This window comes from Candidatus Pelagibacter sp. HIMB109, assembly GCF_052048155.1.
Lineage (GTDB): Bacteria > Pseudomonadota > Alphaproteobacteria > Pelagibacterales > Pelagibacteraceae > HIMB114.
The window spans coordinates 1-56,951 of the sequence record NZ_JBNAIK010000003.1 but is presented as its reverse complement, the minus strand read 5'-3'; the positions used below and the strand labels follow the sequence as shown (position 1 = coordinate 56,951).

Here is a 56,951-nt window from a genome sequence, read left to right as displayed (position 1 = left end):
AGGAAAGAGGAGATCTCATCTTGCCGTCGATTTCAAAAATGTTGTTGAAGATAAGAAAAGCGGAGAGTTTCGCCTTTCTCACCATGTAGATAAAACTACTGGTATGTATAACGGTAAACAGATTTTTAAGCCTAAAAACTAATTTAAAATGTCAAAAAAATTTAACATTGCAGTCGATGCAATGGGCGGGGACAATGCACCAGAAAAAGTTTTAGCAGGAGTTGATCTTTTTTTTAAAGAAAACAAACAACATGATGTTAATTTTAATCTATATGGAAATGAATTCGATATTAAAAAAATAATTAATAATTATAAAAATATTAATAAAAATAATTCAAAAATTATTCATGCGCCAGAAAAAGTGCCGGGCAATGTTTCTGTAAGAGATGCTATTAAGCTTGGTAAAAAAACAAGTATGTGGATGTCAATTGAATCGGTTAAAAATGGAGAAAGCGATATTGTGGTATCCTCAGGAAATACTGGTGCATTGTTAGTAATCTCTAAGTTGATCTTAAAAATGATTGAAGGTTTAGATAAACCAGCACTCGCGGGTATTTGGCCAAATTTCAAAAACTATAGCATTGTTTTAGATTTGGGAGCGAATGTAGAATGCTCAGATAAAAATCTTGTTGAGTTTTCTATTATGGGTTCTGAATTATATAAGGCTATTTATAACAAAGATAATGTTGTTGCCGGTTTACTAAATATAGGTTCAGAAGAAATTAAAGGAAATGACCAAATTAAAAATGCACACATTGAATTAGAAGAGAACAAGAATTTAAATTTTAATTACAGGGGCTACGTAGAGGGTAATGAGATTAAAAATGGAGAAGTTCATGTTATAGTAACGGATGGATTTACTGGTAATGTTGCATTAAAAACAGCAGAAGGAACGGCAAATTTTATAACAACAGAAATAAAACAATCATTTTCAAAATCATTTTTTTCAAAAATTGGATATATTTTTAGTTATTTTGCATTTAAAGAAATTAAAAAAAAATTAGATCCCAGAAGATACAATGGTGCCATTTTTTTAGGTTTAAATGCTCCAGTTATTAAAAGTCATGGTAGTGCTGATGCATACGCTTTTTACAATTCTCTTGATTTGTCATTTAGAATTTTAAATGGTAATCTTATTAATAAAATTAAAAATAATTTTATTAATAATAATGTCAAATAATGTCACTCGACAAGATCTTTATGATTTAACGCATAAAGAATTAGGTATTTCTAAAAATGAATGCATCAAATTTGTTGATTTAGTTTTTGAAAGTATCCTTAAAAATTTTGAAGAAGGCAATAAAGTAAAAGTTTCATTATTTGGTTCTTTTGATGTTAAGGATAAAAAAGCTCGCATAGGAAGAAATCCTAAGACAAAAGAGGAGAAAGAAATCTCCTCAAGAAGAGTTGTTACATTCAAACCATCTAAATTTTTATCAAAAAAAATTAACAAATAATGAAATCAAAAGGTGCATTTAAAACTATTGGCGAAGTATGTGAAATTGTAGGTTTAATAGACCCTGAAACAGGTAAAAAAAAAACACACGTATTAAGATTTTGGGAAAAACATTTTAAAGAAATTAAACCTTCTTTAATTTATAAAGGTAGAAGATATTATTCAGAAAAAAACATTGATTATGTAAAAAAAATTAAAAAACTTCTTAAAGAGGAAGGTTATACAATAAAAGGTTCAAAGAAAGCCCTTCTAAATAAAAATATCCCAGTTGACACTTATTCTGATGATAATATAAGCACAGACAAATTAATAAATTTAAAAAATAAAATTAAAGAGTTAAAAAAATATTTAAATGGCTAAAAAAAGTTCATTAAAAGTTAGACTGGTTCCAGAAGAAAAGCCAGATAGCAAATATTATTATTATGCTAAAAAACCAACCGCAGGTGAAAAAGCAAAAGAAAAATTAAAAATGAAAAAATATAATCCTGCTACTCGTAAACACGAATGGTTTGTAGAAAAAAAACTACCACCACACAGTAAATAACAAATATTATTTATATTTCTTTCTCTCTAGCTGAATAAAAGACTTAATCATTGTCAGCCAAATATTTTTAATAATAAAACTTTCAATATTCAATTTTTTACCCTTTGTTATTCTAACTTTTATCATGCTTGAAATTCTTTTGGGATCAACAATTTTATTTTTAGGCTTGTATTTGATAACTTGTAAAACTTGCTTACGTCTTTTTGATAACAGCTTTAGTATTTGAAAATCTAATTTATCTATATTTTCTCTAACTTTTTTTAATTTTTTTTCAGGTGACAATTTGATCGTTTTTTTTTTCATTAAGAAAAATATACATAAATAAATGCTAAAAATACAACAAAATTACGATAAGATATTTATCTGGTTATTTACTACAAGTATTTTGCTTGTTGTATTAATTTGGGTTGGTGGTTTAACAAGATTAACCGGTTCTGGGTTATCTATTACTGAATGGGAAGTTTTTAGTGGAATTCTACCACCTTTAACAAATCAAAAGTGGATTGAATACTTTGAATTATATAAAAAAATTCCAGAGTATCAAAAAATTAACTTTGGCATGTCAATTGATGCATTTAAAGTAATTTTTTGGTGGGAGTATATACATCGTATATTAGCTAGAATTCTTGTTTTAACATTTTGTATTCCTTTGCTATATTTTGTTTTTAAAAAACAAATACATGGAAATAAATCTACATTTTTATTTTTTGTTTTAGCTTTGTTTTTAACCCAGGGTTTTATGGGCTGGTATATGGTTAAGAGTGGACTTGTTTCCGAAACAGATGTTAGTCATTTTAGGTTGGCTGCTCATTTGTCTCTTGCAATTATAATTTATGGTATGATTTTTTGGGCGTTGCTTAATAATCAAAAATTAAATTTCAAAATTAAGTTAAATAAATCGACAATTTTAATAATTGTTATGATTTTACTAATTTTATTACAAATAATTTGGGGAGCTTTTACATCCGGTTTGAATGCAGGGTTACTTTACCAAACGTGGCCTCTAATGAACGAAAACTTTATTGCTGATGATATTATATTAACAAAAATATTAACATCTTCAGTATTAAACAATCCTTCTTATGTTCAGTTGGCGCATAGATTTTTAGCATATTTTATAATTTTTTATTCTATAGTAATTTATTTTTCTCATTTCAAAAAATCTAATTTAAAATTACCGTTTAAATATATTTTTGTGGCATTGGCGTTACAGGTAATTCTTGGAATATTAACCCTTATTAGTGGTTTAAATATTTATCTAGCAAGCTTCCATCAAATGGGATCAATTTTACTGATTTCTTCTGCTATTTATGGGCTTTTTTATACTAATCATAACCAAAACTTAATTGACACTTCGGTTTATAAACAGTAATTAGCAGCCTTCAACATGACTGATTTTATTAAAAAAAGCGAATTAGAAAACAAATGGTTTCACATTGATGCAACTAATGTAGTTGTAGGAAGACTTGCTGCAGAAATTTCAAAAATTCTAAGAGGAAAAAACAAAGCTACCTTTACACCAAATATGGATAATGGAGATTTTGTTGTGGTTACAAATGTTGAAAAGATTAAATTTACTGGAAGCAAATATACAGATAAAAAATACTATAAACATACTGGTTGGCCAGGAGGAATAAAAGAGAGAACTCCTGTTAATTTTGTAGAAAAAAATAAACCAGAAGAAATTTTAAGATTAGCAGTAAAAAGAATGTTACCAGGCGGTCCTCTCTCAAAAAAACAATTAACTAAATTAAAAATTTATGCTTCGGAGAAACATCCCCATGAAGCGCAGCAAATACAAAATATTGATTTTGGAAAATTAAATAAAAAAAATATTAGAAGTAATTAAATATGAGCACGGAAGTAATTAAAATCACAAAAGATGCAATTTACGCAACGGGCAAAAGAAAAGATGCAGTTGCTAGAGTATGGATGTTAAAAGGAACTGGTAAAATTTTTGTTAATGGTAAAGTTTTTTCACAGTATTTTAAAAGACCTGTTCATCAACTAGCTATTGAAAAACCACTCACTATTACAAAATCAAAAGATATTTATGACATTGTAGCTACAGTGAAAGGTGGTGGAATGAGTGGTCAGGCAGGAGCTGTAACACACGGTATTTCAAAAGCTTTAGTAGTGACATCACCAGATACAAGAAAAATTGTTAAAAAAAATAAAATGCTAACCAGAGATTCTCGAACGGTTGAGCGTAAAAAGCCTGGACAGAGAAAAGCAAGACGTAAGTTCCAGTTTTCTAAAAGATAAGACTCTTTTAGTTTTTTATTGTTTTAAATTCAAACACATTTAAGTTTAAAAAATATGAGTAAGAAATTAAACATTGCAATTGCAGGTGCAACAGGATTTGTTGGTTTAGAGATTATTAAAAAAATTTACAACCATCCGAATGTAAATATTAAATATCTTTTTGTTAAAAATAGCATTGAAGAAAATATTTACAAAGAATTACCAAAAAATATTAAAAATTTACCCGATCTAAGAAAATTTGATATTAAATTAATAAACGAGTGTGATGTTTTTTTTCCAGCATTACCACATGCCGAGTTACATAAAATTGTAAAAAATATTTCAAGTCATGTTGTGGTTATAGATCTATCAGCTGATTTTAGAATACCGAATATATCTGTTTACGAAAAATGGTATAAAATTAAACATGAGAGTCCAGAATTACAAAAAAATTCAGTTTATGGTTTATCTGAAGTTTTTAGAGATCAAATAAAATCTAAAAACTTAATAGCGTGTCCTGGCTGCTATCCAACATCTGTTCTGTTGCCACTATACCCATTATTAAAAAATAACTTAATAGAAAGTAAAAATATTATTATTGATAGCAAATCAGGTTACTCAGGTGCTGGAAAAAAAATTTATAATAATAATCAATATCCAAATCTAGATGAAAACATAGCAATTTATGGAGTAGGGCAGCATAGACATATGCCTGAAATTGATCATTATTTATCTGTTTTTTCTAATAAAAAAATTGAAGTGTCGTTTACACCTCATTTAATACCTACTTTTAGAGGTATGCTTTCTACCATTTATATTAAATCACAACATAATTTAGATGAGCTGTATAAGGCAATTGTTAAACAATATGATAATGAACCTTTTATTGAAGTATTTAAATCAGTAATGATTAATACTGATAAGGTAGTTAATACAAATAAAACATTAATCTCAATCCACAAGAGTAATATAGAAAACTCATTTATTATTTCCTGTAGTATTGATAATTTGTTAAAAGGTGCTGCCGGGCAAGCAATTCAAAATCTAAATATTAGGTTTGGATTTGATGAAAAATTGGGTTTAGTGTAATGAAAGTTTTTAATATAGGCATTATTGGTCTTGGTAATATTGGTTTAGAAGTTTACAAAAATATTAAAAAAAATTCATCTGATATCCAAAAGAAAACAGGCTTTAAATTGAATGTTGTTAAAGTATCAGCTAAAAATATAAATAAAAAAAGAGGTATTTCCTTATCAAAGAGCGTTCTACAAAAAAATCCTTTTGAAATAACAAAAGATCCAAAAATTGATATTATTGTTGAACTTATTGGTGGAGCTGATGGTATAGCTAAAAGAGTTGTTTTTGATGCATTAAAAAATAAGAAACATGTTGTAACTGCAAATAAGGCATTAATTGCAAAACATGGAGATGCCTTATCTGTTTTGTCGGAAAAGTATGAGGTTAATTTATTATTTGAAGCAGCAGTTGGAGGTGGAATTCCTATAATCAGATCAATTAAACAAGGTTTAATCGCAAACAAACTTCATCATATTTATGGAATTTTAAATGGTACAACAAACTACATTTTAACAGAAATGGAGCAAAAAGGAGAAAATTTCTCAAATGTCCTTAAAGATGCTCAGCGATTGGGCTATGCCGAAAGTAATCCTACAGCTGATGTTGATGGTCATGATGCTGCAGATAAAATATCAATTTTAAGTTCAATAGGTTTTGGTACAAAAATTATTAACAAAGGTTTTTTAGTCGAAGGTATTAGAAATATTGAGATAGATGATATTAAATTTGCAAAAGAACTTGGGTATAAAATTAAATTACTTGCTATTGCCGAAAGAGTAAAAAATAAAATTAAACAAAGAGTACATCCTTGTTTGATCCCATTCAATTTAGATGTTGCCAATATTGATGATGTTACTAATGCTATTGTAGTAGATGGTCAACCAATCGGAAGAACAATATATGAAGGACCTGGAGCAGGAAAAGGTCCTACATCATCAGCTGTGATATCAGATATAACATCTATTATGCTCGGCAATGATGAATTTTCTTTTGGCTTGTCACCTTCATCTAAAAAAAGAATGAGCTTATTTAATTTTAGTAATCATCAATCTAAATATTATATTCGTTTTTTAACAAAAGATGTTCCAGGTGTTCTAGCAAAAATAACATCAAGTTTAGCAAAAAATAAAATTAGTATTTCAAATTTATTACAAGAACCTTCTTTAAAAGGTACCGCAAATATAATGCTAATTACTCATAATTCTAAAGAATTAAATATCCAAAGAGTTTTAAAATCTTTATCAAAGCAAAAAAAATTCTTTAAAAAAATTGTAATGATTAGAGTAAGAGATTTTAAAAAATTATAATGCTAGATCCAAAACTTTTAGATCAAATTATTGATGTAGCCGCTAAAGCTGCTTACAAATCTTCGTTATTAAAAGGCAAAGGTGATAAAAATGCTGCAGATCAAGCAGCAGTTGATGCAATGCGAAATGAACTTAATAATATGAATATTTATGGCAAAGTTGTTATTGGTGAAGGTGAGATGGATGAAGCGCCAATGCTATATATCGGCGAGATATTGGGAAAAACTAAAGAGCCAAAAATAGATATTGCAGTTGATCCGTTAGATGGAACTAAACTTGCAGCTAACAACCAACCAAATGCAATATCAGTTATTTCAATATCTGAAGAAGGTCAATTGTTACAAGCGCCAGATACATATATGGACAAAATTTCTGTTGGACCAAATTTACCAGAAAACATTGTTGATCTTGATGAAGATATAAAAAAAAATATTGTAAATCTTGCTAAAGCTAAAAATAAAAACGTAAAAGATATACGCATCTGCATGCTGGATAGAGACAGGCATAAACATTTCATCGATGGAGCAAAATCATTAGGATCAAAATTAAAACTTATTTCTGATGGTGATGTTGCTGGATCAATTTTTTCAGCACTTAAAAATTCAGATGTAGATATGTATGTAGGTATTGGTGGTGCACCTGAAGGCGTTTTGGCTGCATCTGCTATCAAATGCCTTGGTGGACAATTTCAGGCTAGATTGAAAATTGAAGATGATGATGAAGTTACCAGAGCAAAAAAACTTGGTATTACTGATTTTAAAAAAAAATATTTTCTTAATGATATAGTCAAAGGTGACGTTATATTTTGTTCAAGTGGCGTTACAGACGGAGAACTAGTATCTGGTATAAAAATTGACGATAATAAATACCATTCAGAAACATTTGCGCTCCATTATTCGCAAAAATTTTTTAAAAAAGTAAAAAAAACTTACGATATATGAGCAATCACTCTGTTCAAGGAAAAGAGTGGGTATTAAAAGATTTTGATAAAAATTTAGCTGAGTATATTTCAAAAGAATACGATCTAGATTTTCTTACTTCAAGATTATTAGCTAATAGAAATATCAATCAAAAAAATATTGAAAATTTTTTAAATCCAAAAATAAAAAATTTCTTACCTAACCCTTATAATTTTAAGGATATGGGCAAAGGTCTAGAAACTATATCGAGACATATTAAAAACAAAAACAAAATATGTATTTTTGGTGATTATGATGTTGATGGAGCAACTTCGAGTGGAATAATGTCTAAGTATCTTGAACAATTAAATATAGATCATTTTGTTTTTATTCCAGATAGACAAAAAGACGGTTATGGTCCATCTGTTAAAACATTTACAAACATTATTAATAAAAACGTAAACTTAATAATTGCACTTGATTGTGGTACGACTTCTTTTGAAGCAATTGAATATGCAAGATCAAAAAATATTGATGTTGTTGTAATAGATCATCATAAATCTCAGGAAACATTCCCCGCTGCAAACGCAATTATTAACCCAAATAGAATTGATGAAACTGGTGATTATTATTATTTGTGTGCGGCCGGGGTGTTATTTGTTTTTTTAGTAGGTTTAAACAAAATTTTAAGAGAAAACTATTATTTCAATAAGGCCAAGGTTCAAGAGCCAAACCTTTTAGATTTGCTTGATTTAGTAATGATGGGAACAGTTTGTGATGTTGTTCCTTTAATGGATCTTAATAGAGCCTTTGTTTACCAGGGATTAAAAGTTGCATCTAAAAGACATAATCTAGGTCTTAAAACATTGGTAGATTATTCAAAAATTAAAAAAAAACTGTCTACTTACGAAGTTGGTTATGTTCTTGGTCCAAAAATAAATGCAGGTGGTAGAATAGGTAAATCAGAACTTGGTTATAACCTTTTAACAACAAATAATGCTGAAACTGCCTATTTAATTTCAAGTGAACTTGAAAGTTTAAATCTTAAAAGAAAAGATATAGAGAAAAAAATAGTTGAGGAGGCAATTAGTATCACGGAAAAAAATAATGATGAACCAATTGTTTTTTTGAGTAAAAATGACTGGCACGAAGGGTTAATTGGTATTGTAGCTAGCCGTTTAAAAGATCATTTTAACAAACCTAGTTTTATAATTTCTCAAAAGGGAGAGGACTGCAAAGGTTCGGCAAGATCTATTTTTGGTTTTGATGTGGGTATGGCAATTACTAAATGCAAACAACTAAATATAATCACAAAAGGTGGTGGTCACCCTATGGCTGGTGGATTTAGTTTAAAATCAGATAAACTTGAAATATTTAAGAGTGAACTAATCAAACTTTTTTTAAAATTAAAAAAAAATAAAGATAACAACATTATTGAAATTGATAGTTATCTAGAAAGTTCTGCAATTAATGATGAATTAATTGAAAAATTAAATCATTTAGAGCCGTATGGTTCAGGAAATAGAGAGCCTATATTTGGCTTTGAAAAATTTAAAGTAAGTAAGGTAATAGAAACTAATAATAATCATGTAAAAGTTGTATTAAATAAAGGAAATTTTTATATTGATGCAATATCATTTAATTCAAAAAATAAAGATTTAGGAAACTACCTTATGAATTTTAAGAAAGAGTTTAATTTAGTAGCGAAAGTTAAATTAAATGAATGGAATGGAAAATCAAAAATAGAGCTAATTATTGATGATATTCAATTAATTAACTAAATTTTTTTATTGATTATAGGTTAATAATAAATAAAAACACTCGTTCAGGTCCCTTCGTCTATCGGTTAGGACACATGGTTTTCATCCATGAAAGAGGGGTTCGATTCCCCTAGGGACCGCCACCATTAAATTATTTTTTCAATTGCAGCTCTGAACCTTTTACTTTCAGGTTTTGTAAATGAGCTAAATGTATCTTCAACCTGACCATCTTTGTTGATTAGAATTTTGTAAAAATTCCACTTCGGTTTACTTCCATGCGTTTGATTTACCCATTGATAGAAAGGATGTGCATCTTTACCTTTGACTTTTGTTATATCTGTCATTGGAAAATTAATACCAAAATTTACTTCACAGAATTTTTTTATTTCTTCTTTTGAGTTTAGCTCTTGATTAAAATCATTTGATGGCACGCCAATAACTACTACATTTTTTTCTTTATATTCGTCCCATATTAATTGAAGACCTTCATATTGATTTGTAAACCCACACCTGCTTGCAACATTTGTAATAACAAGTGTTTTACCTTTGTAGTCTGAAAGGTTTAGTTTACCACCATCAATACTGTTAAAACTAAAATCATAGGCTGTTTTCATGGATGAATAGGATACAGCATTAAATATAAGAAATATAATTAAATAATTAAATAGTCGCATTTTTGATCTTCGTACAAGACATCAACATTGTATACCCAAGTAATGTAGAGAATAATGAACCTAGTAAAACACCGATCTTAACACCATCAATTACATCTGAATTTGGAAATGCAAGATTTCCAACAAATAAACTCATTGTAAAACCAATACCAGTTAGAACTCCAACTGCATAAAAACTGACCCAACCTGCTCCTTGAGGTTTTTCAGCATAACCTAATTTTATTGCACCATAAGAAAAAGCAAACACACCTAATTGCTTTCCCACAAATAATCCAAGAAGTATTCCTAAAGGTACAGGTTCAAATAATTGGTTTATTGACATTCCATCAAAGTTTACACCAGCATTTGCGAAAGCAAAAATTGGCATGATTAGAAAAGAAACATATGGAGCTAAAGTATGCTCTAAATGCTTTAACATTGACCTGTGATGAGATTTATCTGATTTGTGTGGTATTGCTATGGCCAACAAAACACCAGCTATTGTTGCGTGCACACCAGATTTATAAGTAAAGAACCACATAAACAATCCTATAAAAAGATAAACTGACAAATATTTTACATTTGTTTTGTTCATAATCATAAGGATTGCAAAACATGAAAACATTAAACCAAGAAAAGTAATATTTAATTCGGTAGTATAAAAAAGAGCAATAATTATTACTGCACCCATATCATCAATGATTGCCAAAGCTACTAAGAATACTTTTAATGATAACGGAACCCTAGAACCTAATAATGAAAGAACACCAATTGAAAACGCGATATCTGTAGCAGACGGAATTGCCCAACCTTTAATTGTGTAAGGATCTTGATAGTTAAAAGCTACATAAATTAAAGCTGGAACTAACATACCACCAACCGCACCTAATATTGGTAGTGCAGCCTGAGCTGGTCTGGACAATTCACCTTCTACAAATTCTCTTTTGATCTCTAAACCAACTAATAGAAAAAAAATTGCCATTAAAGCATCATTAATCCAATGATGTACTGACATTTTAAGAACAAAATCACCAAAACCTAGACCATAATAAGTTTTTAACGCTTTGAAATAGCTATCGCTTAAAGGTGAATTGCTCACTAACAACGCAATTATAGTCATGACAAGAAGTGTCACACCCGCTGATGTTTCGTGCTTAAAATACCACCTAAAAAATGAAGAAATTTTTGTAATCACGACGTATTTATTATCATTTTGAAATTAAAAATGAAATTCTTAATTCTTTAAAAGATAAATAAAATATGTATATAACAGTCTTAATCGGGGCATAGCGCAGCCTGGTAGCGCATCTGGTTTGGGACCAGAGGGTCGCAAGTTCAAATCTTGCTGCCCCGACCATTAAATAAAAATATGAAAAAAGCAAAAATTTATATTCCTTCTAAGTCTGCTATGCAATCCGGTAAAGGCAAGTCGAATAAATGGTTATTAGAGTTTAACAAAAGTAAAACTGAAAATGACCATCTCATGAATTGGGTATCATCTAATGATACACAATCTCAAGTGAAATTATTTTTTTCAAGTAAAGATGAAGCAATAGCCTATGCCAAAAAAAATAATATTAATTTTGAAGTTATTGAACCAAAAAAAAATAAATTAATTATTAAATCTTACGCAGATAACTTTCTATCGTAATAAATGCTAAGAAGTTTCTTTTTAAATAAAAAATGGCTTCTTTGGTCTTGGGGTGGGGGATTATTTTTAATACTATCTCTGTTAATTCAAGTTACAATTACAGTTAAAATTAATGAATGGTACAAAGGTTTTTATGATATTTTACAAAAACCTACAGAAAACGATATTTCTGTATTCTGGGATAAAATTTTTGAATTTATTTATTTGGCAATGCCATATGTAATTTTGGCAACCCTTACAGCATATTTCACAAGACTTTACGCGTTTAGATGGAGGGAGGCAATGACTTTTGACTACATTCCTTATTGGACCTCTGGAAGAGCAAAGGTTGAAGGATCAGCTCAAAGAATACAAGAAGATACTATGAGATTTGCTAAAATTGTAGAAAGTCTTGGATTGCAAATTGTTAGAGCTATTATGACTTTAATTGCATTTACACCTATCTTATGGGGCTTGTCTGAAAAAGTTGAAATTGATTTTTTAAAAAATATTCCAGGATCTTTAGTATGGATTGCTTTTGCTACAAGTTTAGGAAGTTTATTAATCAGTTGGTTTGTTGGAATAAAATTACCTGGTTTAGAATATAATAATCAAAAAGTTGAAGCAAAGTTTAGAAAAGAATTGGTATATGGTGAGGACGACAGAGATAATTATGCCAAACCCGACACTGTATTTCAATTATTTACTGGAATTAAATTTAATTATCATCGTTTATTTTTACACTACGGCTACTTCGATATATGGATTAATATTTATGATCAATTTATGGTGATAGTCCCTTATCTTGTTATGGCTCCAGGTTTATTTACAGGTGCAATTACACTTGGTTTTGTAATTCAAGTATCAAATGCTTTCTCAAGAGTTCACAGCAGTTTTTCATTGTTTACCCAAAACTGGACAACTATTACTGAGTTAAGGTCGATTTATAAAAGATTACATGAATTTGAAACTGCTATTGGATATAAAAAAATAGCTTAACCAGTATCAATAATATTTAAAACTTTGTCTTTTTTAAAGATTTTCAGCAAAATTTTAAATTTAGCATAAGACTCTTCATCTAATTTTTCTATTTCATCCTTAGCCAAGTCAAATAAATGAGAGTGATATAATGGATCTGCTATAGTAAAATCTTTTTCTCCACTTTGCTTATAACCAATTATATCACCAAAGCCTCTTAGTTTTAAATCCTCTTCTGATATAAAGAACCCATCACATGAATCTTTCATGATTTTCAATCTCTTCTTACCAGTCTCTGAGATAGATGATGAATAAACTAATAAACAATAAGCTTTTGATCCGGATCTACCAACTCTTCCTCTTAATTGATGCAATTGAGCCAAACCGAACCTTTCTGCGTTTTCTATTACAATTGTATTTGCATTTGGATTATCTATTCCAACCTCAATAACTGTAGTAGAAATAATACATTTAATATTTCCATCTATAAACTTTTCCATAATTTGATCTTTTTCATTTTTTGAAAGTGATCCGTGTATCAATCCAATATCACAGGAAATCTTATCTTTTAAAAAATCATATCTTTTGATTGCAGCAGTTAATTTTAATTTTTCGCTTTCTTCAATCAATGGACAAACCCAATAAATCTGATCACCTTCATTTATTTTTTTATTTACAAAATCAATAATCTCATCAAGTTTATTTAGCGGCTTGGTAAGTGTTTCAATATTATTATTTGAAAAGGGTTTATTATTTATTGTTGAAATATTCATATCTCCGTAATTTGTTAAAATTAATGTTCTTGGAATTGGTGTAGCAGTCATTAAAATAACATCTGTATTATTAGATCCTTTTTGAGATAAATTTATTCTTTGTTTGACACCAAATTTATGTTGTTCATCAATAACCACCAAACCCAAATTAAAAAACTCTATTTTTTCTTGAAATAAAGAGTGGGTACCAATAATAACATCTACTTCATTATTTTTTAATTTTTCTCTTACTTTTTTTTGATCTTTAATTTTTGTTTTCCCTGACAATAATTCAATTTTGATATCTTGATTTTTGAATATTTTTTGAAAAAATTTGTAATGTTGTATAGCTAAAATTTCAGTAGGGACCATAATAGCTGATTGATAATTTGATAAATAATTTAAATATGATGATATTAACGCAAGTACAGTTTTTCCAGATCCAACATCACCTTGTAGAACACGCATCATTTTTTTATTAGATTTCATGTCTTCAATAATTTCATCTAAACATTTGTTTTGATCGTCTGTTAATTGAAATGGTAATAATTTTTTTATTTTATTTATTTGATCTATTGAAATTTTTTTTGGTATTTTTTTAATTTTTTCTAACCTTTTTTTTATTTCATTAAATATCAAAAGATTACTGTATATTTCATCAAAAGCTAAACGTTCATAATAAGGAGAATTTTTATTAACATCTTCGTTGTAGACAGGATTGTGAATTCTTTTTAAGCTTTCTGGCCAAGATAACCATTTCATTTTATTTAAAAAATTTAGGTCATGCCATTCATCAATTTTAGATAAATTGTCAGCTTCCTCACTGTAAATTTTTTGTAAAGTTTTATCGGATACACCTGATATAGAAGGGTATTTTGACATAATTTTTTTTATATCAGCGCCTTTATCAGTTGAGCGTATATAATCTGGATTAGTAATTTGGTATTTATTTTTATAAAATGTTACTTTTCCACTTATTACGACTTCTTCATTCAAAGGTAGAGTTTGTTTAATGTAATTCTCTCTTGAATTAAAAAAAACCAAATCAATTTTACTAAATTCATCGACACACGAAACTCTACTGGGTAAATTTTTTATTCTTGGAAAATTATATTTAATTGGTGTTACAAATATAGTTGATATTTTTCCTATTTCTAATTGATCTAGTTTTGGACAAAATCTTCTGTCTATTGTACCAGTAGGAAGGTTGAGTAAAAGATCAACTTTGTTAAAAATATTTTTTTCTTCCAGTTTCTTCTGTATTTTTGGACCTATGCCTTTAATCTTTAGCACAGGGTCAAATAAGCTATTTTTCATTGAATATATTATTTATTTTTATATTTATTTTAATTGTGAGCAATACAGACTTTGTAAAAAAATTAATGTTTAGATCATCACACAGGGGAACCAAGGAAATGGATTTGGTTCTTGGCGGCTTTTTTAAAAACAACCATTCAAGTTTATTGCCCAATGATTTGGATGAATTTGAGAGATTGTTAGAATTTAGTGACAAAGCTCTCACTGATTATTTTGTAATGAATATTTCAAACAGTCAAATTGAAGACATTGGAATAGCAAAAAAAATAAAGAGTTACTTGGAAAGACAATAATTATAGGTTGAATTATTTATTCATTAGTTTAAACACTTCGCCATGGATGGAAAAACATTAGGTCAATTTATACCTCTAATACTAATATTTGTTATTTTTTATTTCTTATTAATAAGACCTCAGCAAAAGAGAATAAAAGAACATAAAGCAATGGTCGAAGCACTAACTCGAGGTGATAATGTTGTTACATCTGGAGGTATTGTTGGTAAAATTATCCGAGTCATTGATAACGAAAAAGCAGAAGTTGAAATAGCTGATAATGTAAATGTTCAGGTAATAAAATCTACCATCACTCAAGTTTTGAGTAAGACTGAGCCAAAAGACTAATTAAGTGTGTTATATTTTTCTCGATTAAAAATTTTTTTTATTTCTTTAACAATTTTAATAGGCTTATTTTTTTTTATACCAAATTTTTTAAATACACCTTCAAAAATATTTCCAGAAAAAAAAATTGTATTAGGTTTAGATCTTCAAGGAGGATCTTATTTGTTACTAGAAGTAGATTCTAAGCCGCTATTTCAAGAAAAAATTGATACAAAAGCATTTGATATTAGAAAAAAAATTAGATCAGAAAGAATAAATTATACAAACTTTAAAATTAATAATTCGCAAACAATTTCTTTTCAAATAAATCTTGAAAATAAAAATAAAATTGAAAAACTATTAAATGATAAAGATATTAATTCCAGAGTAGACGAAACAAATAAAGAGCTGCAATTTGTTATTAATGACAATATTGTAAATATAAATTTTAGTACGGCTTATCTTCAAAGGATTAAAAAAAATGCAATGGAACAGTCTTTAGAAATTATTAGATCCAGAATTGATGAACTGGGAACAAGAGAGCCAACAATTATTGCACAAGGTGAAGAGAGAATCTTAATCGAATTACCGGGAATAAAAAATCCAAAAAGGATTAAGGAAATTATTGGAACTACAGCTAAATTAAGTTTCAAATTTTTAGCAAACAATGATGCCAATAGTAATAGCTTTGATATTTTGGATTCTAAAAGTAAGTTAGAAAAATTTAATGTTGAGAAAACATTGGTGCTCTCTGGTGAACATTTAACTGATGCTCAACCAGGTTTTGACAATATAAACAATAGCTCTGTTGTAAATTTTAAATTAGATAATTTTGGCGCAAAAAAATTTGCTTATGCAACTAAAAATAACATAGGTAGAAGATTGGCAATTGTTATTGACAATCAAGTAGTTAGCGCACCTACAATTAGAGATGCAATAACAGCTGGTAGTGGTCAAATATCAGGTGGTTTTAGTGTAGAGGAGGCTAATAATTTAGCAATTGTACTAAGGTCAGGCGCATTACCTGCGCCAATGTCTATAATTGAAGAAAGAACTGTAGGTCCAGACCTTGGTCAAGAAAGTATAGACAAAGGAATCATGTCACTAATAATAGGATTTGTTTTAGTAATAATTTATATTTTAATTAACTATAGAATATTGGGTATTTTTGCCAATATATCACTTTTAGTAAATTTAATTCTACTTTTAGGAACATTAACATTAATTGAAGCCACATTAACATTGCCCGGTATAGCGGGAATTATTTTGACAGTTGGAATGGCTGTTGATGCGAATGTTTTAATTTATGAGAGAATTAAAGAAGAATTATTAATTGAAAAAAATATTATGATTGCATTTGATAATGGTTACAAAAGGGTTTTAACTACTCTTTTAGATGCAAATATCACAACTTTAATCGCTGCAATCGTATTATATTTTATAGGTAGCGGTCCAGTTAAGGGTTTTGCTGTTACTTTGGCAGTTGGGATAATTACTTCTTTATTTACAACATTTATCTTAGGTAGATTGTTTGTGGCTTCATATGTTAAGTCAAAAAAAGGGGAGGTGATTAAAATATAATGTTTAACATTTATAATAAAAACATCTCTTTTTTAAAATTTTATAAGCAATTTTACTTATTATCTTTTTTGCTTATAGTTATTTCTTTTATCTCTTTTTTTTCAAAAGGTTTGAACCTTGGAATTGATTTTAAGGGTGGGACAGTCATTGAAATGCAATTTGATAAAAAATATTCAGCTACAAATATTAGAGAAGCTCTTATTCAACAAGAATTAGGCGATGTTAAAGTTAAAGAATTTGGTAACAATCAAACTTTTTTAGCAATTTTTGAAAAGAAAAGCGGAAAAAGTGACTTCATACCAAATGTAAAAACACAATTAGAAAAAAGTTTGACAGAAACTATCAATTTTAGAAGAGTCGAAATGGTAGGGCCAAAAATTAGTAAAGAGTTAACTAAAAGTGGTATATATGCTGTTTTAATTGCATTAATTTTAATGCTTTTTTATATTTGGCTTAGATTTGAGTGGCAGTTTAGTTTAGGATCAATTTTAGCTTTGTTACATGATGTCATGTTAACTCTAGGTGCGTTCAGCATAATTGGTTTTGAATTTAATCTTTCTATAATAGCAGCTATTCTAACAATAGTTGGTTATTCCATGAATGATACGGTTGTAATTTATGATCGTATAAGAGAAAATTTAAAAAAAGATGATAAGAGTGATCTCTTAGATTTAATAAACATTTCTGTTAACGAAACTTTGCCAAGGACCTTAAAAACTTCAATCACTACTTTATTAGCTTTAATTGCTATTTATTTTTTTGGTGGTGAAATATTAAGAGGTTTTTCTTTTGCTTTAATTTGGGGTGTTATTGTCGGTACTTATTCATCAATTTTCATTGCTGCACCTTTAATATTAATTTTTAATGTTAAGAGAGATTGGAATGAAGTTATAGACAAAACACCTTAGGCAGACTTTTTTAATTTAGACTTATTTATTGATATAATTTTTTCTAAATATTCACCTGTATAACTATTTTTAATTTTAACTAAATCTTCAGGTTTTCCTTGAAATAATATTTGACCACCATTATCACCACCTTCCGGACCCATATCTATTAACCAATCTGCAGTTTTTATAACATCCATATTATGTTCGATTACCAAAACTGTGTTACCTTTTTGTACAAAAGCCTGGAGAACTTCTAATAATTTTTTTATATCATGGGCGTGCAGTCCTGTTGTTGGTTCATCTAAGATATAAATAGTTCTACCTGTAGACCTTTTGGACAATTCTTTAGCAAGCTTTATTCTTTGTGCTTCACCACCAGAAAGAGTAGTCGCTTGTTGACCTATTTTCATATAACCAAGTCCTACTTTTTGTAATGTGAGTAATTTATCTTTAATGACAGGTATATTTTCAAAAAAACTGACGCCTTCGTCTACACTCATGTCTAGCACATCAGCAATACTTTTATTCTTGAATGTTACGCTTAATGTTTCACGATTATATCTTTTTCCCTTACAAACATCACATTGTACAAAAACATCTGGCAAAAAGTGCATTTCATAAGTTATAACTCCATCTCCCTCACATGCTTCACATCTTCCACCTTTTACATTAAAGGAAAATCGCCCAGGCTTGTATCCTCTGCTTTTGGCTTCTGGCAAACCAGCAAACCAATCTCTAATTGGTGTAAAAGCTCCTGAATACGTAGCTGGATTTGATCTTGGTGTTCTTCCTATAGGAGATTGATCTATATCTATAATTTTATCTAAATACTCAAATCCTTTAATGCCTTTAAATGGCTGTGGCATCTGTCTTGAGTAAGATTTGTTAATCATTAGATTTAAAGCTCTATATAATGTATGTAGTACTGCTGTTGATTTTCCACTTCCAGAAACGCCTGTCACACATGTAAAAGTACCTAATGGTATATGCAAGTTAACGTTTTGTAGATTATTTCCTGTGCAACCAGTAATTTGAAGAAATCTTCCATTTTTTGCAGTTCGTCTAGTTTTGGGAATTGATATATATTTCCGTCCAGATAGATAATCACCTGTGATACTTTTTGTATTCTTTTTTATTTCGTTAATATTTCCCTGCGCAACTACAGTTCCGCCATTAATACCTGCTTCGGGACCTATATCTATTATATGATCCGAGGTTAACATTGCCTCTTCATCATGCTCTACTACTATTACAGAATTTCCAAGATCTCGTAATCTTTTTAAGGCTTCTAACAATTTAGAGTTATCTTTTTGATGCAAACCAATTGATGGCTCATCTAAAACATAGAGAACACCTTGCAACCCTGAGCCAATTTGTGACGCAAGTCTTATTCTTTGCGACTCTCCACCAGACAAAGTACCAGATGCTCGTGATAAATTTAAATAATCTAAGCCTACATTAACTAAAAATTTTAATCGTTCATTTATCTCTTTTAAAACATGTTTTGCTATTTCATTTTCTTTATCTGTTAAAATATTAGGCAAATCCAAAAACCATTGATTAGCTTCTTTTATTGATAATTTTGTAACTTCACTGATATTTTTTTTATTAATTTTAATGCAAAGTGCCTCTTCTTTTAATCTGAAGCCATTACAAGAAGAACATTCTTTTTCACTTTGGTATTGAGATATTTCTTCTCTTTTCCAGTCACTTTCAGTTTCTAAATATTTTCTCTCTAAATTTGTAATAACTCCTTCAAATGTTTTTGTACTAGAATATTTTCCATAACCATCATCATATGAAAATTTGATTTCCTCATCATCAGAACCATATAAAATAATATCTTGAATTTTTTTCGGGATTTTCTTCCAGGGATCACTTAAAGAAAATTTATAATGTTTGGCTAATGATGATAATGTTTGAGCATAATATAAAGAAGAACTTGATGACCAAGGCTTAATACAACCATCTGCCAAGGTAATTTTATCATTTGGTACTACTAATTTAGGGTCTACAAACAAATCCATTCCAAGACCATCACATTCAGTACATGCGCCAAATGGTGAGTTGAATGAAAATAATCTTGGTTCAATTTCTTCAATCGTAAAACCACTTTCAGGACACGCAAATTTTGATGAAAAAGTAATTTTTTCAACTTTTTGATGTTCCTTAGGTAAGTTTTCATTTTTATATTCAGCGTAAATGAGGCCATCAGAAAGCTTTAAACCAGATTCAATACTTTCAGAGATTCTTTTGATTTCATTTTTTTTATTTGTAAATTTGTCAATTTGAACATCAATATTATGTTTAATTTTTTTATTTAAAGTTGGTACATCGTCTAAATCATAAATTTTATCGTCTATTCTAACTTTCTCATAACCCTGTTTTTTTAAAGCTTGTAATTCTTTTTTATATTCACCTTTTCTTCCTCTAACAATTGGAGAAAAAATTATAACTCTTGATGGTTTTGGAAAATCCAAAATTTTATCTACAATTTCAGAAACTGTTTGAGACTTTATTTCTTTTCCAGTAAATGGTGAATAGGGGATACCAACCCTTGCATATAAAACCCTCATATAATCATAAATTTCAGTAACCGTTGCAACTATAGACCTTGGATTTTTTGAAGTTGTTTTTTGTTCTATTGAAATTGCCGGAGATAAACCTTCAATTAATTCGACATTAGGTTTTTTCATTTTATCTAAAAATTGTCTTGCGTATGCAGATAAACTTTCCACATATCGTCTTTGTCCTTCGGCATATATTGTATCAAATGCTAGCGATGATTTTCCTGAGCCGGATAAGCCTGTAATAATGACTAATTTCTCCCTCGGTATTTCAACTGAGAGATTTTTTAAATTATGTTCTTTAGCCCCTTTAACTATTATATTTTTAAGCATGCCTGTTGATGGTTTATTTAATAATTACTTATATCTTGCACTGATATATGTTAAAAATAGTTCAATTTAAATCACTAAAAAATATATAATTATGGCTGGCAGTTTAAATAAAGTGTTACTAATTGGCAGGTTAGGTAACGATCCGGAAATAAAGCAAATGTCGAATGGGAAAAATGTAGCTAGACTTAGTTTAGCTACTTCAGAAACATGGAAAGACAAGAATACCGGCGAAAGAAAAGAAAAAACCGAGTGGCATAGAGTAGTAATATTTAATGAAGGTTTGGTTAATGTGGTGCAACAATATCTTAAAAAAGGTGCCCAAGTTTACATAGAAGGTCAAATCCAAACTACTAAATATACAGATAATAATGGGCAAGAAAAGTACAGTACCCAAGTTATACTCCAAGGATATAACTCTACTCTGACAATGCTTGGTGGTTCAACTGGTAGTAATAAAATTGATGATGGCAGCATGAATCAAGACTCAAGTTCTTTGCCATCTGACAACAATGTTTCATCAAGTGATTTAGATGATGAAGTTCCTTTTTAGATCAAAATAATAAATGTCATCAAAAAATCTAGGCAATAGAAATATTAGTGATGAAATGAAGTCCTCATATTTATCTTATGCTATGAGTGTAATTGTTTCTAGAGCATTACCGGATGCTCGTGACGGACTAAAACCCGTACACAGAAGAATAATATACGCTATGTATAAAGGTGGTTATGATTGGTCCAAGCAGTTTAGAAAATCTGCCAGAGTAGTTGGGGATGTAATAGGTAAGTACCATCCTCATGGAGATCAAGCTGTATATGATGCACTTGTTCGCTTAGCACAAGATTTTTCAATGAATACAAAATTGCTAGAAGGTCAAGGTAATTTCGGATCTTTAGATGGTGATAGAGCAGCTGCTATGAGATACACTGAAACTAAGTTAGCGAAAATATCCGAATTTCTAATTTCTGACATTGATAAGAATACTGTTAATTTTCAAAATAATTACGATGACACTGAAACTGAACCTGTTGTTCTTCCAGCTCAATTTCCAAATTTATTAGTAAATGGTGCCGGTGGTATTGCAGTTGGAATGGCAACAAATATACCACCTCATAACCTTGGAGAAGTAATGGATGGAACTTTAGCATATTTAGATAATAATAAAATCTCTGTATCTGAAATTATGAAAAAAATTCCAGGTCCTGATTTTCCAACCGGCGGGATTATCTTAGGAAAAAATGAAATAAAAAATGGATATGAGAAAGGCAGAGGTTCAATTAAAATAAGAGGTGAAATAGAAATTGAAGAAGGATCACGAGATAGAAAACTAATAATTATTAAATCTGTTCCTTATCAAGTTAACAAAACCGTTCTTATTGAAAAAATAGCTCTTTTAATTAGAGATAAAAAATTAGAAGGTATTGCAGATCTTCGAGACGAGTCAAATAAAGAGGGCGTGAGAATTGTAATTGAATTGAGAAAGGGAGTTAATCAAGAAATTATAATAAATCAGCTTTATAAATTTTCTCCATTAGAAAGTTCTTTTGGGTTTAATACTTTAGCAATAAATGAAAAAAAACCAGAACTATTAAATTTAAAACAATTCATTGAAATTTTTGTTAGCTTTAGAGAAAAAACAATTATCAAAAGAACTTTATTTGATTTAAAAAAAGCAAAAGACAGATCTCATATTTTAATAGGTTTATTTATTGCTATAGAAAATATAGATGAAATAATATCTATTATAAGAAAATCTAAAACGCCTAATGATGCTAAGGTTTCATTGTTAAAAAAAACTTGGAATTTTAAAAAATCAAAATTAGACAAAAACATATTAAATATTAATGAATTAAATGATTTAGATCACTACCAATTATCAAATTTTCAAGTTAAAGCTATATTGGACTTAAGATTGCAAAAATTAACAGCAATAGGTTATGATGAAATCAATGATGAATTATCAGAACTTTATGAATTAATAATAAAACTTAAAAAAATACTAATTGACAAAACTGAGTTAATTAATCTTATAAAAAACGAATTAATTGGTATAAAAAATAAATTTTCAACACCAAGAAAAACAAAAATCATTGATCAAATTACTTCAGTAGAAGTTGAGGATGTTATTCAAAAAGAACAGGTAATTGTTACCGTTACAAACAAAGGCTACATTAAAAGAACGCCAATAACTAATATTAAAGCTCAAAAAAGAGGTGGGAGAGGAAAAATTGGCATAATTACAAGAGAAGAAGATTTCGTAACACAATTATTCTCAGTGAATACTTTGACACCTGTATTATTTTTTTCAAATAAAGGGATTGTTTACAAATTAAAAACTTGGAAGATTCCAGAAGGTTCAAATCAATCAAAGGGTAAGTCTTTACATAACTTACTACCTATAGATAATCAAAGTTATGTTTCATCTATTATGCCTTTGCCAGAAAATGAAAATGAATGGTCTGATTTAAATATAGTTTTTATTACAAAATTAGGAAAAATAAGAAAAAATAATTTAGAAGATTTTAAGAATATTCAATCTAATGGAAAAATTGCTATGAAGCTAGACAAGGACGATGAAATAGTTTCCGTAAAATTACTTAAAGCAAATGAAGATGTAATGATTAATTCTTATCTTGGCAAAAGCTTAAGAGTTAATAGTAAAAAAATTAGATTATTCAAAGGTAGAAGTTCAAAAGGAGTAAAAGGAATAAACTTGAAAAACAATGATCGTGTAATTTCTTTATCTATTTTAAATCCAAACATTATCTCTTCTGATAAGGATGAAATGAAATCTAAAGAAGAGTTTATCTTAACAATAACTGAAAATGGCTATGGCAAAAGGTCATCAGCATACGAGTTTAGAGAAACAGGCCGTGGCGGACAGGGTATTATAAATATTTCAACAACTGAAAGAAATGGAAATGTTGCTGCTTCTTTTCCAATTAAGTCTGACGATGATATAATGTTAGTAACCAGCAAAGGTCAAATGATAAGAGTTAAAGTAAATGAAATAAGAGTAGCGGGTAGAAATACTCAAGGGGTAAGAATATTCAAAACATCTTCGGATGAAAAAGTTGTAACTGCAGTAAGATTAGCTGACAATAATGAGTAAAAGAATTGCACTATACCCCGGAACATTTGATCCAATAACTTTTGGGCATCTAGATATTATTAAAAGAGCTACAAAAATTGTCGATGAGTTGCATGTTGCTATAGCTACTAATAATGAAAAAAAATGTCTTTTTAATTTAAAAGAACGAATTGATATAGTTAAGAAAACTATTTATGCACTCCCTAAAAATATAAAAAATAAAATAAAAGTTACTAGTTTTAATATGCTTACAGTAAATTATTGTAAAAAAATTAACGCATCTATTATAATCAGAGGATTAAGAGTCGTTGCAGATTTTGAATATGAATTTCAATTGTCAGGCATGAATAACAAGCTAGATAAAAATATCCAAACTATATTTTTAACAGCAGATATAGAAAATCAAGCTATTTCATCAAGAATGGTTAAGGAAATTGCCTCACTAAATGGCAATGTTGCTAAATTTGCCCCGAGACCAGCATTAATATATTTAAAAAAGAAATATAAATAATGAATTTAAATAAAAAAATTTTATTAGTTTTTTTTTTATTATTATTCACAACAAAAGGAGAGTCAGTGGAAAATCCAAAAATAACGTTAAAGCTTAAATACGGAGAAGTAAAAATTGAATTATTCAAAGATATAGCACCAAATCACGTAGAGAGAATTTTAGAATTAAGCAAAAAGGGTAAGTATGATGGTGTTGCATTTCATAGAGTTATAGATGGTTTTATGGCTCAAACTGGTGATGTACAACACGGTAATACAAAAAATAATTTTAATCCCGCCATGGTAGGGACAGGTGGATCTGATTTACCTGATTTAAAGGCAGAGTTTAATGATGTTCCACATGAACGCGGGATTCTGTCTATGGCAAGATCACAAAGTCCAGATAGCGCAAATAGTCAATTTTTTATTTGTTTTGATACACACTCACACTTGGATAGACAGTATACTGTTTTTGGCAAAGTAACTTCGGGTATGGAATTTGTTGATCAAATCAAAAAAGGTGCACCTGGCTCTGGTTCTGTTGATAATCCAGATATTATTGAAAAAATAACAATTGAAAAATAAATGCCAGCGACGTTTTCATTATTAAATGAAGACAGCGGTGCAAGACTTGGTAGGATTGATACCAGAAGAGGTTCAATAGATACTCCAGCCTTTATGCCGGTTGGTACAGCCGCAACTGTTAAAGCTCTAACTGTTGATCAGGTTAATCAAACAGGATCGCAAATAATATTATGCAATACTTATCATCTTTATTTGAGACCAGGTACTGACCGGATTGAAAGATTTGGTGGTTTGCATGGCTTCATGAATTTTGAAAAACCTATTCTCACTGATTCAGGTGGCTTTCAAGTTATGTCACTATCAAAAAATACAAAAATAAGTGAAGATGGAGTAGCATTTAACTCTCATATTGATGGTAAAAAAATATTTTTGTCACCAGAAACAAGTATAGATATTCAAAAAAAATTAAATTCTGACATCGTTATGGTTTTTGATGAATGTCCTGAGTACTCGAAAGATAAAGGCATAATTAAAAACTCAATGGATTTGTCTATGAGATGGGCAAAAAGATCTAAGATTGAATTTGGAAATAATGATGAAAAAATGCTTTTTGGTATTGTTCAAGGTGGAATATTTAATGACCTTAGAAAAGAAAGTCTAAATAGATTAATCGACATAGGTTTTGACGGTTATGCTCTTGGTGGACTTGCGGTAGGGGAGTCTCAAAAAGAAATGTTCGAAACAGTTGAGGAAATCTCTCCACTAATGGATAAATATAAACCCAGATATGTCATGGGAACTGGAACTCCAAGCGACTTATTAGGAGCTGTTAAAAGAGGAATTGATATGTTCGACTGTGTTCTTCCTTCACGGACTGGAAGAACTGGTTTAGCTTTTACATGGGAAGGAAAATTAAATTTGAGAAATGCTAAATATACCAAAGATGACGCTCCTCTGGATATTAATGTTGATTGCCCAGCATCAAAACTATATTCACGAAATTATTTGAATCACTTGATAAATTGTAATGAAATTTTGGCATCTACACTGATTACTTGGCATAATATTGCTTTCTATCAAGATCTTATGAAAAAAATTAGAATTTCCATAAAAAATGGAAATTTTGAAGATTTTTACAATCAACACATTGAAAAATTAAATTATTAAAAAGCTTGAAATATATAGGTTTTTTTAATACATGAAGTTATTGTTTTCATAACATGTGGGCCCTTAGCTCAGTTGGTAGAGCAATTCCCTTTTAAGGAATGGGTCGCAAGTTCGAATCTTGCAGGGCTCACCACATAAAAGCATGTTTTATTTTTTAAATTGTTTTAAGTGTAAATCTTCTGTGAAAGTTTCAATTAACGATTATAGATCAAAAAAAAGAGTTTATTGTTCTAATTGTTTGAATGAGACCTTTAAAAAAATAAAAAAAAATTAGATATTTTTAATTTTTGGAAACTGACTTCTTATTTGTGGTATCCAATTTCTTATTTGTCTAATTCTATTCGTTGGAGAAGGGTGTGTACTTAAAAACTGAGGAACTTCAGAGCCCATTTCTTTTTTCATACGCTTCCAAAGCTCTGCACCCTCATAAAGATTATATCCCGTAAGAGATGCAAAAGCTAAACCAAGGTAATCAGCCTCACTTTCTTGACTTCTTGTAAAAGGATTAAAAACACCAACTTGTAGAATATCTACACCAGTATTTTGGCCAACAGTATTTCTTGTTCTGCTTATTGCTCCACCAGTAAATATATCTATTACCGCGGTACCCAAATTTAAAGCCATTGCTGCGCTTGCTCTTTCAACAGAATGCTTAGCAACAGCATGTGCAATTTCGTGACCCATAACATTTGCTAAACCATCTTCATTTTTAGTTACTTTTAATATTCCCGTATAAACAGCAATTTTTCCACCAGGCATACACCAAGCATTTAATGTCTTATCATCATCTACTAATATATACTCCCATTTAAAATTCTTTGTTGGATCTTTTAGATTTTTACTATTAAAATAAAAAGCAATTGCTTTTTCCATTTTTTCACCAATTCTTTTAATCATATTAAGCGTTTTTATATCTTTGCTCATTTTAGCTTTCTTTTTAAATTGATTATAAGCTTTTATTGCATTTGCATTTATTGTTGCTTCAGGAATAATTTTTAATTGTTTTCTATTCGTAATAGGTGCAGACGTACATGAAGGTAATAATACGGAGCAACAACCGCACCCTAAATAAGTAATAAATTCTCTTCTTTTCATTATCTGTATTATATTATATTATTTAAGCATGAATCTAAATAATAAAGTTTTAATAGTAATTTTAGTACTAATTTTGACATTTATAATTTATTCAGCCGGTCACAGCATATAAAATAATGTCAAAAGATACTGAGATTAAAAAAATATCATTTTTAGCTAAAATTAGGAATTATTTTTTAGCTGGAATTGTAGTTTTAATACCAATAGGCATTACAATTTATTTTTCAATATTTGTAGAAAGGGCATTTTCAAATTTATTACCAAAATATCTAAATCCTAATAATTTTCTTCCTTTTGATATTCCTGGTTTAGAAATATTAATAACATTCTTCATTATAACATTTATTGGAATGTTATCAGTTACATTTGTTGGTAGATATTTTATAAACTTAAATACCAAGTTGTTTAATAGAATTCCTGTCTTAAAAACAATTTTTAATGGTTTAACTCAGCTAACCAAAAGTTTTGCGTCAGATGACACTAATAATAAGAAAAAAATGGTTTTAATTGAGTATCCAAGGAAGGGTATTTATTCTCTTGGCTTTGCAACCAGTGTTAATTCAGGTGAAGTTACTGATAAAGTAGGGGAGAAAATGATTAATATTTTTGTTCCAACAACACCAAACCCCACAAGTGGTTTTTTATTAGTGGTTCCTGAAAAAGACGTCACGTATTTAGATATGTCTTTTGAGGAAGCTTCTAAGTTTATAATGTCAGCAGGCTCAATTAAGTCTTAATTACTGATAATTTTGCAATTCTAGGCTGCTCAAGAGGAACAGAGATGGCTAAATCGCTATACTCTCTTGAGCATAGTTATTTTTTATGTTTTTTAGCTATTTTGTCTATAGTTATTATGTTTACTATTAATTAAATATATAAATTAGATATATATAATATAATATTGATTATAAACGTTTTTTTTAATATATTAATTAATAAATTTAATTATAGTATCATCTTTTATAGACTTAAAAAAATTGATATCGTTATCTTTAGTATTAAATTTTGCCCATACATTAACTTTAGAAACTAGCCTTATTTCCTCATTTATAGACGCTGGTGTTACACCAAAGCCTATTGCAATCGAATTCCCTTCTACCCAATAAGCAATTTCACCAAAATCCATGGTATTTCGAGCATTTTCCTCTAATTTAATACCTTTAATTGGAGTTTTGAAATAAATCTCATCACCCCAAGTGCTTATTAATGAACTAAATTCTTTTGATTTGCTTATGATATGAGCAGTTTTAGTATCTAATAGACTTATGTTAATTGTTTTATTGTTAACTAATAATTTCATTCTTAAGAAATAAATGCATTTTATTTGTATTGACATCTATTATTGGTTGTATTATTAGTAACGATAATTTATTGTTATCACTAGTAATATGAAAAGTTTGTCAAATGAAATAAAAAATTTAGAACTAGAAACTCTTGAAAATATAAAGCACTCAAGAGCATTTAATACATCTAGGGCTTACAAATCTGATTTTAGAGATTTTGTTATATTTTGTAATAATTTAAATAAAAACTCTATAAGACCGGAAATTAAAGATATCAGTCTATATTTAACAAAATTATCAAAAGAAAATTTAAAATTTAGCACTATAAAAAGAAGGTTAGTTTCAATAGTAATTGCCAATAGATTAAAAGGCCACCATATAGACACAAAGCATCCAGTTATAAACGAAAATTTAAAATCAATTAAAAGAAAAATTGGTTCGATTCAAATTGGCAAGAAACCGCTGTCATTAGAAGATTTAAAAAAAATAATAATCTCAATCAATACGAATTTTAAAATTCATAAAAATAGAAAAATTAGAGATAAAGCGTTATTATTAATTGGTTTTGCAGGAGGGTTTAGAAGGTCGGAATTAGTCAATTTAGATTTTCAAGATATAGAATTTGTTAACGAGGGAATAAAGATAATAATAAAAAGATCAAAAACAGATCAGTATGGAGAAGGCTTTTTAAAAGCAATCCCCTATTTTTTAAATTCTGAATTTTGTCCAGTTCATTCATTAAAACATTGGTTAAGTAATTCATATATAAATAAAAACTCTATATTCAGGAAAATTTCAAAAAGCGGAAATATATTGGAAAATAGATTAACAGACCAATCGGTAGCTTTGATATTAAAAAATCACATGGTCAATGCAAATTTAAATCCAACAAATTATTCAGGGCACAGTTTAAGATCAGGCTTTGCAACAGCAACTGCCAATTTAGGAGCTGATGAAAGAAGTATAATGGCTATGACAGGACACAAATCTACTCAAATGGTAAGAAGATATATCAAAGAGTCAAATTTATTTAAAAATAACGCTCTTAACAAAATAAATTTATGAACTTAAAATATAATGAATTAACAATTGTCGTTATATCTTTTAAAAGCAATGAAAAAGTTAAAAATTTACTTTCATTAATCCGTAATACTGTAAATATTATAATTGTAGAAAATTCAAACGATCATTCCCTTAAAAAATATTATTCAGAAGATAATAATATAAAATTTATATCAAAAGATAATATTGGATTTGGACCAGCGATTAATGAAGCGGCTAAATTAATTAATACTAAATATTTTTTTGTTTTAAATCCAGATTTATCAAAAATAAATGAAGATATAATTATCAATTTTTTAAAGTACTCAAATCAATTAAATGATAATTTTGGTGTTTTGGGCCCAAGATATAAAAATTTAGAAAATGACAAGAGTCTTAAACAGAGTGAAAAAAATCAAAATATAAAATATATTGAATGCATTAGCGGTGCCGCTATGTTTTTTTTAAAAAAATCATTTGATTCAATTGGAGGCTTTGATGAAAATATTTTTTTATATTTTGAGGAAAATGATATTTGCAAAAGATTAAATAAAAAAAATAAAAAAGTTTTTCAAATTAATAACATAGAAATTAACCACGAAAGAGGAAATTCTTTTATACCTGATAATATAAGTGAAATTGAAACTATGAAGCTCAATAGTATATGGCATTTTTCATGGTCTAAGTTTTATTATTTAAGAAAACATTATACTTATTTATGTGCAATAATTATAATTTTTCCAATAATTTTAAGATCTATGTTTAAAATACTAATTCACTATTTTTTTAAAAATGAAAAAGATTTGAAAAAATATAAATATCGTCTATCTGGTTTGATTAATAGCATTATTTTAAGCAAATCTTTTAAAAGACCAGAATTATAAAATTTTTAACACTTCCTCGTACTCATGAATATTCATATATTGATTAAAATTTTCATAATAATCTTTAAATTTTAAATTTTTAAAATTGTTATTATTTAAATTTAATAAATTTGTATTTTTATTAATTTTTACAATACCAACACCCATGTCAATTTTACATGTTATGGTATTTAAATTTTTTCTTGTTCTTAAATTTACTATTACCTTCCATACGTCCCCATTCCAGGAGCCACGGTATCTTGGTATGGCTTGATGGGCTATTGACCTCGGCAAACAATCATGAAGCAAAATATAACCATTAGGATTTAAAAAATTCAAAGAATTTTCAACATCTTTAAGACATTGATCATAATGATGTAACCCATCAATAAAAATTACATCAAACATTTTATTATTTTGGGCAAAAAATTCATCACTCGTTCCTCTAAAATTTCCACCCATATAAGGATCAACACCAACTTTATTTTTTATTTTAATTTTAGAGAAACAATAATCATCGTCACATCCAATTTCTAAATAGTTTTCAAAAGAAAAACTGTCAATTATGTACTGAATTAAATCCCACCTTTTTATATTTTTTGGAAACTCAATATTTAATTTTTTAAAAAACCTTTCAACAAAGAAAAAATTATAAATTCTATTTTTGAATAAATTTATTTTATTTAATTTTTCCATATTTCTTAAAAAATAATAGTAAGTATAAATAATTTAATTTACATTTAATTAAATCAAAAAAAAATAAAATGTTTTTTTTTGGATTGTTTAATGGTTTTTTGTACTTTAAGTTTGATTTTAAGTAGTATTTTTTAAAAAATTTAATTGAAACTCCCCATTTTAATAAAAATATTTTACTACTTTTGCTACCATGTCCCCTTTTCAAATTACTTATATTATTTTTTTCATAGTTTCTCAAAACTTTTGATCCAAAATGGTAAACCTTGAAATCATTTAAACCCTTGAAAATTCTTACCCCTTTATTCCATAATTTCATATTAAAATCTGGATCAGAGCCTGAGCCAGGAAAAAATTCCTCACTTAAACCGCCTACCTTATCCCATAAATCTTTATGTACGACACTAGGTGCCCAAGTTGATCCCTGGAAATCAAAATAATTATATTTTTTGTAATTATTTAGAAATTCTACTTCATTAAAACTTTCATAATTATCGCCATAGTCACATTTAATTTGACCTTCGTGCATCATTGTTCCTGATAAATAAAAATTATTGTGTCCAATATTATCAATTTCTTTTTTCAAAATAAAATCCCATTCAGGACAAAAATAAAAATCATCATGCGCATAGAGGACATAATCTTTAGATGATAATTTTTTAGCTCTATTTAATCCTTCACAAATACCAGAATTGTATTCAGTAAATGAATATTTAATTTTATTTTTATTTAAGTAATTAATTGTATCATCAGTACCTTCGCTGACATGCACAATGATTTCGTTATTCAATAAAGAATTTTTTTTTATGCTATTAATACAAATTTTTAAATAGTTTAAATTATTTAATGTAGGAATTAAAATTGAAAACATTTTTTTATGTCCAGAGATATTTTTTTCTTATTTTCTTTTTAAAAATTACATCAAGAATATAATTTATAATTATACTTGTATTAATTTTAGCATGATATTTTTGATAACAATTGGAAGCTATTATTTTTCTTAATTTAGGTTTATCTAAATAATATAATATTTTATTTTTTAAATCTCTTTCAGTGGTAAAATTTATTAATTCATTTTTTTTATCAAAGAAATCAGAGTATAAGTTTTTTTTTTCATTCAATACAAAACAGCCATTCCCGATCAATGAAGATATTCTGTCGCTGGAATAATGTTTTTTGTATTTGCCTCTGCTAAGATTAATTAAAATTTTACTGTTTTTGATTCTATTATAAAATTCATTACCCCAAACTGGTTGTGCATTATTTATTCCAATAAAATTACATTTCACATGATCAGGCAATAAAACTTTCAATTTACTTAAAAATTCTTCTCGCTCATCTATTTTTCCTTTTTTTAAAATTCCTCTATTTTGACCATGGCTTAATGCAAAAAAAACATCAATTTGCTTATTAATCAAATTAAATGATTTAAGATTATCAATCTTTTTATCAACCGGATAAGGTATGAATTTTATTTTATTAGATAAATCTTGTTCTTTTAACATTTTAGGATTTGATGAAATAAAAATATTATTTAAAAACTTGTATTCATAAAAAACTTTTTTAAATTTAAAAAATTCATTAGATATAGAATCTATGAATATTTTTATTATCTTTATATCATTATTAATTGATCTTATTTTTTCAAATGTTTTTATTTCAATTCTATCTGTGTGACCTAAGATAATTAGATCGGGGTTAAATAATTTAACTTTATTAATAATGGCTTTATTAAAACTTTTTATTCCAGATATATCCAAAATCCCCCTGTTATCTCTAATAAAATCTCTATCGCTTATACTTATTAATTTTAATGGATATTTTTTTAACCCAAGTTTAAGTTTATTAAAAAAAGAATAAAATAATCTTTTTTTATTTTTTAAATTTAAATTTGATATTAAAAAAACTTTTTTTACCTTCTCATCTCTATATCTTAGATTTGATATAGATTTTAAAAACTTTTCATTTGTAAAATCAAAACTATTATAAATTTTTTTACTTAAACTATGTAATTTTTTACTATTAGATAAAAGTTTAACTAATAATTCAAATAATTCTTTAGATGAATTATCTTTTAAAATGTACCCATGATGGTTGGTTTCGGGTAGTCCACCTTTATCAGAAGTTATAGATATAGATCCATGTGCGGCCGATTCTATTGGCAATCTACCCAATGGCTCTTCCCAGTTTGAGGGAGCAATAGAAATTAATGCTTTTTCATAAATATTATAAACTTGTTTATTACTAATTTGCCCAAGTTCTTTTATATGATCTTCAACAGGTATTACCCTCCTGGACTCGGTGCCAGCAGAAATAATTTTCCAATCTGAAAATTTTTTTATTTTTTTTATTTTTTTTGTTGCTTGAATAAATACATCATAGCCTTTGGAATGATTTAGTTTTCCACAAAAAAAAATAATTTTTTGTTTTTTTTTATAATTGGATTGTTTTACTCCAGGATAAATTACAATATTTTTTTTGTTAATAAATTTTTTATTTTCAAATTTTTTTTGGATCCATTTACTTAAAAAGACAATATGACAATTGTTGTATATATATTTTTTTTCTTCATTTTTTTTGGAGCCCCTAAGGGTATTTGGATCATTATGAAAAAAAAAAATAATTTTTGATGTGGGAAAATTTTTTTTAATTTCTTTGATGTATTCAGGTCTATTGTGTATTTCTATTGTTTCAAAATTAAAATGTGAAAATTTTTTAATAAAATATTTTATATAATTATAATTTCTAAAATATTTTTTTTGAACTGGATTGTAAAAATAATTTTTTTTGTATTTTGCATTTACAATTGATTTGGAACCATAAATTACAAATTGATCAACATTTTCATTAACTAAACTTTCTTTGACAAAAATTGAGGCTGCACCGGAATTTTTATCCCCAAAACTCTCTTTGTAAGGTAAGATTATAGCTCTTTTTTTATCCATCAAAAAAAATACTATTAAAATTTTTAGTTGTTATCTTTGATATACTATCAAAATCAATATTTTTAATTTTAGATATTTCGCTACACACATACCTTACGTTTGATGGATGATTTTTTTTTCCTCTATGCGGATGAGGAGTCAAATAAGGAGAGTCTGTTTCAATTAAAATTTTATTTATATCAATTTCTTTACACGTTTCTCTTATATTATCAGCATTTTTAAAAGTTATATTTCCGCTAAATGATATATAGCAACCTAACTGGGAACATTTCGTAGCAAAATCAATTGAACCTGAAAAGCAATGTATAATAAATTTTAAATTAATATTTGAATATTTTTTTAATATTAAATAAGTGTCATCTTCAGCGTCTCGTGTATGTACAATTACTGGAAGATTAAATTCTTTTGCAATTTTAATTTGTTCTTCAAAGTAAAAGAATTGTAAATTTTTATCAAAATCTCTGTAATAATCCAAACCAGTTTCACCTAAACCAATAATTTTATTTGATGATTTTATTAATTGCTTTAATTCTAAAAGATCTTCTTTTTTAGAATTAACAGTTGAATTTGGGTGAATACCTACCGTGCAATATATTTCGTTATATTTTTGTGCAAGCTCAATATTTTTTTTGGATGTTGTTAAATCAACTCCAATAGAAAGAAGTTTGTAAATATTATTTTTTTTGCACTCATCTATAGTTCCCTGAATATCATTTATATAAGGCTCATAATATAAGTGACAGTGTGAATCTATTAAACTACTCATATTTTTTAAAAAGTATATCAGGTTTTGTTAACTGATCATTTATGGTTAATTTTTCATTTATATTATCAATTTTTATTTCATTTTCATTTACATTTAAACTTTTTAAAAATTTAATACTTACTAACGGCATAACAGGATAAAGCAAAATAAAAATATTTTTTAACGCTACTAAAGTTGAAAAGAGAATATTTTTAATATTTTGCTCTGAATTATTTTTTTTATTCCATGGCTCATTATCATTGACGTATTTATTTATGGTGGATGAATATGAGTGAATAAATTTTGTATAATTGTGTAATTCGTATTTATCAATAAATTGTATGATTGTTTTTTTATCTACCAACAAATCACTATTTATAGTGTACCCATCATTTATTTGTGGAACTTTGCATTCATAATTTTTATTTAATATAGTAAATATACGATTAGATAAATTTCCAATATTATTTGCTAGATCGTTTAGCGTTATTCTTAAATTATCGATATTAATTTTTCCGTCCAAACCAAAAATTACATCTTTCATCAAATAATACCTAATTTCATCTGATCCATATTGATTTATTAACTCCAAAGGATCTAAAATATTTCCTTTAGATTTTGACATTTTTTCTTCTCCTGAAAGTATCCAGCCATGCCCAAATATTTGTTTTGGAACAGGAAGTTTTGCTGCCATTAGAAAAGCTGGCCAATATACTGCATGAAATCTTAAAATATCTTTTCCAATTATGTGAACATCTGCTGGCCAGAAATCATTATGATTATTAAAATAATTAGTGGCGCTTAGATAATTTGTAAGTGCATCTAACCATACATACATTACATGCTTTTTGTTATTAGGGACCTCAATACCCCAGTCAAAGGTTGTTCTTGATACAGATAAATCTTTTAGTCCACCTGAAACAAAACTTATTACTTCATTTTTTCTACTTTCTGGTTGTATAAAATCTGGATTATTTTTATAAAAATCAAGTAGTGGTTTTTGCCAATCAGAAAGTTTAAAAAAAAAACTTTCCTCTTCCATCCAGGTTACTTCACTTCCACTGCTCTTAGAAATTTTTTTACCATCTAATTCTTCTACTTCATTTTCTAAATAATAAGCTTCATCAGATACTGAATACCACCCTGCATATTTTGATAAATAAAGCTGGTCGTTTTCTTGAAGAAGTGACCATAGTTTTTTTACAGTATTTTTGTGCCTGTCTTCTGTAGTTCTAATAAAATCGGTATTACTTAAATTCAGTGTATTACTTAGGTCAATAAAAGTTTGTGAAATTTTATCACAAAATGATAAAGGATCGCTATTCTGCTCTTCAGCTGCCCTTTGTATCTTTAAACCATGTTCATCAGTACCAGTTAAAAAAGAAACATCGTATCCATTAATTCTTTTAAATCTTGCAATAACATCACTAGCTATACTTGAATAGGCATGGCCCATATGTGGCTTTGCTGAAGGATAATATATTGGTGTTGTAATATAAAATTTTTTATTATTCATTAATTAAACTTTTTTATGATTTTTCTAATATCATTATTTAAAAACAAATTAAGCTTAATTTTTTTTAATGTATTTAAATTTAAATCTGCAGATTCCAATATTTTTGTACTAAAAATTTTATAAAATAAATTTTGATTATCTTTTCTTAATTTTTCTAAGTTTGGATTTAAATTATAAAAATATTTTCTCAAAAAAATTCCAGGTGTATCATTAAAATTAATATTTTCTGAAAAATCATGTAGACTATTATCAAATACAAATTTTTCTATAATAGTTTTATAATATTTTTTATTTAAAAATAATTTTTTTATAAAACATCTAGACATTAATGTTTCTATATTTTGATCAATTAAATTAGAGGTAAATATAAAATATATATTATCATTAGGTTCTTCTATAAGTTTTAATAGTGCATTTACTGAATTAGCATTTAAAAATTGAGAATTTTTAATTATTATAAATTTTGGTAAATCATTAAATGATTTTAACTGGCAAAAATTTATTATATTTCTAACATCATCAATTTTAACGGCCTGCTCTGAACATTCATTTTTTAAGATTAAAACATTACTATCTGAAATTAATTCATCCTCAATATTTGTATTATTTTTTTTTAATAACGAAGATACAAGGTTAAGACAAAACGTATATTTACCAATACCATCAAGCCCTTGTATCATTAATGTTTGCGGTAGTTTTTTAATATCAAAAAGATTTTTGAAAAGTTTTAGCTCTTGTTCAAAACCAATAACTTTATTTAAAATTTTTAATGACATTTTTTTTAATTAAATAATCAACAATTTGTATAGTGATATCTTTTTTATTTTTTGTACCATCAATCTTGATTATTCTATTGTGTTTTTTTGTTAAATTTATAAAACTTTTTCTTAATTTATTGAGTTTTTTTTCTCCATATTCATCAAATCTATCTAACCTACCTCTACCCTTTACCCTTAATTTTGAAATCTTTACTGGAATATCTATAAAGAATGTAATTTTTGGAAAACTTTTTTTACTTATTAAATTTTGCAAAAAATTTATTAATTTAATATCTTGTCCTTGTTCACAATGTTGATAAGCGTATGTAGAGTCTATATATCTATCACATAGAACCAAATACCCTTTTTTTATAAGTTTTTTAATTTTTAAAAAATGATTAGATCTCGCCGCAAAAAGTAATAGAAGTTCTGTTAAATTATCTTCATTATTTTTTAAATCTTTAATAATTAATTTTCTTATTTTTTCTGCTAACCTCGTCCCACCAGGCTCCCTAGTTTTAATACACTTGATTTTTCTTTTTTTTAAAAATTTATATACCTCATGAAGTTGAGTTGATTTTCCACTACCTTCAATGCCCTCAAAAGTAATTAAATTACCCTTTCCTATCCCCATATTAAAAGACTTATAGAATTTAAAAATCTTACAAAGAAATTTTCTTTAGTGGTGTTTGAAGAAGAATAGAGTATTTCTGATTTTATTAAATTATTATCATAATAAATATTCAATTTAGATACTGGAGAGCCTTTTTTTAATTCTCTAGAAAGTATATCTTTTTCATGATCAATTTCGATTTTTAATTTGTTTTTTTTTCTTTTTGGTATTGTTAAATAAATATTATTCTTTAATTCTAATTGCACAGTTTTTTGTTTTAAATTCCAAGTTTTAATATCATAACTTTTATCTATTTTATTAATTTTCAATAAATCAAATCTATTTTCAGCATAACTAAGTAATCTGACTGTTTCTTTTGATCTGGCATTTTTAGAGTCTGTTCCACTTACAACACTTAAGATTCTTCTGTCATTTTTTTTTATTGTCGCGGCTAATGAGTATCCAGAATTATTTAAGTAACCAGTTTTTATACCATCTGCACCCATATCTTTATATAATATTGGATTTCTATTACCTTGCGTAATAGGTGCTCCACCAGTTCTGTCCCAAGTAAATTTTTTTTCAGAATAATACTTATACAAATTTGGAAAATTATTTATTAAATAAATTGACATTTTAGAAATATCTTCAACTGTAGAATAATTATTACCATCATAAATACCTGATGAATTTGCAAATCTAGTATTGGATAAACCAATTTTTTCAGCCATATTGTTCATCATATTTACAAACTCTTCTTCTGTTCCTGCAATTCCTTCTGCTAAAGCGATACAGGCATCGTTACCAGATACTATAATTATTCCTTTTAATAAATTTTCAACGCTAACTCTGTCATTTGGCATAATAAACATTGAAGAAAATCCTTTTGAAGACATTCTCCAAGCATTTTTTGATACTTTAAATTTTTCTTCTAATTTCAAATCTCCTTTTTTGATTAAATCAAAGGCAACAATTGCCGTCATAATTTTTGTTATCGAAGCTGGAGATATTTTTTGTTCTTTGTTTTTTTCAAACAAAACCTCTCCAGATAAAACATCAACTAGATAAGCCTGTTTTGCACTTGTTTCTAAAGCGCTAGATTTTACAGATATAAATAGAAAACAAATTATAAAAATTTTTTTTATCATTGAACTCTTATATTAAAACCGATTAAACCAATTTTTCCTAATTTTAAATATATATTATCATATTCCGTTAAGTTTTTTAATGGACCTATAGAAATAATATGATTTTTAGGAGCATAATCCTTATAAATTAATTTTTTATTTTTAATATTCAAACTTAATAACCTAAATAATGTTTCAGAGTAAGTTTTGTAATAAAATGGACCAAAATCTAAAAAGATTTTTTTTGTTACAACTTTTTGATTATCAATTTTCAAAACCTCTATGGTTTCTATCTTAACTTTTTTATTAATTTTTTTTTCTTCATCAAAAGTTTTTGCTTTTTTTGCAATAAATGATTTGTTCTCTCTCATAGATTGGACAAGAACAAGTGGAAATTCTCTATTTAATCTAATTTCATCATAGACAATTTCTGGCAAATAAATAATTCTTGAGTCAGTTAATTTTAATTGTTCATCTACTTTGTAAACTTTGCTAATTTTATTATTTTTATTAGTAATTTTGATAAGACTATCTTTTTGCAAGTGTGAAATTATTTTATTGTTTTTGGATGTACCAGCGAATCCAGTTTTTTCATATACTTGATATTTATTAGAGCAAGAAACTATAAAAAAAAAAAATATAAGTAAAATTCTTTTATGCATCTTTCAAGTAATCAGAAAAAATACCAATAGTTATTGCAAATCTAAGTGATCTATTCCAATTGAGAATTTTTTCATAATTATTAAAAACCATATATACATCAGAAATTTCTCCATCGGGTTTTACTAATTTTGCTTTTGTATTTAAATTAATTTTATAGCTATCTGGTAATACAACACCCATTTTAATCCAGTCTTTAATTTTTTTTGAATCGGAAAGTTTTCTAGCGTCAAATGTAAAATGTTTTTTATTAATTTCTTTTGTCAGTTTCACTTTTAATCCCCAAGGATTTTTATCCCATCCAATTTTTTTTAAGTAATTTGCTGCTGAAGCAAAAGAATCTTCTAAAGAAGTGTAAAGGTCAATTTTACCATCTCTATTATAATCAATTGCATAATTTTTAATTGATGAGGGCATAAATTGAAAGTTACCATGTGCACCAGCCCAGGATCCTTTTAAATCTGATATGTTTACAACTTGTCTATCTATCAACTTCAAAAGAATTATAAGTTCATTGGAAAAATATTTAGATCTTCTTTTATCAAAACTCAAAGTTGCTAATGCTGAGATTATATCAACTTTACCTTTATGTTTGCCAAAAACTGTTTCTACACCCCATAAAGCTACTAAATAGTTTTTTGGAATTTTATATTTTTTTTCAACCTTATCTAAAAGCTTTTTATTATTATTAATTAATTTTTTTGCATAAATTACTTTTTGTTTATTTACTCTTTTCGCAACGTATACATCTGTTTTTTCGATAAATTCTGGTTGATTTCTATCGTAAGTAATAATTCTTTTTAAAAGTTTTGTGTTCTTAAAAGCTTCATTTACGGTTTTTTTAGAAACACCCTGGTTAATTGCGTATTTTTTATAATTTTCTAACCATGTGCTAAATTTTTCATCTGATTTAGATATAGATGAAAAAATTAATAAAAGAGAGAGAATCAAATACAACGGTCGCATAAATAATATTATCATAGCAAAAAGACCAAGTCATTTGTTGTAATTTTATATGGTTAATTTATAAGTCGTTTTTTCGGAGAGGTGGCTGAGCGGTTGAAAGCACCGGTCTTGAAAACCGGCAATGGGGCAACTCATTCGTGGGTTCGAATCCCACCCTCTCCGCCATTATAAAGTCTCAACATTGCCCATATATTTTTTTAAACATTCAGGAATGGAAATTGATCCGTCAGTATTTTGATAATTTTCTAAAATTGCAACAATTGTTCTGCCAACTGCTAAGCCAGATCCGTTTAAAGTAGCTACTAAATTATTTTTTTTATCTAAAGTTTTATACCTTGCTCTCATCCTATTTGCTTGAAAAGTACCACAAGATGAGCAACTTGAAATTTCTCTATATTTATTTTGAGATGGTAACCAAACCTCAAGGTCATAAGTTTTTTCAGCACTAAATCCCATATCACCTGATGATAAAAGCATCACTCTATATGGAAGTTTTAGATTTTTTAATATTTTTTCAGCACACTCAACCATTCTCTCGAGTTCTTTAAACCTAAATTCTGGTTGAATAATAGATACCATTTCAACTTTAGTAAACTGATGCTGTCTAATCATTCCCTTAGTATCTTTACCTGCAGCGCCCGCTTCTGCTCTAAAACATTGGGTTGCACTTACAAATCTTAAAGGTAATTTTTCATATTCAATTATGCTTTCTGAAACAATATTCGTCAGACTAACTTCACTCGTTGGGATCAGCCATTGATTATTATTCAACTGAAATTGATCTTCTTTAAATTTGGGTAATTGACCAGTTCCATACATTGATTTTTCATTAACAATTACAGGAACGCTATATTCTGTATATCCATTTTCCTCAGTATGAATATCCAGCATAAAATTAATTAATGCCCGTTCTAATTTTGCAAGATTTTCTTTCAAAATAACAAATCTTGAACCTGATATTTTCACAGCTGTTTCAAAATCAATTTTTTTAATCTTTTCTCCAATTTCATCATGTGGCAAAATTTTATCACTAATTTTGCATTCTCCTTCTTTTCTTATCTCAATATTTTGCTTATCATCAGTTCCCAGTGGTACATCTTCATGTGGTAAGTTTGGCAATGACATTAGAATTTCATTTATGGACAAGATCTTTTCTTCAGTAATTTTATCTAATTTAAATATTTCTTCTTTTATTATTGAAACTTTATTACTTAGTTCATTAAATTTTTTTTGATCATCTTTATTTTTTCCCAACTCCTTAGAAATTGTATTTCTTTCATTTAACAACTTTTCTTTTTGTTCTAAAAAATTTCTATAAGTTTTGTCTAGTTCCAAAATATTGTTTATAATTTTTTCTGGGTCATCAATATTTCTTTTCTTAAGATTCTGAATAAAATTTTCTGGATTTGATCTTATATCTTTAATATTTAACATTATTTTTTCTCGACAAATTTTACTGTAAAAATAGATATCTCATATAGAAGCAGTAAAGGTAAAGCCAGACCTATTTGCGTTATAGGATCTGGTGGAGTTAAAATTGCAGCCATACTAAATATAATAATAACAACATATTTTCTTCGAGTTTTCAAATATTCAGAAGTGATGAATCCTACTTTTGCCAAAAGAGTTAAAAAAACAGGTAATTGAAAACTAATTCCAAAAGCTAAGATTAAACGCATCACTAAAGATAAATATTCATTAACTTTTGCTTCTAGCTGAATTGGTAACGATCCATTTATAGCCGCTGTTTCAAAAGATAAAAAAAACTTTATGGCCAATGGCATAATCAAATAATAGACAAGCATTCCTCCAAGCAAAAATAGAACTGGTGTTGCAATTAAAAATGGTAGTAAAGCTAATTTTTCATCTTTATAAAGTCCTGGAGCAACAAATTTCCATATTTGCATTAAAATTAAAGGGCATGAAAAAAAGAATGCAGCAAAAAAAGCAAGTTTTAAATATGTTAAAAACGTTTCATGCAAGGCCGTAAAAATTAATCTACGATTATTACCATCACCTTTAACTGCTTGGGCGTATGGATCAACCAAGAAGTTATAAATTTTGTCAGAAAAAATATAACAAACAATAAATGTTATTATTAGAAAAATTATAGATTTGAGTAGTCTACTGCGTAACTCTATTAAATGCTCACTAACTGTAGACTTTTTTTCTGTCATAAATTTTATGATTTATTTTTATTTTTCTTATCTTTTTCAATTTCAGTTTCTAAATCTACAGAATTTTCAATATCTTCTTGAATATTAGATACGTATGATTTTATTTTCTTTATCGATGAAGTGATTTTTTTTACAACAACGGGTAAATCCTTTGGTCCAATAATTAGTACAGCTAGTACTATTATCACCAAAAGCTCAGACCAACCTATCTGAGGCATATATTAACTTTCTGATTTATTGTTATCGTTATTAGAAATAGATTTATTTTCAGGATCGTCAGACATCCCTTTTTTAAAACTCTTGATGCCCTTAGCAACATCCCCCATTAATTCAGATATTTTTCCTCTTCCAAATAATAAAACGACCAACGCTACAACAATTGCTATTTGCCAAAATCCAATGCTCATAATTACAATTATAGTTAATTAAAAAAATAAATACAAGAAGTTATTTATCTTCGTCCAGCGTGTCAGAAATCATATCATCGATATTAGAATATATATTTTCTTTGTTTTCGTTTTGATCACTTTCAATAAATTTTGAAGTACCAAAAATTGAGCTATCTACCCTGCTATCAATTAAGCCTGCCGCCAAAAGTTCATCTGAATTTGGTAAATCATCAAGACTATTGATATTAAAGTGATTTAAGAACTTATCTGTTGTTACATATAATAATGGTTTGCCTGGAATTTCTTTTCTACCATTAGGCTTCACCCAACCCAATTCAAACAGTATCTCCAATGTTCCAGTACTAAATGATACACCTCTAATCTCTTCGATTTCAGATCTTGTAACAGGTTGATGATAAGCAATTATAGCAAGAGTTTCTATAGCAGCCTTTGACAATTTTTTTTGAATAATTATTTCTTTTTTTAATTTTCCAGAAAGATCATCGGAAGTCCTAAATGACCATTTATCTGCTAAATTAACCAATCTAATACCTCTATCTTCATAATCTTTTTGTAATTCATAAAGAATTTTTAGTATATCTGTTCCTGATTTTACTTTAGATTTAATTGTGCCAACATCTAATGGTTCGCTTGCAGAAAATAATATAGCTTCAATTAAATTTTTTTCATTCTTTTTCATTTTTCACCTTATAAAATATTTTATCAAATAGTTTTTCTTGTTTTATTAATAAATCACCTTCTCTTACAAGCTCTAAGCCAGCAACAAAAGATCCGGCAAATCCTGTTTTTCTTAGATTTTTTTTTGCTTTAAATACTTGAGGGACAATATCTTTTAACTCACACCAATCTTTTAATTTAGAGAACATTGATGTAATTTTCTTAATTGCCTCTTCCATAGTATATATTTTTAACTTTGTAATATTAATAGAAGAAAAGTTTTTTCTCCTTTTAAAATCAGCGTAAGATTTAATTAATTCATATAAAGATACAGAATATTTTGGTGTACTCTTTGCTCTAATACCTTCTTTTATTCCTCTAAAAAAAATATCAACCCCCATTTGTTTTTTTGTCATGAGCTGGTCTGAAAGTAATCTTATCATTTCTAATTTTCTTAATTGAAGTTTAAGTTTTTCTGCCATTTTAGAGGCTGAAAATTCCTCATCATCATCTTCCGGCAATAACAACCTAGATTTTAAATAAGCTAACCATGAAGCCATTACCAAAAAGTCAGCTGCTATTTCTAAATTTTTTTTAATTTTATCAACGTATGAAATATATTGATCTACCAATTGAACAATTGAAATTTGCATCAAGTCTACTTTTTGAGTTTTAGCTAAATCAAGTAATAATTCTAATGGTCCCTCATAATTATCTATACTCAACTCTAAAGTATTTTTTACATGCGAAGTTTTAGGATCATTATCCTCTAAAGTGTTTATATTTTTTGACTCATCCATTTTTTTAGAATACCTATTATTTTTTTCATTTCATTAATATTACCATTACAATGCAAAATAATATCACAACCTGCAAGCAAAGGTTGAGTTACTTTTGTTTTAAGATTTTCTTTTAAAGCTTTCATGCAAATATCATCTGTCATTACTAAGCCCTTAAAATTAATTTTTTTTCTGATCAAAGTTAAAATTTTCGACGAGTAAGTTGCTATTTTAAAATCTAAAAAAATATATTTTATATGAGCTATCATTAGAAATTTTGAACGAAGGTTCTTAAAGCATAAAAAATCTTTTTTAAATAAATTTTCTTTATTTTCTTCTACGATTGGAAGTTTAAAATGGCTATCAACAACTGCCAAACCATGACCAGGTGCATGCTTTGCAATGCAATTAATTCCCTTATCTTGATACTTCTCAATAAAATATTCACATAATTTGTTAACAATTCTAGAGTTGTTAGAAAAAGACCTATCTCCAATGACTTTATGTGTTTTTTTATATTTTAAATCGGCAACAGGATAGGCAACTGTATCAATGCCAAGAAATTTAAAAATGCTAACATTAAAATCTATAAAATATGACGTTTCTTTATAAAAATTTTTTCTATCAATTAAATAAAGTTTACCAAAATACTCAGCAGTATATTTTTTTTGAGAAAATATTTTATTAAAACGGTTTACTCGTCCACCTTCATGATCAATCATTATCAGTGGATCATTTGGAGAAATAGACTTTATATGTTTAATAAGTTTTTTTAATTGTACCAGGTTTAAAATATTTCTTTCAAAAATTATAAAACCATAAATTTTATTATTTTTTATTAATTTAATCTCATCATTATTTAAAAATTGACCATGAAGTCCAAAAATAACAGGTATTATTTTGTTTTTAAAAGCTGCCAAAATTTTTTCTCCTCTGTATTTTTTTTAAAATATTTTGAATTATCTTGAAATTCTTTAAAATCTTTTTTGGTATTAATTATCTTAATTTTATTAATTTCATTATCTAAATAAATTGAAAAATTTTTTCTATTTTTATTTTTTATTTGTAAAAAATTTTCTGAAAAATAAAAATTAATTATAAAAAAGAAGAACAAAATAAATATTATTAAATTTATTACTTTCAAATACTTCATTACATTTTTTTTAAAATTTTAACGTCTAAAATATTTAAACCTATAGTTAAAACTAAATACAATTTTTGCAGTAAATACAGTCTAGAGTTAATTAGCTCTTTATTAGAATGTCCAATTATTTTTAAATCCTCATTTTCTTTTCCAGCATTCCAATAAGTATGAAACTCAGAAGAAAGTTCGTATAAATAATAAGGAATATAATGAACTTCTAAATTTTGATAACACAAATTTACTATTTTAGGCCATTCTAAAATTTTTTTTATAAGATTGAATTCAGTGTCGTATTTTAAATTTTCTAATTTTGCATCAATAATAGGTTTTTCAATATCAAAATTTGATTTACCAAATAAAGAATTGATCCTTGCACATGCATATTGTACATAAAATATTGGGTTATCTTTAGATGTATCAGTTACTAAATCAAAATCAAAATCCAATTGAGAATTTGAACTCCTATAAACCATCATAAATCTTGCAGAGTCTTTGCCTACTGCATCAATTAAATCTTTTGCTAAAATAAAATCACCTGCTCTTTTTGACATTCTAAATGGCTTACCTGATTTATAAAGTTTAACAATTTGGCTAAGCTTAATCGAAAATGTTTTATTATTATTTAATGCATTTACCGCTGAAGATAATCTTTTCACATAACCCGCATGATCAGCGCCAAGTATATTTATGTAATGATCAAAGTTACGAGTGAGCTTGTCATAATGATAGGCTACGTCATTGGCAAAATATGTCCAAGTATTATCTGATTTTTGTAATGCTCTATCAACGTCATCTCCATACTTTGAAGATTTAAATAATAATTGCTCTCGAGGCTCCCAATCTTCAGCATCACCTTTTGGCTTAGGCAATACCCCAGTATATACGTCTCCTTTGTTTTTTAATTTTTCAATAGCTACACTTAAGATGTCCCTATTAACAATATCACTCTCTGATACAAAATTGTCATGAACGATACCCATTAAATCTAAATCTTTTTTAATTATATCTAATGCAGACTTGATCGCGTAAGGTGTTAATATTGATATAGTTTCATCAAAACTAGACATATTTTCATTTTTAATTTTTTTTAAAACATCTTTAGCAATATCAATTATGTATTCGCCAGGGTACAAGCCTTGATCTTCTGGAAAAGTTTTGCCCTTTTGCAACTCTATTATTCTAAAATAAACAGATTTTACAAATAGATAGATTTGATTGCCATAATCGTTAATATAATATTCTTTTACTACATTGTGACCGTAAAATTTTAAAAAATTACTTAATACATCACCAAATATTGCTCCCCTACAATGCCCAACATGCAGAGGACCAGTAGGGTTTGCGGATACAAACTCAATATTAATTTTATTTGATTTAGTAGAGGCTGGTTTTCCATAATTTTTATCAATTTTTTTTATAAATTTTAAAAAAATTTCCTTTTTAAATGTAAAATTTATAAAACCAGGTTTTGCTACTTCTATCTTTTCAAAATCATCATTAGCAGCTTGTATTAATTCTTTAATTTCATTAGCTAATTGCATAGGTTGTTTTTTTAAAGAAGACGCTAAAATTAATGGAGCATTAAAAGAAATATCACCAAATATTTTTTGCTTTGGCGTCTCTACAGTAATTTTTTTTTTTATTACTTTATCAATTGGAATATCTTTTATAATTTTTAAAAATAAGTCTTTATAATAATCAAAAATATTCATAATTAATTTATATTTTCATAAATGTTCAGAGCAAATTTATCGGTCATTCCAGAGATATAATCTGCTATATTTCTGTCTTTGCTAAACAACGAATTTGGATTTGGTAATTTATCATAGTTTTTTTTAAAATAATTAAATAAAAATTCAATAATCATTTCTGACTTGGAATTCCATTTTTTAACAGAATTATGATTATACATTTTTACTTTCAAAAAATTTCTTATTTCGTTTAAACCTTTTTGTACTTTATCTGAAAAATTAATAATTGTTTCCTTAGCATTATACACATCATCTATTGTTTTTAATTTGTTTATTTGAATTTTATTCATTGAATTTTCTATTAAGTCCGTAGCAAGATTATTTAATAAATTTCTGACAATTTCATTCTTTTGAATATTTTTATTATTTTCAAAAAGTTCATTCATAAAATTTAAATCAAGTAAATTATCTATACTAAATAAATTTGCTCTCAAACCATCATCTATGTCATGACAATTATATGCAATATCATCTGCTAAAGCGCTTATTTGTGCTTCTAAACTACCTAAAGATTTAAAATTTAAATTATAATTAAAAATTTCAGGCAGTTGATTACTAAACAATTCTTGGTTTGTTATTGGACCATTATGTTTAAGTAATCCATCTAAACAATTAATAGATAAATTTAATCCTTTATGCTCTTTATAAGTATCCTCCAATAAAATGAGTATGCGTAATGATTGAATATTATGATCAAAATAATCGTTGTTCATGCAGTTTGATAATGCTAATTCTCCAGCATGCCCAAATGGCGTATGACCAAGATCATGAGCTAAGCTTATCACTTCACATAGATCCTCATTTAAATTTAAAGCACGCGCGATAGATCTAGCTATTTGAGAAACTTCTAGGGAATGTGTAAGCCTAGTTCTAAAATGGTCACCTTCATAATAAACAAAAACTTGTGTTTTAAATTTTAGTCTTCTAAATGAATTAGAATGTATTACCCTGTCTCGATCTCTTTGAAATTCGCCTCTGTATAAAGTTGGCGAACATGGATATTTTCTTCCTAGAAAATTATCATCTTTTGATGCAAATGATGCCAAATTAGAGTAAATATATTTATTATTCATTTATAAAAATAAAATGACGACTACATTTGAAATAACAGAAAATGCAAAAAAACAAATAGCAAAACTGCTTGAAAAAGAGCCAAAAGGATCTTTTTTCAGGGTATCAGTAGAAGGTGGCGGTTGCTCAGGGTTTAAATATAACTTTACCATAGATAACAAGACTAATGATAAAGATCTACAAATTCAACAAGTTGTAATTGACGATACCAGTCATAATTTTTTAAAAAACTCGAAATTAGACTATGAACAAAATTTAATGAGCAAGTCATTCAGGATCATAAACCCTGATGCCAAAGCATCTTGTGGATGTGGCATATCATTTTCACTATGATTATTTCAAGTTGGAATATTAATTCTGTAAGAATAAGAACAGAAAATATTGAAAAATATTTAGACAAAATTGATCCAGATATAATAATGTTTCAAGAAATTAAATGTGAAGATGATAAGTTTCCAAATGATTTTTTTGAAAAAAAAAATTATAATTGTTATGTATTTGGACAAAAATCTTATAACGGAGTTGCGATAATTTCTAAAAAAAAACTCTCAAATATTGATAAAAGTTTTAAAGACCCAAATAAACAGTCTAGATTAATAGCTGCTGATATACAAATAGCAGGAAAATTAGTCAAATTAATCTGTATTTATCTACCTAATGGCAATCCCGTAAACACAGACAAATACCCTTATAAACTTAAGTGGTTAAATAATTTTATTAACTTTATAAAAAAAGAAATTGATAATTACGATGGAATCATTATCGGTGGTGATTTTAATATAATTCCAAATTCAAATGATGTAGGAAATCCAGAAGATTGGGAAAATGACGCTTTATATAGATTGGAGATTAGAAAAGAATTTCGGAAGATACTAAACCTTGGTTTCAAAGATAGTTTTAGATTATTTAATACCGAGGATAAACAGTATACTTTCTGGGATTATACTCAGGGTTCATGGCAAAGAAATAAAGGGTTGAGAATTGATCACTTTTTAATAACTGATAGTATTTGTTCCAAAATTAAAAATGTTGAAATAGATATGTTTACAAGAGGCTTGAATAAACCTTCTGATCATTCACCTATTCGAGTTAATTTTTAATACGTCCATAAACATCTTCAATACGAATAATATCAGTTTCTTTTAATATTTTACCGATTTGTGCTTCGATGATTTTAACTGGTTTTTTAAGTTTGTTATGTATTCTATGAATAGAACCTTTGGGTATATGAACTAAGTCTTTTAATTTGGGTTTTAAAGTTTTTTTATTTAGAATAATTTCTGGATGTCCTTCAGTGACATACCAATGCTCTTCTCGATGTCTATGCTTTTGTAAACTTAAACATCCCTTGCTATTGACTATTAACTCTTTAATTAAAAAGTTTTTACCCTTAAATAAATTTCTATAGGTGCCCCAGGGTCTTCTAAAGAGATTAGTTTTTGTAAAGTATTTTTTCTTATTAATATTGTAAAAATTTAATAATGATTTCCAACTTCCAAGATCAGACCAATTTATATTCAATCTAATTGATTTTATATTACTAATTTTTTCAAGAATTGCGTAATCAAAAGAAATAGGTTTGATTTTGTTATATGAATGACTTTCTAAGAAAATACTATTTGATTTTTTGTTTGAATTTTGAACGGATAGTAAACAATTTTTAAAAAGTTTATTTTGCTCATTCATAAAGTGATAAATAATATTTTCCTTTGTAGACATGAAAATACCAGCATTCCATAAACCACCTTTTTTAATTATATTTTTTGCATTCTTAATTGAAGGTTTTTCTGTAAACTTACTTACATTTATTGAATTTTTTTTTCTAAAAAAATAGCCAAATTGATCTGAAGGCTCTTTCGGTTTTATACCAAAAACAAATATATCTTTATAAAAAATTTTATTTAAATTTTTTTTAATTTCTTGATTAAATTTATTTTTTTCCTCGATTAACTGATCAGATGGCAAAAATAAAATAATTTGATTAGAAGCTATTTCGGGTAACAAGCAAGGAGAAAGAATTGCAGGTGCTGTATTTTTTTTGCATGGTTCTAGAATAATTTTATAGTCATTGATTTTATTTTTTTTTAAATGTTTTTTGACTAAGTTTAAATATTTAATATTTGTACTTATGATTGGTGGTAAAAAAAGTTTTGAATTAATTCTATCCAATGTTTTTTCAAACATTGTCCAACCGCCAAAGTCTATAAATTGTTTTGGTAAATTGTCTTTACTCTCTTTAAAAAGCCGTGTGCCAGCTCCACCACATATTATGACTGGCAAAACTTTCATTATATATCTGCGTAAGATTTTTTTTCCTTTGAACCACCTGGATGTGTAACAGCTCCATTTGTTGCATCACCTACGTTTTGAGCATATTTCCATAAAGTTCCACTTCCAAAATTTAATTCTCTATGTTTCCAATTTGATTTTCTTTTATTGATCTCATCATTACTCAAATTGACATTAATTGTACCTTTCTCTGCATCAATTTCAATTTCATCTCCATCTTTTAACAATCCAATCATTCCACCAACGTGTGCTTCGGGAGAAACGTGTCCGATACAAAAGCCTCTTGTTGCGCCAGAAAATCTCCCATCTGTAATTAGTGCAACTTTCTCACCCATGCCTTGTCCATATATTGCAGCTGTTGTTGAAAGCATTTCTCTCATTCCTGGTCCACCTTTGGGCCCTTCATATCTAATTACAATTACGTCACCTTCATTATATTTTTTTTCTTTAACTGCTTTAAAAGCATCTTCTTCACAATCAAAACATTTAGCCTTACCTTTAAAAAACAATGTTTTCATTCCTGCAACCTTAACAATAGCTCCACCCTCTGCTAAATTTCCTTTTAAACCAACTACTCCACCAGTTGGTGTTATTGGATTTGAATAATACCTAACAACATCTTGATCTTCATTAAATTTTACATCCTTCAAGTTTTCTTTATGTGTTTTTCCAGTAACCGTTAAACAATCACCATTTAAATATCCTCCATCCAACAATGTTTTGAGAAGTAATGGTACTCCACCTGCTTCAAATAAATCTTTAGCTACGTATTTTCCACCTGGTTTTAAGTCTGCTAAGTATGGTGTTTTTTTAAAAATTTCAGCAACATCCATGATGTCAAATTTTAAACCACATTCATTTGCTATTGCAGGCAAATGAAGGGCTGCATTTGTTGATCCGCCAGTTGCCGCAACTACAACTGCAGCATTTTTTAAAGCTTCGATAGTAACAATATCTCTTGGCCTGATTTTTTTCTTTAATAATTCCATCACCTGTTTACCACTCTCAATTGCATATTTGTCACGTTCCTCATATGGAGCTGGTGTTCCAGATGAATATGGCAATGCTAAGCCAATAGCTTCAGACACACATGCCATTGTGTTTGCAGTGAATTGTCCTCCGCAAGCACCAGCTGATGGGCAAGCAACAAGCTCAAGTTCTTCAAGTTCTTTGTCTGACATCTTTCCTGCTTCATGCATACCGACACCTTCAAAAACGTCTAAGACTGTAACGTCTTTACCTTTAAATTTTCCTGGCAGTATTGACCCGCCATACATAAAAACACTTGGAACATTTAATCTGCACATAGCCATCATTAGACCTGGTAAAGATTTATCACAGCCAGCTAAACCTACTAATGCATCGTAACAATGGCCACGTACTGTTAATTCGGTAGAGTCAGCAATTATTTCTCTAGAAATTAGAGAGGATTTCATTCCTTCGTGACCCATGGCAATTCCATCTGTAACAGTGATTGTACAAAACTCTCTTGGCGTTCCATGATTATCGTGAACACCTTTTTTTACACTTTGCGCTTGCCTCATTAAGGCTATGTTGCAAGGAGCTGCTTCATTCCATGTTGATACAACGCCAACAAATGGTTTAGCTACATCTTCTTGAGATAGATCCATGGCATAATAAAAAGATCTATGAGGAGCTCTATCTGGTCCTACTGTTGTGTGTCTGCTTGGTAATTTAGATTTATCAAATTTCATTTTAAACTTTTTAATATTTCTTGGAGTGTTATATATTCTTTTTTATTTGTATCTAAAAGATTTTTTTCCTGTTTAACAATTTCTTTAGGCGCTTTTTTTACAAAATTATCATTTTTTAATTTATTTTCGCTCGAGGATATTTGTTTTTGCATAGAGTTTAGTTTTTTTTCCAAAATATTTATTTGATTATCTATATCAATCTCATCCCCGAAATTTACAATAAACTGCTTACCAGCCAATAATGTTTTTATGTTACCTTTGTCGTCATCATTAGTATTTAACGCAGAAATTCTACCTATCTTACACAAAATATTTTCATTTTTTTTAATTATTTTTTTTTGATTGTTATCTAAAAATTGAATTCCAACTCTTACTAAACTTCCAGGTGCAACTTGCATTTTTGATTTAAATGACCTTAGATCATTAATAAAATTAATGATAAACAAAAGATCTTTTACATTTTTTGATGATTTACTTTTTAAATCTTTTGTAAAATGATGGTTTATTAAGTCATTTTTTTCAGTTTTTTTAAAACCTGACAAATTCCAAAGTTCTTCAGTTACAAAAGGAATAAATGAATGCAGAAGAAGTAAATTTTCTTTCTGAACATGATTTAATACATTTTTTGTCTCAAAAATTAAATTTTTATCTTTTGAATTTAATAAAGGTTTTGAAAATTCAATATACCAATCACAAAAATAATTCCATATATACAAATAAAGTTCCTTTGCCGCTTCATCAAATCTAAAATTTTCAATAAGTTTTTTGATTTTAATTTTATTTTCATTTAATGTGAAAAGTATCCATTGATTAGCTGGGTTTTTTATATTTTTAATTTTATTTTTTTTAATATTAAAAACATTGTTTATGGAACAATAATTAAATGTATTCCAAATTTTTGTTAGAAAATTTCTATACCCTTTTACTCTATCAATTGAGAGTTTAACATCCCTACCAGGAGAAGACATGGATATTAAAGTAAATCGTAAAGCATCTGCTCCAAATTCTTCTATAATAGTTAATGGATCAATTACATTACCTTTTGATTTAGACATCTTTTGTCCTTTTTCATCTCTAACTAGGGCATGAACATAAACTTTTTCAAATGGAACTTCCTTCATAAAATGTAACCCCATCATCATCATTCTAGCTACCCAGAAAAAAATAATATCAAAGCCAGTAACTAATACGGAAGTTTTGTAAAATCTTTTTAACTCATAAGTTTTATTGGGCCAACCCAATGTAGCGAACGGCCATAATGCAGAAGAAAACCACGTATCAAGAACATCTTTATCGCGCTTAAGATTTAAAATTTTTTTATATTTTTTTTTACAAATTTTGTTAGCTTCTTTAAGATCATTGGCAACTATAATATGACCATCAGGTGTATACCATGCTGGAATTTGATGGCCCCACCACAGTTGACGAGAAATACACCATGGCTCAATATTCTCCATCCATTGAAAATATGTTTTTTTCCAATTATCAGGAAAAAAACTTGTTTCTTTTTTTTTAACTTTTTTTATTGCATCTTTTGCAAGTTTTTTTGCATCTACAAACCACTGTTCTGTAAGCAAAGGTTCAATAATAGTATTGCTTCTATCGCCATAAGGAACGGTATGTTTGATATTTTCAATTTTGTTTAAAATATTTAATTCTTCTAATTCTTGAATAAGTTTTTTTCTTGCATCAAGCCTATCTAGGCCCACATAACCTTTTGGGGTATTCTCGTTCAATGTTCCGTCTTTGTTTAAAATATTAATAAATTCTAACTTATTTCTTGTTCCAACTTGATAATCATTAAAATCATGTGCGGGAGTTATTTTTACTGCGCCAGAACCCTGATTAGGGTCTGCATACTCGTCTTTAATAATTTTAATAATTCTTTTCGAAATAGGAATAATGATTTCTTCACCAATTAAATCTTTATATCTTTCATCTTTAGGGTGTACTGCAATTGCGGTATCCCCGAACATTGTTTCTGGTCTCGTAGTTGCAATTGTAATAGTTTTTTCAGAATTTTTAAATTTATAATTAATATAATAAAGTTTTCCTGAAGTTTCTTTTTGTATAACTTCAAGATCTGATATTGCTGTTTTTAATTTTATATCCCAATTAGTGAGCTTAAGATCTTTATAAATTAATTTTTTATTATACAGATCAACAAAAACCTTTAATACAGCTTTAGATAATCCTTCATCCATTGTGAAGCGATCTTTTGACCAATCACATGAAGATCCAAGTTTTTTAAGCTGTGATGTAATTGTGTTTCCTGATTTCTCTTTCCATTGCCAAACTTTTTTTAAAAACTCTTCTCTTCCTAAATCATTCCTAGATATGCCTTTTTCAGCTAATTGCTTTTCAACAACCAATTGTGTAGCAATACCCGCATGGTCAGTTCCTGGCTGCCATAGTGTTTCTATACCTTTGTTTCTATTAAATCTTATTAAAAGATCTTGAATTGAATTGTTCAATGCATGACCCATATGCAAGCTGCCTGTTACATTTGGCGGTGGAATTACAATAGAATATGTTTTTTTTGAATTGTTTTTTTTAGGTTTAAAACACTTGTTTTTTTCCCAATACTTATAAATTCTATCCTCAATATTTTTATGATTGTATGAACCAAAACTAGACATTTTATTGAATTATATTGGAGTTTATATATATCTCCTTTTAAATAACAATTTCAAAAAATTGGCCACGTGGCGGAATGGTTACGCAGAGGATTGCAAATCCTTGTATCCCAGTTCGATTCTGGGCGTGGCCTCCAAAAAAAATATTGTTTTGGATAAAAAATAATATATTAATCCGATTATTGATCCCCGGTAGCTCAGTTGGTAGAGCAAGCGGCTGTTAACCGCTTTGTCGCTGGTTCGAGTCCGGCCCGGGGAGCCAGACTAAATAGCTTTCTTAATATTCTTTTGTTCACCAAGCACTTCAAGAAGTTTTTCTTTTTGCTGTGGCTCCAAATCACTAAAAATTCTTAATAGAAAACTATAGTTTACATCTTTAGATGAAGAATTATCCTCATTCGAAGAAGCAAAATCTTGATAATCTTCAAAAAAATACTTTATCGGCACCTTTAAAAAGCTAGATAATTGCAATAACCTTGCGGAACTAACTCCATTTGTTCCTTTTTCATATTTTTGTATTTGCTGAAATGTAACGTTTATTGCTTTAGCTACTTGAGTTTGAGTTAATCCTAGTGAAGTTCTTCTTAATCTTAATTTTTTACCTAAATGTTGATTTAATTGTGCACTCACCAATGTCTCCCTTTGAAGATATGTTAAATACCTTTTTGATATTCAAGGCAACAAAAAAAAGGTAAAAAAGATGTAAAAAATTCCTTGATTTTGTTACTGATTTAACAGTTTTTTTTTGAAAATTATGCTTATTTATTGGCTTAGAAATGATTTTAGACTTAATGATAATGAAGCATTGTCTTATTTGTTATCAAGTGAAAACAGTGATTTTGTCTTTTTTTCATATGATAAAGAAAAATATAAATTTAGATCAGCTCAAAAATGGTGGCTTTATAAAACGCTTAAAATTTATGATAAAAAATTAAGTGAAATTGGGATTAAATTTATTGTTGAAAACGATTTAGAGTATAGTTTTTTAGAAAAAAAAATTAAAAATAAAAAAATTACTGAAGTTTGTTGGAATAAAATATTTTCACCTGAAGAAATAGCTATTGAAAATAATATTATAAAACTATTAGAAAAGAATAATATTAAATATAAGATATTTTCTTCAAATTTGTTACAAAATCCAGATCAATGCAGAAAAAAAGATAATACTCCCTTTCAAGTTTTCACTCCATTTTGGAAAAATGCTGAAATGATTTATCTTAAAAATTATAAATATAAAAAAAATCTTATAAAATCAAAAAAATCGTTAAAAAATAATAATCAAGCTAAAATTGAAATCATATTGCCAAAAAAAAAATGGTATGAAAAATTTGAGAAATATTGGTTTCCTGGTGAAGATATAGCATTAAAGAAAATTAAGAGTTTCAATTCTGAAAAAATAAATTTCTATGATCAAAATAGAGATTTTCCATCAATAGAAGGCACCTCTAAACTATCGCCTCATTTAGCTTTTGGAGAAATTTCTCCTAAAAAAATATATGACGAATGTACAAAGATAAAAAATAAAAAAATTGGAGTTACGAAATTTTTAAATGAAATCGGTTGGAGAGAATTTGCTTATCATTTGATAAATCATTTTCCTATAATGTTAAAAAAGAATTTGAGAAAAAATTTTGATAAATTTCCCTGGTCTGAAAATAAAAAATTTTTAGATAAATGGAAAAAAGGAAATACAGGATATCCAATAGTTGATGCTGCTATGAAGCAACTATATGAAACTGGCTGGATGCATAATAGACTTAGAATGGTTGTTGGTTCATTTTTAGTAAAACATTTGAGAATTAATTGGACCGAAGGTGAAAAATATTTCAAAGATACACTTTTGGACTATGATACAGCCAATAATGTTTCAGGTTGGCAATGGATAGCGGGCTGTGGAGCTGATGCAGCTCCATATTTTAGAATTTTTAATCCTATAACCCAGGGAGAAAAATTTGATCCAAATGGAGAATTTGTGAAATACTGGATACCTAATTTAAAAAAAATTCCAAAAAAATTTATTCATAAACCTTGGGAATTACCAGAGGAACAAGCAAAACTTATTAATTTCAATTTAATAAAAGATTATTTTGAGCCAATCGTTGATCATAAGATGGCGAGAGAAGCGGCATTAAAAGCATTTGAATTCACAAAAAAATGAAAAAA

The 56,951-nt window shown here is 27.7% G+C and carries 60 protein-coding genes and 6 tRNA genes (1 of these 66 running past the window's edge); 35 read left to right on the top strand and 31 right to left on the bottom strand.

Annotation, left to right across the window (positions count from 1 at the left end):
* The 5 genes in view from rpmF to rpmG are tightly spaced (at most 6 nt apart) and all read left to right on the top strand, a layout consistent with a single transcriptional unit that may run on beyond the window.
* Nucleotides 1–142, top strand: partial view of a 50S ribosomal protein L32 gene (gene rpmF / locus ACTTAQ_RS02930; protein WP_440695410.1) — the 3' portion only. Its footprint begins 38 nt before the window's first position; the window shows 142 of its 180 coding nt (coding positions 39–180); its start codon lies beyond the left edge, outside the window; the stop codon is at nt 140–142.
* 6 nt (nt 143–148) lie between these two features.
* Nucleotides 149–1,180, top strand: a complete 1,032-nt coding sequence (gene plsX / locus ACTTAQ_RS02925; RefSeq protein WP_440695408.1) for a phosphate acyltransferase PlsX — start codon at nt 149–151, stop codon at nt 1,178–1,180.
* Nucleotides 1,170–1,457 (top strand): integration host factor subunit alpha, encoded by a 288-nt coding sequence (locus ACTTAQ_RS02920; RefSeq protein ID WP_440680152.1) that lies wholly within the window; start codon nt 1,170–1,172, stop codon nt 1,455–1,457. The genes plsX and ACTTAQ_RS02920 overlap by 11 nt, the downstream gene beginning before the upstream one ends.
* Nucleotides 1,457–1,816 (top strand): MerR family transcriptional regulator, encoded by a 360-nt coding sequence (locus ACTTAQ_RS02915; protein ID WP_440695406.1) that lies wholly within the window; start codon nt 1,457–1,459, stop codon nt 1,814–1,816. Before ACTTAQ_RS02920 ends, ACTTAQ_RS02915 begins: the two co-directional genes overlap by 1 nt.
* Nucleotides 1,809–2,000 (top strand): 50S ribosomal protein L33, encoded by a 192-nt coding sequence (gene rpmG / locus ACTTAQ_RS02910; protein WP_009360193.1) that lies wholly within the window; start codon nt 1,809–1,811, stop codon nt 1,998–2,000. The genes ACTTAQ_RS02915 and rpmG overlap by 8 nt, the downstream gene beginning before the upstream one ends.
* A gap of 6 nt (nt 2,001–2,006) precedes the next feature.
* Here rpmG and ACTTAQ_RS02905 read toward each other — a convergent pair whose 3' ends face one another.
* Nucleotides 2,007–2,303, bottom strand: coding sequence for a chorismate mutase (locus tag ACTTAQ_RS02905; RefSeq protein WP_440695404.1), 297 nt, complete (start codon nt 2,301–2,303; stop codon nt 2,007–2,009).
* 22 nt (nt 2,304–2,325) lie between these two features.
* On the opposite strand from ACTTAQ_RS02905, the gene ACTTAQ_RS02900 reads away from it, so the two are divergent.
* The 8 genes from ACTTAQ_RS02900 (at nt 2,326) to ACTTAQ_RS02865 (ending at nt 9,430) form a co-directional block, all read left to right on the top strand.
* Nucleotides 2,326–3,372, top strand: coding sequence for a COX15/CtaA family protein (locus ACTTAQ_RS02900; RefSeq protein WP_440695403.1), 1,047 nt, complete (start codon nt 2,326–2,328; stop codon nt 3,370–3,372).
* A 15-nt stretch (nt 3,373–3,387) separates the two neighbouring features.
* A complete protein-coding gene (rplM, locus tag ACTTAQ_RS02895) occupies nt 3,388–3,849 on the top strand; it encodes a 50S ribosomal protein L13 (RefSeq protein WP_440680144.1) in 462 nt (153 codons plus the stop codon).
* 2 nt (nt 3,850–3,851) lie between these two features.
* Nucleotides 3,852–4,265 (top strand): 30S ribosomal protein S9, encoded by a 414-nt coding sequence (gene rpsI / locus ACTTAQ_RS02890; RefSeq protein ID WP_440680142.1) that lies wholly within the window; start codon nt 3,852–3,854, stop codon nt 4,263–4,265.
* Nucleotides 4,266–4,319: 54 nt separating this feature from the next.
* On the top strand, nt 4,320–5,333 hold the full coding sequence (argC, locus tag ACTTAQ_RS02885; protein WP_440695401.1) for an N-acetyl-gamma-glutamyl-phosphate reductase: 1,014 nt from the start codon (nt 4,320–4,322) through the stop codon (nt 5,331–5,333).
* Nucleotides 5,333–6,628 carry a homoserine dehydrogenase gene (locus ACTTAQ_RS02880; protein WP_440695398.1) on the top strand — a complete coding sequence of 432 codons (1,296 nt, stop codon included), beginning with the start codon at nt 5,333–5,335 and terminating at the stop codon, nt 6,626–6,628. Before argC ends, ACTTAQ_RS02880 begins: the two co-directional genes overlap by 1 nt.
* On the top strand, nt 6,628–7,569 hold the full coding sequence (glpX, locus tag ACTTAQ_RS02875; RefSeq protein WP_440695397.1) for a class II fructose-bisphosphatase: 942 nt from the start codon (nt 6,628–6,630) through the stop codon (nt 7,567–7,569). The genes ACTTAQ_RS02880 and glpX overlap by 1 nt, the downstream gene beginning before the upstream one ends.
* A complete protein-coding gene (gene recJ, locus ACTTAQ_RS02870; protein ID WP_440695395.1) occupies nt 7,566–9,308 on the top strand; it encodes a single-stranded-DNA-specific exonuclease RecJ in 1,743 nt (580 codons plus the stop codon). Before glpX ends, recJ begins: the two co-directional genes overlap by 4 nt.
* A gap of 47 nt (nt 9,309–9,355) precedes the next feature.
* A tRNA-Glu gene (locus ACTTAQ_RS02865) sits at nt 9,356–9,430 on the top strand.
* 3 nt (nt 9,431–9,433) lie between these two features.
* Here ACTTAQ_RS02865 and ACTTAQ_RS02860 read toward each other — a convergent pair.
* Together ACTTAQ_RS02860 and nhaA are read right to left on the bottom strand one after the other, a co-directional pair.
* Nucleotides 9,434–9,961: a glutathione peroxidase gene (locus tag ACTTAQ_RS02860; RefSeq protein ID WP_440695393.1), complete on the bottom strand. Its 528-nt coding sequence runs from the start codon at nt 9,959–9,961 to the stop codon at nt 9,434–9,436.
* Nucleotides 9,948–11,135, bottom strand: coding sequence for a Na+/H+ antiporter NhaA (gene nhaA / locus ACTTAQ_RS02855; RefSeq protein WP_440695391.1), 1,188 nt, complete (start codon nt 11,133–11,135; stop codon nt 9,948–9,950). The genes ACTTAQ_RS02860 and nhaA overlap by 14 nt, the downstream gene beginning before the upstream one ends.
* Nucleotides 11,136–11,220: 85 nt before the next feature.
* Here nhaA and ACTTAQ_RS02850 point away from each other — a divergent pair.
* The 3 genes from ACTTAQ_RS02850 to ACTTAQ_RS02840 all read left to right on the top strand — a co-directional run bounded on the left by ACTTAQ_RS02850 (nt 11,221) and on the right by ACTTAQ_RS02840 (nt 12,569).
* Nucleotides 11,221–11,297 (top strand) — tRNA-Pro (locus ACTTAQ_RS02850).
* A 12-nt stretch (nt 11,298–11,309) separates the two neighbouring features.
* Nucleotides 11,310–11,591 carry an ETC complex I subunit gene (locus ACTTAQ_RS02845; protein ID WP_440695389.1) on the top strand — a complete coding sequence of 94 codons (282 nt, stop codon included), beginning with the start codon at nt 11,310–11,312 and terminating at the stop codon, nt 11,589–11,591.
* Nucleotides 11,592–11,594: 3 nt separating this feature from the next.
* Entirely contained in the window at nt 11,595–12,569 is a 975-nt protein-coding gene (locus ACTTAQ_RS02840; RefSeq protein WP_440695386.1) for a putative transporter, read from the top strand.
* Here the strand turns inward: ACTTAQ_RS02840 and ACTTAQ_RS02835 are convergent.
* Nucleotides 12,566–14,617, bottom strand: coding sequence for an ATP-dependent DNA helicase RecG (locus tag ACTTAQ_RS02835; RefSeq protein ID WP_440695384.1), 2,052 nt, complete (start codon nt 14,615–14,617; stop codon nt 12,566–12,568). The two genes, ACTTAQ_RS02840 and ACTTAQ_RS02835, sit on opposite strands and share 4 nt — an antisense overlap.
* A gap of 35 nt (nt 14,618–14,652) precedes the next feature.
* Between ACTTAQ_RS02835 and ACTTAQ_RS02830 the strand changes: the two genes are divergently transcribed.
* Genes ACTTAQ_RS02830 through secF form a run of 4 tightly spaced genes read left to right on the top strand, consistent with a single transcriptional unit; the run spans nt 14,653 to nt 17,702 of the window.
* The gene (locus ACTTAQ_RS02830; RefSeq protein WP_440695382.1) at nt 14,653–14,910 is read left to right on the top strand and encodes a succinate dehydrogenase assembly factor 2; all 258 of its coding nucleotides are present in this window, start codon (nt 14,653–14,655) and stop codon (nt 14,908–14,910) included.
* A 42-nt stretch (nt 14,911–14,952) separates the two neighbouring features.
* On the top strand, nt 14,953–15,237 hold the full coding sequence (yajC, locus tag ACTTAQ_RS02825) for a preprotein translocase subunit YajC (protein ID WP_440695380.1): 285 nt from the start codon (nt 14,953–14,955) through the stop codon (nt 15,235–15,237).
* Nucleotides 15,238–15,243: 6 nt separating this feature from the next.
* Entirely contained in the window at nt 15,244–16,794 is a 1,551-nt protein-coding gene (secD, locus tag ACTTAQ_RS02820) for a protein translocase subunit SecD (protein WP_440695379.1), read from the top strand.
* On the top strand, nt 16,794–17,702 hold the full coding sequence (secF, locus tag ACTTAQ_RS02815; RefSeq protein WP_440695377.1) for a protein translocase subunit SecF: 909 nt from the start codon (nt 16,794–16,796) through the stop codon (nt 17,700–17,702). The genes secD and secF overlap by 1 nt, the downstream gene beginning before the upstream one ends.
* Here secF and uvrA read toward each other — a convergent pair.
* A complete protein-coding gene (gene uvrA / locus ACTTAQ_RS02810; RefSeq protein WP_440695375.1) occupies nt 17,699–20,584 on the bottom strand; it encodes an excinuclease ABC subunit UvrA in 2,886 nt (961 codons plus the stop codon). The genes secF and uvrA overlap by 4 nt on opposite strands.
* A gap of 91 nt (nt 20,585–20,675) precedes the next feature.
* On the opposite strand from uvrA, the gene ssb reads away from it, so the two are divergent.
* The 6 genes from ssb to ACTTAQ_RS02780 all read left to right on the top strand — a co-directional run bounded on the left by ssb (nt 20,676) and on the right by ACTTAQ_RS02780 (nt 25,987).
* Nucleotides 20,676–21,134 (top strand): single-stranded DNA-binding protein, encoded by a 459-nt coding sequence (ssb, locus tag ACTTAQ_RS02805; RefSeq protein ID WP_440695372.1) that lies wholly within the window; start codon nt 20,676–20,678, stop codon nt 21,132–21,134.
* A gap of 13 nt (nt 21,135–21,147) precedes the next feature.
* Complete coding sequence (gyrA, locus tag ACTTAQ_RS02800) at nt 21,148–23,694, top strand: DNA gyrase subunit A (RefSeq protein WP_440695370.1); 2,547 nt, start codon at nt 21,148–21,150, stop codon at nt 23,692–23,694.
* Nucleotides 23,687–24,184 carry a pantetheine-phosphate adenylyltransferase gene (gene coaD / locus ACTTAQ_RS02795; protein WP_440695368.1) on the top strand — a complete coding sequence of 166 codons (498 nt, stop codon included), beginning with the start codon at nt 23,687–23,689 and terminating at the stop codon, nt 24,182–24,184. The genes gyrA and coaD overlap by 8 nt, the downstream gene beginning before the upstream one ends.
* Entirely contained in the window at nt 24,184–24,747 is a 564-nt protein-coding gene (locus ACTTAQ_RS02790) for a peptidylprolyl isomerase (protein ID WP_440695366.1), read from the top strand. The genes coaD and ACTTAQ_RS02790 overlap by 1 nt, the downstream gene beginning before the upstream one ends.
* Nucleotides 24,748–25,854 carry a tRNA guanosine(34) transglycosylase Tgt gene (tgt, locus tag ACTTAQ_RS02785; RefSeq protein ID WP_440695364.1) on the top strand — a complete coding sequence of 369 codons (1,107 nt, stop codon included), beginning with the start codon at nt 24,748–24,750 and terminating at the stop codon, nt 25,852–25,854.
* Nucleotides 25,855–25,911: 57 nt separating this feature from the next.
* Nucleotides 25,912–25,987 (top strand) — tRNA-Lys (locus tag ACTTAQ_RS02780).
* 137 nt (nt 25,988–26,124) lie between these two features.
* On the opposite strand, the gene ACTTAQ_RS02775 is transcribed toward ACTTAQ_RS02780, so the two are convergent.
* A complete protein-coding gene (locus ACTTAQ_RS02775; RefSeq protein ID WP_440680117.1) occupies nt 26,125–26,949 on the bottom strand; it encodes a M48 family metallopeptidase in 825 nt (274 codons plus the stop codon).
* 116 nt (nt 26,950–27,065) lie between these two features.
* Between ACTTAQ_RS02775 and ACTTAQ_RS02770 the strand changes: the two genes are divergently transcribed.
* Nucleotides 27,066–27,686: a DUF502 domain-containing protein gene (locus tag ACTTAQ_RS02770; RefSeq protein ID WP_440695362.1), complete on the top strand. Its 621-nt coding sequence runs from the start codon at nt 27,066–27,068 to the stop codon at nt 27,684–27,686.
* A gap of 191 nt (nt 27,687–27,877) precedes the next feature.
* Here ACTTAQ_RS02770 and ACTTAQ_RS02765 read toward each other — a convergent pair whose 3' ends face one another.
* Complete coding sequence (locus ACTTAQ_RS02765; RefSeq protein WP_440695360.1) at nt 27,878–28,249, bottom strand: cyclophilin-like family protein; 372 nt, start codon at nt 28,247–28,249, stop codon at nt 27,878–27,880.
* A gap of 88 nt (nt 28,250–28,337) precedes the next feature.
* On the opposite strand from ACTTAQ_RS02765, the gene ACTTAQ_RS02760 reads away from it, so the two are divergent.
* Both ACTTAQ_RS02760 and ACTTAQ_RS02755 read left to right on the top strand, forming a co-directional pair.
* Nucleotides 28,338–29,297, top strand: coding sequence for a site-specific integrase (locus tag ACTTAQ_RS02760; protein WP_440695357.1), 960 nt, complete (start codon nt 28,338–28,340; stop codon nt 29,295–29,297).
* Complete coding sequence (locus tag ACTTAQ_RS02755) at nt 29,294–30,157, top strand: hypothetical protein (RefSeq protein WP_440695355.1); 864 nt, start codon at nt 29,294–29,296, stop codon at nt 30,155–30,157. The genes ACTTAQ_RS02760 and ACTTAQ_RS02755 overlap by 4 nt, the downstream gene beginning before the upstream one ends.
* Here the strand turns inward: ACTTAQ_RS02755 and ACTTAQ_RS02750 are convergent.
* From ACTTAQ_RS02750 to ACTTAQ_RS02705, 10 genes are read right to left on the bottom strand one after another with little or no spacing between them, the layout of a single operon-like run.
* A complete protein-coding gene (locus ACTTAQ_RS02750; RefSeq protein ID WP_440695353.1) occupies nt 30,152–30,832 on the bottom strand; it encodes a class I SAM-dependent methyltransferase in 681 nt (226 codons plus the stop codon). The two genes, ACTTAQ_RS02755 and ACTTAQ_RS02750, sit on opposite strands and share 6 nt — an antisense overlap.
* Entirely contained in the window at nt 30,816–31,700 is an 885-nt protein-coding gene (locus ACTTAQ_RS02745; RefSeq protein ID WP_440695351.1) for a glycosyltransferase family 2 protein, read from the bottom strand. The genes ACTTAQ_RS02750 and ACTTAQ_RS02745 overlap by 17 nt, the downstream gene beginning before the upstream one ends.
* Nucleotides 31,701–31,704: 4 nt before the next feature.
* Nucleotides 31,705–33,774 carry a glycosyltransferase gene (locus ACTTAQ_RS02740; protein ID WP_440695349.1) on the bottom strand — a complete coding sequence of 690 codons (2,070 nt, stop codon included), beginning with the start codon at nt 33,772–33,774 and terminating at the stop codon, nt 31,705–31,707.
* The gene (locus ACTTAQ_RS02735) at nt 33,767–34,540 is read right to left on the bottom strand and encodes a TatD family hydrolase (RefSeq protein WP_440695347.1); all 774 of its coding nucleotides are present in this window, start codon (nt 34,538–34,540) and stop codon (nt 33,767–33,769) included. Before ACTTAQ_RS02735 ends, ACTTAQ_RS02740 begins: the two co-directional genes overlap by 8 nt.
* Nucleotides 34,533–36,035 carry a methionine--tRNA ligase gene (gene metG / locus ACTTAQ_RS02730; protein WP_440695345.1) on the bottom strand — a complete coding sequence of 501 codons (1,503 nt, stop codon included), beginning with the start codon at nt 36,033–36,035 and terminating at the stop codon, nt 34,533–34,535. The genes ACTTAQ_RS02735 and metG overlap by 8 nt, the downstream gene beginning before the upstream one ends.
* Entirely contained in the window at nt 36,035–36,811 is a 777-nt protein-coding gene (locus ACTTAQ_RS02725) for a hypothetical protein (RefSeq protein ID WP_440695343.1), read from the bottom strand. Before ACTTAQ_RS02725 ends, metG begins: the two co-directional genes overlap by 1 nt.
* Complete coding sequence (tmk, locus tag ACTTAQ_RS02720; protein ID WP_440695341.1) at nt 36,789–37,427, bottom strand: dTMP kinase; 639 nt, start codon at nt 37,425–37,427, stop codon at nt 36,789–36,791. Before tmk ends, ACTTAQ_RS02725 begins: the two co-directional genes overlap by 23 nt.
* A complete protein-coding gene (locus ACTTAQ_RS02715; RefSeq protein WP_440695339.1) occupies nt 37,418–38,554 on the bottom strand; it encodes a D-alanyl-D-alanine carboxypeptidase family protein in 1,137 nt (378 codons plus the stop codon). The genes tmk and ACTTAQ_RS02715 overlap by 10 nt, the downstream gene beginning before the upstream one ends.
* Complete coding sequence (locus ACTTAQ_RS02710) at nt 38,551–39,195, bottom strand: hypothetical protein (RefSeq protein WP_440695337.1); 645 nt, start codon at nt 39,193–39,195, stop codon at nt 38,551–38,553. Before ACTTAQ_RS02710 ends, ACTTAQ_RS02715 begins: the two co-directional genes overlap by 4 nt.
* The gene (locus ACTTAQ_RS02705; protein WP_440695335.1) at nt 39,188–40,174 is read right to left on the bottom strand and encodes a lytic murein transglycosylase; all 987 of its coding nucleotides are present in this window, start codon (nt 40,172–40,174) and stop codon (nt 39,188–39,190) included. The genes ACTTAQ_RS02710 and ACTTAQ_RS02705 overlap by 8 nt, the downstream gene beginning before the upstream one ends.
* A 60-nt stretch (nt 40,175–40,234) precedes the next feature.
* Here ACTTAQ_RS02705 and ACTTAQ_RS02700 point away from each other — a divergent pair.
* A tRNA-Ser gene (locus ACTTAQ_RS02700) sits at nt 40,235–40,324 on the top strand.
* Here ACTTAQ_RS02700 and serS read toward each other — a convergent pair.
* The 10 genes from serS to dgt are packed head-to-tail and all read right to left on the bottom strand — an operon-like array spanning nt 40,325 to nt 48,150.
* A complete protein-coding gene (gene serS / locus ACTTAQ_RS02695; RefSeq protein WP_440695333.1) occupies nt 40,325–41,593 on the bottom strand; it encodes a serine--tRNA ligase in 1,269 nt (422 codons plus the stop codon).
* The gene (gene tatC, locus ACTTAQ_RS02690; RefSeq protein WP_440695331.1) at nt 41,593–42,336 is read right to left on the bottom strand and encodes a twin-arginine translocase subunit TatC; all 744 of its coding nucleotides are present in this window, start codon (nt 42,334–42,336) and stop codon (nt 41,593–41,595) included. The genes serS and tatC overlap by 1 nt, the downstream gene beginning before the upstream one ends.
* Before the next feature lie 5 nt (nt 42,337–42,341).
* Nucleotides 42,342–42,554, bottom strand: a complete 213-nt coding sequence (gene tatB / locus ACTTAQ_RS02685; RefSeq protein WP_009360235.1) for a Sec-independent protein translocase protein TatB — start codon at nt 42,552–42,554, stop codon at nt 42,342–42,344.
* Nucleotides 42,555–42,557: 3 nt separating this feature from the next.
* Nucleotides 42,558–42,743 carry a twin-arginine translocase TatA/TatE family subunit gene (locus ACTTAQ_RS02680; protein ID WP_009360236.1) on the bottom strand — a complete coding sequence of 62 codons (186 nt, stop codon included), beginning with the start codon at nt 42,741–42,743 and terminating at the stop codon, nt 42,558–42,560.
* A gap of 40 nt (nt 42,744–42,783) precedes the next feature.
* Nucleotides 42,784–43,425 carry an SMC-Scp complex subunit ScpB gene (scpB, locus tag ACTTAQ_RS02675; RefSeq protein WP_440695329.1) on the bottom strand — a complete coding sequence of 214 codons (642 nt, stop codon included), beginning with the start codon at nt 43,423–43,425 and terminating at the stop codon, nt 42,784–42,786.
* Complete coding sequence (locus ACTTAQ_RS02670; protein WP_440695327.1) at nt 43,412–44,203, bottom strand: segregation and condensation protein A; 792 nt, start codon at nt 44,201–44,203, stop codon at nt 43,412–43,414. Before ACTTAQ_RS02670 ends, scpB begins: the two co-directional genes overlap by 14 nt.
* Entirely contained in the window at nt 44,182–45,102 is a 921-nt protein-coding gene (locus ACTTAQ_RS02665; protein ID WP_440695325.1) for a glycoside hydrolase family 3 N-terminal domain-containing protein, read from the bottom strand. Before ACTTAQ_RS02665 ends, ACTTAQ_RS02670 begins: the two co-directional genes overlap by 22 nt.
* Complete coding sequence (locus tag ACTTAQ_RS02660) at nt 45,078–45,335, bottom strand: hypothetical protein (protein ID WP_440695323.1); 258 nt, start codon at nt 45,333–45,335, stop codon at nt 45,078–45,080. The genes ACTTAQ_RS02665 and ACTTAQ_RS02660 overlap by 25 nt, the downstream gene beginning before the upstream one ends.
* Entirely contained in the window at nt 45,335–47,038 is a 1,704-nt protein-coding gene (argS, locus tag ACTTAQ_RS02655; protein ID WP_440695322.1) for an arginine--tRNA ligase, read from the bottom strand. The genes ACTTAQ_RS02660 and argS overlap by 1 nt, the downstream gene beginning before the upstream one ends.
* A gap of 2 nt (nt 47,039–47,040) precedes the next feature.
* Nucleotides 47,041–48,150, bottom strand: coding sequence for a dGTP triphosphohydrolase (gene dgt / locus ACTTAQ_RS02650; RefSeq protein ID WP_440695320.1), 1,110 nt, complete (start codon nt 48,148–48,150; stop codon nt 47,041–47,043).
* Between the two features lie 13 nt (nt 48,151–48,163).
* Between dgt and ACTTAQ_RS02645 the strand changes: the two genes are divergently transcribed.
* Nucleotides 48,164–48,481, top strand: coding sequence for a HesB/IscA family protein (locus ACTTAQ_RS02645; RefSeq protein ID WP_440695318.1), 318 nt, complete (start codon nt 48,164–48,166; stop codon nt 48,479–48,481).
* Nucleotides 48,478–49,248 (top strand): exodeoxyribonuclease III, encoded by a 771-nt coding sequence (gene xth, locus ACTTAQ_RS02640; RefSeq protein ID WP_440695316.1) that lies wholly within the window; start codon nt 48,478–48,480, stop codon nt 49,246–49,248. Before ACTTAQ_RS02645 ends, xth begins: the two co-directional genes overlap by 4 nt.
* Here the strand turns inward: xth and ACTTAQ_RS02635 are convergent.
* The 3 genes from ACTTAQ_RS02635 to ACTTAQ_RS02625 are packed head-to-tail and all read right to left on the bottom strand — an operon-like array spanning nt 49,238 to nt 54,791.
* Entirely contained in the window at nt 49,238–50,437 is a 1,200-nt protein-coding gene (locus ACTTAQ_RS02635) for a sugar phosphate nucleotidyltransferase (protein WP_440695314.1), read from the bottom strand. The genes xth and ACTTAQ_RS02635 overlap by 11 nt on opposite strands.
* Nucleotides 50,437–52,152, bottom strand: a complete 1,716-nt coding sequence (gene ilvD, locus ACTTAQ_RS02630; protein ID WP_440695312.1) for a dihydroxy-acid dehydratase — start codon at nt 52,150–52,152, stop codon at nt 50,437–50,439. Before ilvD ends, ACTTAQ_RS02635 begins: the two co-directional genes overlap by 1 nt.
* Nucleotides 52,149–54,791, bottom strand: coding sequence for a valine--tRNA ligase (locus ACTTAQ_RS02625; protein WP_440695309.1), 2,643 nt, complete (start codon nt 54,789–54,791; stop codon nt 52,149–52,151). The genes ilvD and ACTTAQ_RS02625 overlap by 4 nt, the downstream gene beginning before the upstream one ends.
* Nucleotides 54,792–54,851: 60 nt before the next feature.
* Between ACTTAQ_RS02625 and ACTTAQ_RS02620 the strand changes: the two genes are divergently transcribed.
* Nucleotides 54,852–54,925, top strand: a tRNA-Cys gene (locus ACTTAQ_RS02620).
* Nucleotides 54,926–54,974: 49 nt separating this feature from the next.
* Nucleotides 54,975–55,050: transfer RNA gene (locus ACTTAQ_RS02615), tRNA-Asn, on the top strand.
* 2 nt (nt 55,051–55,052) lie between these two features.
* Here the strand turns inward: ACTTAQ_RS02615 and ACTTAQ_RS02610 are convergent.
* Nucleotides 55,053–55,418, bottom strand: a complete 366-nt coding sequence (locus ACTTAQ_RS02610; RefSeq protein WP_440695307.1) for a helix-turn-helix domain-containing protein — start codon at nt 55,416–55,418, stop codon at nt 55,053–55,055.
* A gap of 124 nt (nt 55,419–55,542) precedes the next feature.
* Between ACTTAQ_RS02610 and ACTTAQ_RS02605 the strand changes: the two genes are divergently transcribed.
* Nucleotides 55,543–56,946, top strand: coding sequence for a cryptochrome/photolyase family protein (locus ACTTAQ_RS02605; RefSeq protein ID WP_440695305.1), 1,404 nt, complete (start codon nt 55,543–55,545; stop codon nt 56,944–56,946).
* The last annotated feature ends 5 nt before the right edge of the window (nt 56,947–56,951 follow it).

Bases quoted from the DNA above. Each gene is read 5' to 3' on its own strand.
- ACTTAQ_RS02915 (WP_440695406.1), top strand. From the start codon at position 1,457: ATGAAATCAAAAGGTGCATTTAAAACTATTGGCGAAGTATGTGAAATT.
- gyrA (WP_440695370.1), top strand. From the start codon at position 21,148: ATGTCATCAAAAAATCTAGGCAATAGAAATATTAGTGATGAAATGAAG.
- rplM (WP_440680144.1), top strand. From the start codon at position 3,388: ATGACTGATTTTATTAAAAAAAGCGAATTAGAAAACAAATGGTTTCAC.
- ACTTAQ_RS02705 (WP_440695335.1), bottom strand. From the start codon at position 40,174: ATGATAATATTATTTATGCGACCGTTGTATTTGATTCTCTCTCTTTTA.
- yajC (WP_440695380.1), top strand. From the start codon at position 14,953: ATGGATGGAAAAACATTAGGTCAATTTATACCTCTAATACTAATATTT.
- uvrA (WP_440695375.1), bottom strand. From the start codon at position 20,584: ATGCTTAAAAATATAATAGTTAAAGGGGCTAAAGAACATAATTTAAAA.
- ACTTAQ_RS02770 (WP_440695362.1), top strand. From the start codon at position 27,066: ATGTCAAAAGATACTGAGATTAAAAAAATATCATTTTTAGCTAAAATT.
- ACTTAQ_RS02880 (WP_440695398.1), top strand. From the start codon at position 5,333: ATGAAAGTTTTTAATATAGGCATTATTGGTCTTGGTAATATTGGTTTA.
- ACTTAQ_RS02760 (WP_440695357.1), top strand. From the start codon at position 28,338: ATGAAAAGTTTGTCAAATGAAATAAAAAATTTAGAACTAGAAACTCTT.
- ACTTAQ_RS02845 (WP_440695389.1), top strand. From the start codon at position 11,310: ATGAAAAAAGCAAAAATTTATATTCCTTCTAAGTCTGCTATGCAATCC.
- tatC (WP_440695331.1), bottom strand. From the start codon at position 42,336: ATGACAGAAAAAAAGTCTACAGTTAGTGAGCATTTAATAGAGTTACGC.
- ACTTAQ_RS02735 (WP_440695347.1), bottom strand. From the start codon at position 34,540: ATGAGTAGTTTAATAGATTCACACTGTCACTTATATTATGAGCCTTAT.
- ACTTAQ_RS02670 (WP_440695327.1), bottom strand. From the start codon at position 44,203: ATGGATGAGTCAAAAAATATAAACACTTTAGAGGATAATGATCCTAAA.
- ACTTAQ_RS02920 (WP_440680152.1), top strand. From the start codon at position 1,170: ATGTCAAATAATGTCACTCGACAAGATCTTTATGATTTAACGCATAAA.
- ilvD (WP_440695312.1), bottom strand. From the start codon at position 52,152: ATGAAATTTGATAAATCTAAATTACCAAGCAGACACACAACAGTAGGA.
- glpX (WP_440695397.1), top strand. From the start codon at position 6,628: ATGCTAGATCCAAAACTTTTAGATCAAATTATTGATGTAGCCGCTAAA.
- ACTTAQ_RS02625 (WP_440695309.1), bottom strand. From the start codon at position 54,791: ATGTCTAGTTTTGGTTCATACAATCATAAAAATATTGAGGATAGAATT.
- ACTTAQ_RS02835 (WP_440695384.1), bottom strand. From the start codon at position 14,617: ATGAAAAATAGCTTATTTGACCCTGTGCTAAAGATTAAAGGCATAGGT.
- ACTTAQ_RS02680 (WP_009360236.1), bottom strand. From the start codon at position 42,743: ATGAGCATTGGATTTTGGCAAATAGCAATTGTTGTAGCGTTGGTCGTT.
- ACTTAQ_RS02725 (WP_440695343.1), bottom strand. From the start codon at position 36,811: ATGTCATTAAAAATTTTAAATAAAGTTATTGGTTTTGAACAAGAGCTA.
- ACTTAQ_RS02740 (WP_440695349.1), bottom strand. From the start codon at position 33,774: ATGGATAAAAAAAGAGCTATAATCTTACCTTACAAAGAGAGTTTTGGG.
- secF (WP_440695377.1), top strand. From the start codon at position 16,794: ATGTTTAACATTTATAATAAAAACATCTCTTTTTTAAAATTTTATAAG.
- ACTTAQ_RS02745 (WP_440695351.1), bottom strand. From the start codon at position 31,700: ATGTTTTCAATTTTAATTCCTACATTAAATAATTTAAACTATTTAAAA.
- argC (WP_440695401.1), top strand. From the start codon at position 4,320: ATGAGTAAGAAATTAAACATTGCAATTGCAGGTGCAACAGGATTTGTT.
- ACTTAQ_RS02635 (WP_440695314.1), bottom strand. From the start codon at position 50,437: ATGAAAGTTTTGCCAGTCATAATATGTGGTGGAGCTGGCACACGGCTT.
- rpmG (WP_009360193.1), top strand. From the start codon at position 1,809: ATGGCTAAAAAAAGTTCATTAAAAGTTAGACTGGTTCCAGAAGAAAAG.
- plsX (WP_440695408.1), top strand. From the start codon at position 149: ATGTCAAAAAAATTTAACATTGCAGTCGATGCAATGGGCGGGGACAAT.
- recJ (WP_440695395.1), top strand. From the start codon at position 7,566: ATGAGCAATCACTCTGTTCAAGGAAAAGAGTGGGTATTAAAAGATTTT.
- ACTTAQ_RS02765 (WP_440695360.1), bottom strand. From the start codon at position 28,249: ATGAAATTATTAGTTAACAATAAAACAATTAACATAAGTCTATTAGAT.
- ACTTAQ_RS02645 (WP_440695318.1), top strand. From the start codon at position 48,164: ATGACGACTACATTTGAAATAACAGAAAATGCAAAAAAACAAATAGCA.
- ACTTAQ_RS02860 (WP_440695393.1), bottom strand. From the start codon at position 9,961: ATGCGACTATTTAATTATTTAATTATATTTCTTATATTTAATGCTGTA.
- ACTTAQ_RS02905 (WP_440695404.1), bottom strand. From the start codon at position 2,303: ATGAAAAAAAAAACGATCAAATTGTCACCTGAAAAAAAATTAAAAAAA.
- tgt (WP_440695364.1), top strand. From the start codon at position 24,748: ATGCCAGCGACGTTTTCATTATTAAATGAAGACAGCGGTGCAAGACTT.
- scpB (WP_440695329.1), bottom strand. From the start codon at position 43,425: ATGAAAAAGAATGAAAAAAATTTAATTGAAGCTATATTATTTTCTGCA.
- ACTTAQ_RS02750 (WP_440695353.1), bottom strand. From the start codon at position 30,832: ATGGAAAAATTAAATAAAATAAATTTATTCAAAAATAGAATTTATAAT.
- coaD (WP_440695368.1), top strand. From the start codon at position 23,687: ATGAGTAAAAGAATTGCACTATACCCCGGAACATTTGATCCAATAACT.
- ACTTAQ_RS02840 (WP_440695386.1), top strand. From the start codon at position 11,595: ATGCTAAGAAGTTTCTTTTTAAATAAAAAATGGCTTCTTTGGTCTTGG.
- ssb (WP_440695372.1), top strand. From the start codon at position 20,676: ATGGCTGGCAGTTTAAATAAAGTGTTACTAATTGGCAGGTTAGGTAAC.
- tatB (WP_009360235.1), bottom strand. From the start codon at position 42,554: ATGCCTCAGATAGGTTGGTCTGAGCTTTTGGTGATAATAGTACTAGCT.
- ACTTAQ_RS02775 (WP_440680117.1), bottom strand. From the start codon at position 26,949: ATGAAAAGAAGAGAATTTATTACTTATTTAGGGTGCGGTTGTTGCTCC.
- metG (WP_440695345.1), bottom strand. From the start codon at position 36,035: ATGAATAATAAAAAATTTTATATTACAACACCAATATATTATCCTTCA.
- ACTTAQ_RS02790 (WP_440695366.1), top strand. From the start codon at position 24,184: ATGAATTTAAATAAAAAAATTTTATTAGTTTTTTTTTTATTATTATTC.
- xth (WP_440695316.1), top strand. From the start codon at position 48,478: ATGATTATTTCAAGTTGGAATATTAATTCTGTAAGAATAAGAACAGAA.
- ACTTAQ_RS02900 (WP_440695403.1), top strand. From the start codon at position 2,326: ATGCTAAAAATACAACAAAATTACGATAAGATATTTATCTGGTTATTT.
- ACTTAQ_RS02605 (WP_440695305.1), top strand. From the start codon at position 55,543: ATGCTTATTTATTGGCTTAGAAATGATTTTAGACTTAATGATAATGAA.
- ACTTAQ_RS02710 (WP_440695337.1), bottom strand. From the start codon at position 39,195: ATGCATAAAAGAATTTTACTTATATTTTTTTTTTTTATAGTTTCTTGC.
- serS (WP_440695333.1), bottom strand. From the start codon at position 41,593: ATGTTAAATATTAAAGATATAAGATCAAATCCAGAAAATTTTATTCAG.
- ACTTAQ_RS02715 (WP_440695339.1), bottom strand. From the start codon at position 38,554: ATGATAAAAAAAATTTTTATAATTTGTTTTCTATTTATATCTGTAAAA.
- ACTTAQ_RS02660 (WP_440695323.1), bottom strand. From the start codon at position 45,335: ATGAAGTATTTGAAAGTAATAAATTTAATAATATTTATTTTGTTCTTC.
- argS (WP_440695322.1), bottom strand. From the start codon at position 47,038: ATGAATATTTTTGATTATTATAAAGACTTATTTTTAAAAATTATAAAA.
- tmk (WP_440695341.1), bottom strand. From the start codon at position 37,427: ATGGGGATAGGAAAGGGTAATTTAATTACTTTTGAGGGCATTGAAGGT.
- dgt (WP_440695320.1), bottom strand. From the start codon at position 48,150: ATGAATAATAAATATATTTACTCTAATTTGGCATCATTTGCATCAAAA.
- rpsI (WP_440680142.1), top strand. From the start codon at position 3,852: ATGAGCACGGAAGTAATTAAAATCACAAAAGATGCAATTTACGCAACG.
- ACTTAQ_RS02755 (WP_440695355.1), top strand. From the start codon at position 29,294: ATGAACTTAAAATATAATGAATTAACAATTGTCGTTATATCTTTTAAA.